General features: G+C 72.3%; 51 protein-coding genes and 1 tRNA gene (2 of these 52 cut by a window edge). 44 read left to right on the top strand and 8 right to left on the bottom strand.

Annotated features, from left to right (window positions below; all coding sequences use genetic code 11):
• Positions 1 to 517, top strand: partial view of an MDR family MFS transporter gene (locus AC07BF_RS07375; RefSeq protein WP_079136254.1) — the 3' end only. 980 nt of this gene lie to the left of the window's left edge; 517 of the gene's 1,497 nt are visible here — the last part of the coding sequence; its start codon lies off the left edge, out of view; it ends in the stop codon at positions 515 to 517.
• 101 nt (positions 518 to 618) lie between these two features.
• Here AC07BF_RS07375 and AC07BF_RS07370 read toward each other — a convergent pair whose 3' ends face one another.
• A complete protein-coding gene (locus AC07BF_RS07370) occupies positions 619 to 867 on the bottom strand; it encodes a hypothetical protein (RefSeq protein ID WP_063347835.1) in 249 nt (82 codons plus the stop codon).
• A gap of 26 nt (positions 868 to 893) precedes the next feature.
• The gene (locus AC07BF_RS07365) at positions 894 to 2,078 is read right to left on the bottom strand and encodes an inorganic phosphate transporter (RefSeq protein WP_363581939.1); all 1,185 of its coding nucleotides are present in this window, start codon (positions 2,076 to 2,078) and stop codon (positions 894 to 896) included.
• A 333-nt stretch (positions 2,079 to 2,411) separates the two neighbouring features.
• Between AC07BF_RS07365 and AC07BF_RS07360 the strand changes: the two genes are divergently transcribed.
• Positions 2,412 to 4,025, top strand: a complete 1,614-nt coding sequence (locus AC07BF_RS07360; protein ID WP_400806393.1) for an NlpC/P60 family protein — start codon at positions 2,412 to 2,414, stop codon at positions 4,023 to 4,025.
• Between the two features lie 53 nt (positions 4,026 to 4,078).
• On the opposite strand, the gene AC07BF_RS07355 is transcribed toward AC07BF_RS07360, so the two are convergent.
• From AC07BF_RS07355 to AC07BF_RS07345, 3 genes are all read right to left on the bottom strand, one after another.
• Positions 4,079 to 6,364, bottom strand: coding sequence for an FdhF/YdeP family oxidoreductase (locus AC07BF_RS07355; RefSeq protein ID WP_363581943.1), 2,286 nt, complete (start codon positions 6,362 to 6,364; stop codon positions 4,079 to 4,081).
• Positions 6,365 to 6,563: 199 nt separating this feature from the next.
• Entirely contained in the window at positions 6,564 to 8,615 is a 2,052-nt protein-coding gene (locus AC07BF_RS07350; RefSeq protein ID WP_400806390.1) for an FAD/NAD(P)-binding protein, read from the bottom strand.
• Positions 8,612 to 9,604, bottom strand: a complete 993-nt coding sequence (locus AC07BF_RS07345; RefSeq protein WP_400806387.1) for an amino acid ABC transporter permease — start codon at positions 9,602 to 9,604, stop codon at positions 8,612 to 8,614. The genes AC07BF_RS07350 and AC07BF_RS07345 overlap by 4 nt, the downstream gene beginning before the upstream one ends.
• Positions 9,605 to 10,264: 660 nt before the next feature.
• Between AC07BF_RS07345 and AC07BF_RS07340 the strand changes: the two genes are divergently transcribed.
• From AC07BF_RS07340 to AC07BF_RS07305, 8 genes are all read left to right on the top strand, one after another.
• Complete coding sequence (locus AC07BF_RS07340) at positions 10,265 to 11,434, top strand: LLM class flavin-dependent oxidoreductase (protein ID WP_400331249.1); 1,170 nt, start codon at positions 10,265 to 10,267, stop codon at positions 11,432 to 11,434.
• A complete protein-coding gene (locus AC07BF_RS07335; RefSeq protein ID WP_363581950.1) occupies positions 11,431 to 11,943 on the top strand; it encodes a GNAT family N-acetyltransferase in 513 nt (170 codons plus the stop codon). The genes AC07BF_RS07340 and AC07BF_RS07335 overlap by 4 nt, the downstream gene beginning before the upstream one ends.
• Before the next feature lie 10 nt (positions 11,944 to 11,953).
• On the top strand, positions 11,954 to 12,904 hold the full coding sequence (locus AC07BF_RS07330; protein WP_363628702.1) for an ABC transporter substrate-binding protein: 951 nt from the start codon (positions 11,954 to 11,956) through the stop codon (positions 12,902 to 12,904).
• A 28-nt stretch (positions 12,905 to 12,932) separates the two neighbouring features.
• Entirely contained in the window at positions 12,933 to 14,030 is a 1,098-nt protein-coding gene (locus AC07BF_RS07325) for an amino acid ABC transporter permease (protein ID WP_400806382.1), read from the top strand.
• Positions 14,027 to 14,818 (top strand): amino acid ABC transporter ATP-binding protein, encoded by a 792-nt coding sequence (locus AC07BF_RS07320; RefSeq protein WP_400806379.1) that lies wholly within the window; start codon positions 14,027 to 14,029, stop codon positions 14,816 to 14,818. Before AC07BF_RS07325 ends, AC07BF_RS07320 begins: the two co-directional genes overlap by 4 nt.
• 92 nt (positions 14,819 to 14,910) lie before the next feature.
• A complete protein-coding gene (locus tag AC07BF_RS07315) occupies positions 14,911 to 15,894 on the top strand; it encodes an ABC transporter substrate-binding protein (RefSeq protein WP_363581958.1) in 984 nt (327 codons plus the stop codon).
• 93 nt (positions 15,895 to 15,987) lie between these two features.
• A complete protein-coding gene (locus AC07BF_RS07310; protein ID WP_363628703.1) occupies positions 15,988 to 17,196 on the top strand; it encodes a serine/threonine-protein kinase in 1,209 nt (402 codons plus the stop codon).
• Between the two features lie 208 nt (positions 17,197 to 17,404).
• The gene (locus AC07BF_RS07305; protein ID WP_363581962.1) at positions 17,405 to 18,256 is read left to right on the top strand and encodes a fumarylacetoacetate hydrolase family protein; all 852 of its coding nucleotides are present in this window, start codon (positions 17,405 to 17,407) and stop codon (positions 18,254 to 18,256) included.
• A gap of 51 nt (positions 18,257 to 18,307) precedes the next feature.
• Here the strand turns inward: AC07BF_RS07305 and AC07BF_RS07300 are convergent, their stop codons facing one another.
• Positions 18,308 to 19,063 (bottom strand): TetR/AcrR family transcriptional regulator, encoded by a 756-nt coding sequence (locus AC07BF_RS07300; RefSeq protein ID WP_363581964.1) that lies wholly within the window; start codon positions 19,061 to 19,063, stop codon positions 18,308 to 18,310.
• 162 nt (positions 19,064 to 19,225) lie between these two features.
• On the opposite strand from AC07BF_RS07300, the gene AC07BF_RS07295 reads away from it, so the two are divergent.
• From AC07BF_RS07295 to AC07BF_RS07280, 4 genes are all read left to right on the top strand, one after another.
• Entirely contained in the window at positions 19,226 to 20,932 is a 1,707-nt protein-coding gene (locus tag AC07BF_RS07295) for a DUF885 domain-containing protein (RefSeq protein WP_363581966.1), read from the top strand.
• 179 nt (positions 20,933 to 21,111) lie between these two features.
• A complete protein-coding gene (locus tag AC07BF_RS07290; RefSeq protein WP_478333056.1) occupies positions 21,112 to 22,632 on the top strand; it encodes an MFS transporter in 1,521 nt (506 codons plus the stop codon).
• Positions 22,633 to 22,713: 81 nt separating this feature from the next.
• Positions 22,714 to 23,631, top strand: coding sequence for a carbohydrate kinase family protein (locus AC07BF_RS07285; protein ID WP_400806372.1), 918 nt, complete (start codon positions 22,714 to 22,716; stop codon positions 23,629 to 23,631).
• 116 nt (positions 23,632 to 23,747) lie between these two features.
• Positions 23,748 to 24,776: a trypsin-like serine peptidase gene (locus tag AC07BF_RS07280; RefSeq protein ID WP_478333055.1), complete on the top strand. Its 1,029-nt coding sequence runs from the start codon at positions 23,748 to 23,750 to the stop codon at positions 24,774 to 24,776.
• 109 nt (positions 24,777 to 24,885) lie between these two features.
• Here the strand turns inward: AC07BF_RS07280 and AC07BF_RS07275 are convergent.
• Positions 24,886 to 24,957 (bottom strand) — tRNA-Arg (locus AC07BF_RS07275).
• Between the two features lie 198 nt (positions 24,958 to 25,155).
• On the opposite strand from AC07BF_RS07275, the gene AC07BF_RS07270 reads away from it, so the two are divergent.
• From AC07BF_RS07270 to AC07BF_RS07145, 26 genes are all read left to right on the top strand, one after another.
• A complete protein-coding gene (locus AC07BF_RS07270; protein WP_363582150.1) occupies positions 25,156 to 25,575 on the top strand; it encodes a response regulator in 420 nt (139 codons plus the stop codon).
• 84 nt (positions 25,576 to 25,659) lie between these two features.
• A complete protein-coding gene (argS, locus tag AC07BF_RS07265; protein WP_363581970.1) occupies positions 25,660 to 27,321 on the top strand; it encodes an arginine--tRNA ligase in 1,662 nt (553 codons plus the stop codon).
• An 85-nt stretch (positions 27,322 to 27,406) separates the two neighbouring features.
• Positions 27,407 to 28,849 (top strand): diaminopimelate decarboxylase, encoded by a 1,443-nt coding sequence (gene lysA, locus AC07BF_RS07260; RefSeq protein ID WP_363581972.1) that lies wholly within the window; start codon positions 27,407 to 27,409, stop codon positions 28,847 to 28,849.
• A 138-nt stretch (positions 28,850 to 28,987) separates the two neighbouring features.
• Positions 28,988 to 30,280, top strand: coding sequence for a homoserine dehydrogenase (locus tag AC07BF_RS07255; RefSeq protein WP_363581974.1), 1,293 nt, complete (start codon positions 28,988 to 28,990; stop codon positions 30,278 to 30,280).
• A 9-nt stretch (positions 30,281 to 30,289) separates the two neighbouring features.
• A complete protein-coding gene (thrC, locus tag AC07BF_RS07250; protein WP_478333054.1) occupies positions 30,290 to 31,387 on the top strand; it encodes a threonine synthase in 1,098 nt (365 codons plus the stop codon).
• A 361-nt stretch (positions 31,388 to 31,748) separates the two neighbouring features.
• A complete protein-coding gene (thrB, locus tag AC07BF_RS07245; RefSeq protein WP_350879612.1) occupies positions 31,749 to 32,687 on the top strand; it encodes a homoserine kinase in 939 nt (312 codons plus the stop codon).
• A 596-nt stretch (positions 32,688 to 33,283) separates the two neighbouring features.
• Positions 33,284 to 35,401, top strand: a complete 2,118-nt coding sequence (gene rho / locus AC07BF_RS07240) for a transcription termination factor Rho (protein ID WP_363581978.1) — start codon at positions 33,284 to 33,286, stop codon at positions 35,399 to 35,401.
• Between the two features lie 138 nt (positions 35,402 to 35,539).
• Positions 35,540 to 36,652 (top strand): LCP family protein, encoded by a 1,113-nt coding sequence (locus tag AC07BF_RS07235; protein ID WP_363581980.1) that lies wholly within the window; start codon positions 35,540 to 35,542, stop codon positions 36,650 to 36,652.
• Positions 36,653 to 36,790: 138 nt separating this feature from the next.
• Positions 36,791 to 37,012, top strand: a complete 222-nt coding sequence (gene rpmE / locus AC07BF_RS07230) for a 50S ribosomal protein L31 (protein ID WP_030057539.1) — start codon at positions 36,791 to 36,793, stop codon at positions 37,010 to 37,012.
• A gap of 156 nt (positions 37,013 to 37,168) precedes the next feature.
• Positions 37,169 to 38,245: a peptide chain release factor 1 gene (prfA, locus tag AC07BF_RS07225; RefSeq protein WP_363581982.1), complete on the top strand. Its 1,077-nt coding sequence runs from the start codon at positions 37,169 to 37,171 to the stop codon at positions 38,243 to 38,245.
• Positions 38,246 to 38,307: 62 nt separating this feature from the next.
• Complete coding sequence (prmC, locus tag AC07BF_RS07220) at positions 38,308 to 39,174, top strand: peptide chain release factor N(5)-glutamine methyltransferase (protein ID WP_063347810.1); 867 nt, start codon at positions 38,308 to 38,310, stop codon at positions 39,172 to 39,174.
• A gap of 178 nt (positions 39,175 to 39,352) precedes the next feature.
• Complete coding sequence (locus tag AC07BF_RS07215; protein ID WP_063347809.1) at positions 39,353 to 40,000, top strand: L-threonylcarbamoyladenylate synthase; 648 nt, start codon at positions 39,353 to 39,355, stop codon at positions 39,998 to 40,000.
• Between the two features lie 32 nt (positions 40,001 to 40,032).
• The gene (locus AC07BF_RS07210) at positions 40,033 to 40,674 is read left to right on the top strand and encodes an arsenate reductase/protein-tyrosine-phosphatase family protein (RefSeq protein ID WP_363372045.1); all 642 of its coding nucleotides are present in this window, start codon (positions 40,033 to 40,035) and stop codon (positions 40,672 to 40,674) included.
• Between the two features lie 180 nt (positions 40,675 to 40,854).
• Positions 40,855 to 42,135: a serine hydroxymethyltransferase gene (locus tag AC07BF_RS07205; RefSeq protein WP_363581984.1), complete on the top strand. Its 1,281-nt coding sequence runs from the start codon at positions 40,855 to 40,857 to the stop codon at positions 42,133 to 42,135.
• Positions 42,136 to 42,310: 175 nt separating this feature from the next.
• Positions 42,311 to 43,588 (top strand): MraY family glycosyltransferase, encoded by a 1,278-nt coding sequence (locus tag AC07BF_RS07200; RefSeq protein WP_363581986.1) that lies wholly within the window; start codon positions 42,311 to 42,313, stop codon positions 43,586 to 43,588.
• A 301-nt stretch (positions 43,589 to 43,889) separates the two neighbouring features.
• Positions 43,890 to 44,333, top strand: coding sequence for a Cg1360 family ATP-synthase-associated protein (locus tag AC07BF_RS07195; protein WP_371517123.1), 444 nt, complete (start codon positions 43,890 to 43,892; stop codon positions 44,331 to 44,333).
• 285 nt (positions 44,334 to 44,618) lie between these two features.
• Positions 44,619 to 45,434: a F0F1 ATP synthase subunit A gene (gene atpB, locus AC07BF_RS07190; RefSeq protein ID WP_350879603.1), complete on the top strand. Its 816-nt coding sequence runs from the start codon at positions 44,619 to 44,621 to the stop codon at positions 45,432 to 45,434.
• Between the two features lie 93 nt (positions 45,435 to 45,527).
• Positions 45,528 to 45,764 (top strand): ATP synthase F0 subunit C, encoded by a 237-nt coding sequence (gene atpE, locus AC07BF_RS07185; protein ID WP_350879602.1) that lies wholly within the window; start codon positions 45,528 to 45,530, stop codon positions 45,762 to 45,764.
• Positions 45,765 to 45,798: 34 nt separating this feature from the next.
• A complete protein-coding gene (locus AC07BF_RS07180; RefSeq protein WP_363581990.1) occupies positions 45,799 to 46,356 on the top strand; it encodes a F0F1 ATP synthase subunit B in 558 nt (185 codons plus the stop codon).
• Entirely contained in the window at positions 46,353 to 47,168 is an 816-nt protein-coding gene (locus tag AC07BF_RS07175; protein WP_363581992.1) for a F0F1 ATP synthase subunit delta, read from the top strand. The genes AC07BF_RS07180 and AC07BF_RS07175 overlap by 4 nt, the downstream gene beginning before the upstream one ends.
• Positions 47,169 to 47,329: 161 nt before the next feature.
• Positions 47,330 to 48,904, top strand: a complete 1,575-nt coding sequence (gene atpA, locus AC07BF_RS07170) for a F0F1 ATP synthase subunit alpha (RefSeq protein ID WP_363581994.1) — start codon at positions 47,330 to 47,332, stop codon at positions 48,902 to 48,904.
• A 32-nt stretch (positions 48,905 to 48,936) separates the two neighbouring features.
• A complete protein-coding gene (locus AC07BF_RS07165) occupies positions 48,937 to 49,851 on the top strand; it encodes a F0F1 ATP synthase subunit gamma (RefSeq protein ID WP_400988544.1) in 915 nt (304 codons plus the stop codon).
• A gap of 2 nt (positions 49,852 to 49,853) precedes the next feature.
• Positions 49,854 to 51,299: a F0F1 ATP synthase subunit beta gene (gene atpD, locus AC07BF_RS07160; protein ID WP_363581998.1), complete on the top strand. Its 1,446-nt coding sequence runs from the start codon at positions 49,854 to 49,856 to the stop codon at positions 51,297 to 51,299.
• A 182-nt stretch (positions 51,300 to 51,481) separates the two neighbouring features.
• Positions 51,482 to 51,865, top strand: coding sequence for a F0F1 ATP synthase subunit epsilon (locus tag AC07BF_RS07155; RefSeq protein WP_363582000.1), 384 nt, complete (start codon positions 51,482 to 51,484; stop codon positions 51,863 to 51,865).
• Positions 51,866 to 52,014: 149 nt separating this feature from the next.
• Entirely contained in the window at positions 52,015 to 52,515 is a 501-nt protein-coding gene (locus tag AC07BF_RS07150) for a DUF2550 domain-containing protein (protein ID WP_063347798.1), read from the top strand.
• A gap of 148 nt (positions 52,516 to 52,663) precedes the next feature.
• A complete protein-coding gene (locus tag AC07BF_RS07145; protein ID WP_363582002.1) occupies positions 52,664 to 53,236 on the top strand; it encodes a cob(I)yrinic acid a,c-diamide adenosyltransferase in 573 nt (190 codons plus the stop codon).
• Positions 53,237 to 53,264: 28 nt separating this feature from the next.
• Here AC07BF_RS07145 and AC07BF_RS07140 read toward each other — a convergent pair whose 3' ends face one another.
• Positions 53,265 to 53,867, bottom strand: coding sequence for a hypothetical protein (locus AC07BF_RS07140; protein ID WP_363582004.1), 603 nt, complete (start codon positions 53,865 to 53,867; stop codon positions 53,265 to 53,267).
• Between the two features lie 156 nt (positions 53,868 to 54,023).
• On the opposite strand from AC07BF_RS07140, the gene AC07BF_RS07135 reads away from it, so the two are divergent.
• The 4 genes from AC07BF_RS07135 to AC07BF_RS07120 all read left to right on the top strand — a co-directional run.
• Positions 54,024 to 55,226 carry a sensor histidine kinase gene (locus AC07BF_RS07135; protein WP_400988541.1) on the top strand — a complete coding sequence of 401 codons (1,203 nt, stop codon included), beginning with the start codon at positions 54,024 to 54,026 and terminating at the stop codon, positions 55,224 to 55,226.
• Positions 55,223 to 55,873 (top strand): response regulator transcription factor, encoded by a 651-nt coding sequence (locus AC07BF_RS07130; RefSeq protein ID WP_350879592.1) that lies wholly within the window; start codon positions 55,223 to 55,225, stop codon positions 55,871 to 55,873. The genes AC07BF_RS07135 and AC07BF_RS07130 overlap by 4 nt, the downstream gene beginning before the upstream one ends.
• A gap of 245 nt (positions 55,874 to 56,118) precedes the next feature.
• Entirely contained in the window at positions 56,119 to 56,988 is an 870-nt protein-coding gene (locus AC07BF_RS07125; protein WP_400988539.1) for a 3-hydroxyacyl-CoA dehydrogenase family protein, read from the top strand.
• A gap of 388 nt (positions 56,989 to 57,376) precedes the next feature.
• Positions 57,377 to 57,391, top strand: the 5' portion of a protein-coding gene (locus AC07BF_RS07120; protein ID WP_363582008.1) for an STAS domain-containing protein. Its footprint extends 306 nt past the window's final position; 15 of the gene's 321 nt are visible here — the first part of the coding sequence; its start codon is at positions 57,377 to 57,379; its stop codon lies off the right edge, out of view.

Genomic DNA, 57,391 nt, shown 5'->3' with positions numbered 1-57,391 from the left:
CAAGTGGAAGGCCTACCTGGTCGCCGGCACGGCGCTGCTCGCGATCGGTTTCGGCCTGCTCGCCACCGCCCGCGCCGACACCGACTACAAGCTGCTCTGCGTCTACATGGCGATCACCGGCATCGGCCTCGGCCTGACCAGCCAGAACCTGGTGCTCGCGGTGCAGAACACGGTGCCGCGCCACGAGCTCGGCGCGGCCAGCTCCGTGGTGACCTTCTTCCGCACCATGGGCGGCGCGATGGGCGTCTCCGCGCTCGGCGCGCTGATGAACAGCAAGGTGACCCACTACCTCGCGGAGAACCTGGCCGCCGCGCACATCCCGGCCGCGAGCGCGGCCGGCGGCGGGGGCATCCCGGACCTGCACAAGCTGCCCGCCCCGATCGTCCCGCTGGTGACGGACGCGTTCGGGCACGGCGTCGGCACCGTCTTCCTGTGGGCCGCGCCGTTCGCGGCGCTGGCCTTCGTCACGGTGCTGTTCATCCGGGAGACCGCGCTGAAGACCAGCCAGCAGGGCTGACTCCGGGCGGGGACGCGCGAACGGGCCGGGGAGTGTGGATCACACTCCCCGGCCCGTTCGGTTCGTCCCGCGCGCGGACGGCGGGAACCGTCGGACCGCGCCTACGGCGCGGCGATCAGGACCAGGCCGTAGACGACGGCCGCGGCGCAGAGGCCGAAGCAGGCGTAGGCGCCGGCCAGGGCCAGCCGGCCGCCGCCCGGCTCCTGGGCGGCCTCGCCCTCGCGGGCGCTCAGCGCGGCCTCGCGGCGGGACAGGGCCAGGATGCCGAGCGCGAAGACGGAGACCACGGCGACGGTGATGCCGAAGCTGGCACCGGCGGTCTGGGCCAGGGCGTTCCACTTGATGTGCATGGCGGGTGCTCCTCAGCCTGCGGCGCTCAGGCCGCGACCGTGGTCGAGGCGGGGGTGGGGGTGTTCGCGGGGGCGGCGGTGGCGGGGATCTCCACCGGGGTGACGTCGTTGACGTCGTTGACGTTGTCCGCGCTGATCGGCTGGCGGCGGGAGATCAGCCACATCGCGCCGGAGCCGGCCACCAGCACGGCGCCCACCAGGACGATGCCCCAGGTGCCCTGGCGGACCAGCAGCGCGGCACCGCCCGAGACCAGCGCGGCGGCCGGCAGGGTCAGCGCCCAGGTGTAGACCATGCGGCGCACCAGGCTCCAGCGCAGCTCGGCCTTCGGGCCGCCGAGGCCGGCGCCCATGATGCCGCCGGAGCAGACCTGGGTGGTGGAGAGGCCGAAGCCCATGTGCGAGGAGGTCAGGATGACGGTCGCGGCGGCCGACTCGGAGGCGAAGCCCTGCGGCGCCTTGATGTCGGCGAGACCCTTGCCCATCGAGCGGATGATCCGCCAGCCGCCCATGTAGGTGCCGAGCGCGATCGCGGCGCCCGCGGAGATGATCACCCAGGTGGGCGGCAGCGCGCCGTGCGGCAGGGCGCCGACCGACACCAGGGTCAGGGTGATGATGCCCATCGTCTTCTGGGCGTCGTTGGTGCCGTGCGCGAGCGAGATCAGCGAGGACGAGAAGATCTGGCCGGTCTTGAAGCCCTTGGTGGCGGTGGCCTCGTTGCCCTTGCGGGTGATCGCGTAGGCCAGCTTGGTGGCGCCCCAGGAGGCCAGGCCGGCGACCAGCGGGGAGGCGATCGCCGGGATCAGGATCTTGGAGAGGACGGTGTCGAAGTTGACGCCGTTCATGCCGACGCCGACCACGGTGGCGCCGATCAGGCCGCCGTACAGCGCGTGCGAGGAACTGGACGGCAGGCCGCGCAGCCAGGTCAGCAGGTTCCAGAGGATCGCGCCCGCCAGTGCGGCGAAGATGATCTCGGGGTGGATGCCGCTCTTCTCGTTGACGATGCCGCCGGAGATGGTGGTGGCGACCTTCACGGACAGGAACGCGCCCGCGAAGTTGAGGACGGCCGCGATGGTGACCGCGACCTTCGGCCTGAGGGCTCCCGTCGCGATGGAGGTGGCCATCGCGTTGGCGGTGTCGTGGAACCCGTTGGTGAAGTCGAAGGCGAGCGCCGTGATGATCACAACGGCTACCAGGAACGAGATGTGTTCCATACCCAAACAATCGTCGTAGTTGTCGCACGGACGTTGGTGTCGTCGCGACCGTAGGTCTGCTTGGTAAACGGAAGGTGAACTGAGCCGGGAATCGTGGTTCCGCTGGTGTCCCAGTGGTGTCCGGAAGCTTTCGGAGGGGTGTCGGCGGTCGCGCTGAGCTGGACATTAGCGAAGTTCGCCCCGGTTCGCTCCGGTTTGCTGAGAGCTGTCTCACAGATCAACCGAGAATTAACCTCCCAGTCCGGATGCGCCCTGTTTCCGGTGAGTAACCCGTGGGAGGATCTGCGGGATCCGGGGACGCCGGTGACAGGCTGGGGCGGGGAGGACCAACCCATGGGCGGGGCTGCACAGCGCACTGAATCGGCAGTCGTACGGCCCTGGCTGCGGGCGGCACTGCGTTGCGGAGCCGCCCTCGCGGCCGCCGCGCTCGCCCTCCCGCTCGCCGCGCAGGCCGCGTACGCCGCCCCCGATCCGGGCGCCTCGATCACCGCGGCCAGCCCGGGCGACGACCCGCTCGCCGCCGCCAAGGCCACCCTCGGCCCGCTGCTCGACCAGCTGCACACGCTCTACCAGAGCGCCGAGACCGCCACCGAGCAGTACAACGGCGCCGTCGCCAAGGTCGCCGAGCAGCAGGCCGCGCTCACCGACCTCCAGGGCCGGCTGGACCGCCAGCAGAAGCAGGTCGACGCCGGCACCGACATCGCCTCCCAGCTCGCCGCCGCCCAGTACCGCAACGGCGCCGCCTCCGCCTACGCCGAACTGCTGCTCTCCAAGGACCCGTACGAGGCCGTCACCATCGCGGAACTGCTCACCGCCGCCAGCCGCTCGCAGTCCGAGTTCCTGGACCGGCTGAAGACCGACCGCGAGGCCCTCGCCGGCCTGACGAAGCAGACCGAGGACGCGCTCAGGACCTCCCAGACGCTGGTCACCCAGCAGGACGCCGCCAAGGCCAAGGTCGCCACCGACCTCGCCTCCGTCGAGCAGCTGGTCTCCTCGCTCACCGGCGCCCAGCGCACCGAACTGGAGAAGCTGGAGAAGGCCAAGGCCGACGAGGCCCAGCTCGCCTTCCTCGCCTCCGGCGCCCTCGGCAAGGGCGAGCGCACCCCGTCGGCGGCCGGCCGCACCGCCGTCGCCTTCGCGCTCGCCCAGCTCAACAAGCCGTACCTGTGGGGCGGCGCGGGGCCGGACTCCTACGACTGCTCGGGCCTCACCTCGCAGGCCTGGCTGCACGCCGGGCTGCCGATCCCGCGCACCAGCCAGGAGCAGTGGGCCCAGCTCCCGCACATCGCGCTGAACCAGCTCCGCCCCGGCGACCTGGTCATCTACTTCGAGGGCGCCACGCACGTCGCGATGTACATCGGCGGCGGGCTGGTCGTCCAGGCACCTCGGCCGGGCGCCGTCATCAAGGTGTCGCCGATCGGCTCGATGCCGATCCTCGGGGCGGTGCGGCCCGACCCGTCCGGCGCGGCGGACGAGGCCGGCGGCAGCTGGAAGGTGCCCGACCTGCCCGCCGGCTGGGACACCGTCACCCCGATCGCGCCCAGCCCGGCCAACCAGGTCCCGACCGCCCCGGCCCCCGGCACGCCCGCCGACCCGCCGGCCACCCCGGGCACGCCGTCCACCACCCCGGGCACGCCCGCGGACACCGGCACCGGCACGCCGTCCGGCACCGGAACGCCCACCGACCCGGGGACGCCGTCCGGCACCGGCACCACCGCCCCCGGCACGCCCACCCCGACGCCGACCGGGACCGGCACCGGGACCGGCACGCCCGCCCCGACCGGGACGGGCACCCCGGCGCCGACCGGCACGGGCCCGGCGACGCCCATCCCGACCGGCGCCGGCACCCCGGGTTCCACCGGCACCGCCGCCTCCACCACCACCGGCTCGGCGAGCGCCGGGGCCCCGGGCAGCGCCACCGCGACACTGCCGCTCGGCACCAACTGAGTCATGAGGAAGGCCGCCCGGCGTCCGCGGACGCCGGGCGGCCTTCGCGTGCGTCACGCCGGGGCGCCGGTGTCCGGCTCGAAGCGGACGACCACGGCCTTGGAGGTCGGCGTGTTGCTGATGTCGGCGGTGGAGTCCAGCGGGACGAGCACGTTGGTCTCCGGGTAGTAGGCCGCCGCGCCGCCGCGGGCCACCGGGTAGTGGACCACCCGGAAGTGCGGGGCGCGCCGCTCGACGCCGTCCCGCCACTCGCTCACCAGGTCGACGAAGTCGCCCTCGGCCAGGCCGAGTTCGGCGGCGTCGGCCGGGTTGACCAGGACCACCCGGCGGCCGCCCTTGATGCCCCGGTAGCGGTCGTCCAGGCCGTAGACGGTGGTGTTGTACTGGTCGTGCGAGCGCAGCGTCTGCAACAGCAGGCGGCCCGGCGGGACCTCGGGGGCGGTGAGCGGGTTGACGGTGAAGTTGGCCTTCCCGGTCGCGGTGGGGAAGGTCCGGGAGTCGCGCGGGCCGTGCGGCAGGGTGAAGCCGCCGGGGCGGCGGACCTTCTCGTTGTAGTCCTCGAAGCCGGGGACGACCCGGGCGATCCGGTCCCGCAGGGTGTCGTAGTCGGTGGCGAAGTCCTCCCACGGCACGGTGTCCCCGGGGCCGAGGACGGCGCGGGCCAGCCGGCAGACGATCGCGGTCTCGGAGAGCAGGCCGGGGGCGGGCGGGCGCAGGCCGCCGCGCGAGGAGTGCACCTGGCCCATCGAGTCCTCGACGCTGACGAACTGGGCGCCGGCGCCGGTGACGTCCCGGTCGGTGCGGCCCAGGGTGGGCAGGATCAGTGCGCGGGCGCCGGTGACCACGTGCGAGCGGTTGAGCTTGGTGGAGACGTGCACGGTCAGCCGGCAGCGGCGCATCGCCGCCTCGGTGACGTCGGTGTCCGGGGTGGCCGCGACGAAGTTGCCGCCCATCGCGAAGAACACCCCGACCCGGCCGTCGCGCATCGCCCGGATGGTGTCCACCGAGTCGAGGCCGTGCGCGCGCGGCGGCTCGAAGCCGAACTCCTCGCCGAGCGCGTCCAGGAAGGCCGTCGAGGGCCGCTCGAAGATGCCCATCGTCCGGTCGCCCTGGACGTTGCTGTGCCCGCGCACCGGGCAGACCCCGGCGCCCGGGCGGCCGACGTTGCCGCGCAGCAGCAGGAAGTTGACCACCTCGCGGATGGTCGGGACGGCGTGCTTGTGCTGGGTGAGGCCCATCGCCCAGCAGACGATGATCTTCCGGGAGCCCAGCACCAGCCGGCCGAGCTCCTCGATCTGCTCCCACGGCAGGCCGGTCGCGGCGAGCACCTCGGCGCGGTCGGTCGTTTCCGCCTGCGCCTCGAACTCCTCGAAGCCGTGGCAGTGTTCGGTGACGAAGGCGCGGTCGACGCCGTCCTGCTCCAGGATCATCCGGTTGAGCGCGCGGAACAGCGCCAGGTCCCCGCCGAGGCGGATCTGTAGGAACAGGTCGGTCAGCTTGGTGCCGTGGCCGACCAGGCCGCGCGCGTGCTGCGGGTTCTTGAAGCGCTCCAGGCCGGCCTCCGGCAGCGGGTTCACGCTCACGATGGTGGCGCCGGCCCGCTTGGCGCGCTCCAGCGCGGAGAGCATCCGGGGGTGGTTGGTGCCCGGGTTCTGGCCGGCCACGATGATCAGGTCGGCCTGGTAGAGGTCCTTGAGGCTGACGCTGCCCTTGCCGACGCCGAGCGTCTCGGTGAGCGCCGAACCGGACGACTCGTGGCACATGTTGGAGCAGTCCGGCAGGTTGTTGGTGCCCAGCCGGCGGGCGAACAGCTGGTACGCGAAGGCGGCCTCGTTGCTGGTCCGCCCGGAGGTGTAGAAGGCGGCGCCGTCCGGGGTGTCCAGGGCGCGCAGTTCCTCGGCGATCAGCGCGAAGGCGTCGTCCCAGGAGACCGGCGTGTAATGGGTGGCGCCCTCGTCGAGCAGCATCGGCTGGGTGAGGCGGCCCTGCTGGCCCAGCCAGTAGCCGGAGCGCCCGGCCAGCTCGGCGACCGGGTGGGCGGCGAAGAACTCGGCGCGGATCCGGCGCTCGGTGGCCTCCTCGGCGACGGCCTTGGCGCCGTTCTCGCAGAACTCCGCCGTGTGCGTCTTCCCCGGCTCCGGCCAGGCGCAGCCGGGGCAGTCGAAGCCGTCCGGCTGGTTGACCTTGCGCAGCGTGGCGAGGGTGCGGAGGGGGCCCATCTGCTCGGCGGCCATCCGCAGGCTGTGGCCGACCGCGGGCAGCCCGGCCGCCGCGTGCTGGGGCGCGGACACCTCGGGGGCGTCCTGCGCCGGGTCGCTCTGCGGGGCCTGCTTGGCCATGACCGCTTCTCCTCGGCTCTGCTCGTCCGGCGGCCGCGACACCGGGGCCGTCGGGCCCGCCGCTTCGTCGCGGGGGCTCAGGGCCCATCCTTCCATCCGGGTGAAGGCGGGGGGAGGGGGGCCGAACGGGCGTCGGTGGAGTCGGAGAGGCCGGGGTGGGCCCTGGAACCCGCTGCCGGGCCCACCCCGGGGCCCGCCCTCAGGCCCCCCTCGTCCGGCCGGAGGGCGGGCGCGGCGGTGGCGGGGTGCGCTGACCGCACGGCGGAGCAGGGGCGGCGACCGCCGACAGCGCGGCGAGGCGGGTGCCCTGGCGGCGGCGGGCGGGCGGGGGATCGTCGACGGGCCCCGGGGCGGCGGCCGGGAGCGCGGCCAGCGCCCGCAGCAGCGCGCGGGCGGCGGCGTCGTTCTGCCGGAATCCCGGGGAGTTGGTGCGGGGCCGGGCGAAGGCGGCGGCGGCGCGCAGGCTGGTGTGCGGGCCGAGTGCGGTGCGCCGGGGGTGCGGGGCGCCGCCCAGGGCCGGGTCGAGCAGCCGGCTGTCGCCGGGGGCGATGGTGACCAGGCCGGAGCGGTGGGTGTAGTCCTCGTCGGCGACCACCTCCTCCACGAGTCGCCCGGCGCGGTGCAGTTCGCGTAGCACCGGGTCGAGGGTGCGGGTCAGCTGGTGCTTGGGCAGGTACGCCTCGACCAGGGCGGTGGCGGCGACGGTGTGGCCCGGCACGGTGTCGCCGCCGGCCCGCCAGGTGCCGGTGGCCTCGTCCCGTTCGACCCGGACGCCCGCGCCCAGGAAGCGCACGATCCCGGCCTCGGAGAGGGCGAGCAGCTGGCGCAGCCGGAAGCCGGGCGGGCCGGAGGCGAGGTAGCTGAAGTAGCCGAAGAACCACCCGTCCACCTCCTCGGCGACCGAGCGGGCGGTGAGCCGGCCGGTCGCGAGGATGCGCGGGAGCTGGCCGAACAGCGAGAGCAGGGCGAGGAAGGCACCGAGGTCGGCGCTGTGCGCGGGGTCGGCGCGGCGGTCGGCGTCGGCGGTGACGTAGGCGCGCAGGTGCTGCTGGAGCTCCTCGGCGGAGCCGAGTTCGAGGCCGGCCAGCGGGTGGTCGAGCCGTTCGAAGTCGATCCGGTCGGCCGGGTCGGGTACGGCCTCGGCGACCAGGGCGGCCAGGGCGGGGGAGTACCAGTCGTGCCGGTCGAACCGGGCCAGGAACTCCGGCCAGGGCAGCGCGGTGCGCTCGGGGTGGGCGTGGAACAGCTCGTGGTAGTGCCCGAAGGCGGTCTCCTTGGCCATCAACGGCCAGAAGTCGCGCCGGAGTTCGAGCGAACCGCCGGTGGCGAGGACGGTGTCCACGGCGGTCGCGTCGAAGTACCGGGGGAGCGGGGCGGGCGGCCCCTGGAGGCGGTAGCCGGTCTTGGAGTGGTACGGGACTCCGCGCCGGGAGCCGAGGTGCAGCACCGGTTCGCGGCCGGACGGGCGGTAGCGCAGCCCGTCCCCGGTGGGCTCGAAGCGGCCGCCGCGCCCTTCGGTGAGCAGGGCGACCAGGTCGACGGAGGCCAGGCCGAGGCCGCGCAGCACGACGTGCTCGCCGGGGACGATGCCGTCCAGGTCGGCGTCGGCGGAGTAGGCGGGCGGGAGGTGGAAGCGGCCGTGCCGGGCGGCGAAGTCGGCGTCGGCGGCGTACCGGGGGTGCGGGGTGGAGTCGAGGTGGCCGAGGGTGAGGGCGACGTGGTCGGCGGTGAGCGTGCGGCCGGTGAGGTGGACGGTCTGCGGGCCGTCGGGCGGGCCGTCGATCCGCCGGACGGTGTCCCGGTGCACGGTGACCGTGACGTGCGGGGGCAGGTCGGCGACGGCGCGGCGGAACGCCCAGTCCAGGTAGGCGCTCTGGGCCCGGCGGGTGGGGAAGTCGGTGGGCGCGAGGGCGTCCAGTTCGGCCCGGACGGCCGGGTCGGCGACCTCCCGGTAGGGCGCGAACTCCCGCCGCCGGAGCGCCCATTCGGCCAGCGAGGGGCCCGGGCGGACCGGCCCGTCGATGGTCGAGCGCTCGTCGGTGAACATGGTGACGTCCTCGGCCATCGAGTTCATCCGCAGCAGCGGGGACTGTTCGTGGCGCCAGATCCGGCCCGCGCCGGGCGGGTGCGGGTCGACCAGGTGGACGTGCAACGGCCTTTCGGCGGGCAGGAGTTCGGCCGCGTTGGCGGCGATCCGCTCCAGCAGCCCGGTGCCCCGCGGGCCCGCGCCGACGATCACCAGAAGACTCATGCCGCCACCTCCCGCAGCCGCCGTAGGGCGGCCCGGGCCCGCTGGAGCGGGGTGGGCGGCAGGCCGTCCCGGGTGGCGCCCTTGGCGTAGTGGCGCTCGACGTAGTACTGGCCGACGGACAGCAGGGTGGTGACCACCAGGTACCAGATGGTGGCGACCACCAGCATCGGGATGACCCGGTACGACTGCAGGTAGACCAGCTGCACCGAGTAGAGCAGGTCGGAGACGGCCAGCACGCTGACGATGCTGGTGCCCTTGAGCGCGCTGATCAGCATGTTCCCGGCGGTCGGCACGATCGAGCGCATCGCCTGGGGGACGACGATCCGGCGCAGCACCCGCCACCGGCCGAGGCCGAGCGCCGAGGCGGCCTCCAGCTGGCCGCGGTCGACGGACAGGATGCCGCCGCGGATCACCTCGGCGGCGTACGCGGTCTCCAGCAGGGTGAGGCCGATGACGGCGGTGAGGGTGGGGCCGATCAGGTTGACGGTCTTGACGGTGACGAACTCGGGGCCGAACGGGATGCCCAGGCCGAGGGTCGGGTAGAGCGCGCCGATGTTGAAGAAGAACAGCAGCTGCACCAGCGGCGGGGTGGAGCGGAAGATCCAGATGTAGCCCCAACCCAGGGTGCGCAGCACCGGGTTGCCGGACATCCGCATGACGGCGAGGCCGGTGCCGAGGACGAAGCCGAGGGCGAGGGTGACGGCGGTGAGCCAGAGGGTCAGGGTGAGGCCGTTGAGCACCGACCCGGCGGTGAACCAGTCGGCGACCACGTCCCACTGGAAGGCCTTGTTGCGCACCACGGAGTTGACGGCCATCGCGGCCAGCAGCAGCGCGATCCCGGCGCAGACCCACTGCCCGGGCCGGCGGCGGGCGACGATCCGGGCGGCGGGGTCGGGCGGCGGGCCGGGGCGGTCGGGGCGGTCGGGGGCGGTGGCGCCCGCGGGGGCGGGGGTGGAGCGGGCGGGGAGGAGGTCCTGCGGGGTGGCCATGGCGGCGGCTCCTGGCGGAGGTGCGGGCGGGCGGGAGGTACGGGTGTGGTCACGTACGGCCGTCGCACCGGCCCGCGTCCCTCAACACGGCCGGCGCTGTGCACTGCACTCCGCCGTGATCGTACGCATGCGCGATCGACGGCTGTCAAGGGTGGTCCGGGCCCCGACCGGGGCCCGGCGCGGACCGGTCGCAGGGCGACAGGAGATCGCAACAGAGCGGCAATGATGGGTGGTTGACGGACCACTTGGCGGGCTGTTCAACTTGAGGCCATGTACGCCGAGCAGCCCCTGGTCACCCGCGACCACATCGACTTCGGTCGGGTGTGGTCCGCGGCGTGTCGCGGCTGACCCGGCAGCGGGCCGCCCGTCCGGCCCTGATCTCCCGCGGGGAGCCCTCCCTCGGTCTGCCCCGCCGCGGGCCGGGACCAGCCGTCCGCAGCTGACGGCGTCCCAGGCGCACGCTGCCGTCCGACGACCTCGCACTGAACTCCGGCAGTACTCCCTCGTCCACGCCTGCCTCCCACCTCCTCCCGCCGCGCGCGCCGACCCCACCGTCGGCGCGGCCGCCGCGCACCCGTGTCCACGGCCGCCCCGCCCCGGCCGGCTCCGGCCTGCCCACCCGCAGTCCACCGGACTCCGCTCACCCCGAAAGGTTCCGCCATGCCCGTCGAATTCCTCGGTATCGCCGCCACCGGCGACGGCTCGGAGACCACCCCCCGCTCCACCGCGGCCTTCGACCGCGACTACACCCTGCGGCTGGCCCGGGCCCACGAGGACCACGGCTGGGACCGGGTGCTCTTCGCGTACGGCGCCGGCTCCCCGGAACCCGCAGCCGCGGCGGCCTTCCTCGCCTCGCACCTGGACCGGCTGCAGATCCTGCTGGCGCACCGGCCGAACGTCTCCTACCCGACCTTCGCCGCCAAGACCTTCGCGACCCTGGACCAGATCAGCGACGGGCGGCTGACCGTCCACTTCATCACCGGCGGCAGCGACCACGAGCAGCAGCGCGAGGGCGACTTCCTGTCCAAGGACGAGCGCTACGAGCGCACCCGCGAGTACATCGGCATCGTCAAGAAGGCGTGGACCAGCCGGGAGCCCTTCGACCACGAGGGCGCCCACTACCGCTTCAACGACTTCGTCTCCGACGTCTTCCCCGTCCAGCAGCCGCGCCCCGGGGTCTCCTTCGGCGGCTCCTCGGACGCCGCCTACGCGGCCGGCGGCGCCGAGGCGGACGTCTACTGCCTGTGGGGCGAGCCGCTGGCCCGCACCGCCGAGCAGATCGAGCGGGTGAAGGAGGCGGCCCGGGCCGCCGGGCGCACCGACGTGCCGCGGATCCAGGTGGCGTTCCGGCCGATCATCGCGCCGACCGAGGAACTGGCCTGGGAGAAGGCGCACCGGACGGTGGCCGCGATCAAGGCCCGCCGGGAGTCCGGGGAACTCGTCCGCCGGGGCCGCCCGCTCGGCGCCGCAGCGCCCGAGAACACCGGCTCCCAGCGGCTGATCGAGATCGCCGAGGCCGGCGAGCGCTACGACCGCGCGCTGTGGACCCCGACCGCCGCGGCCACCGGCGGGGCCGGCAACTCCAACGCCTTGGTCGGCACCCCGGAGACGGTCGCGGAGGCGCTGCTCGACTACTACGACCTCGGAGTGGACATCCTCTCCGCCCGCGGCTACCACCTGCTCGACGACGCGATCGACTTCGGCCGCCACGTCATCCCGATCGTCCGCGAGGAGGTCGCCAAGCGGGACGCCGCCAAGGCCGCGGCGGCGGCCGAGCGCGCCGAGCGGACCGAGCGGGACCGGCACCAGCTGATCGCGGTGCAGGCGTGAGCGCTCCGGACCGGTGGGCCGGCCCGGCGGCCGGGTTCCGCCGGGTCACCATCGACGACCCGCTGGTCGAACCGCTGCTGCGCGAGCTCACCCACGAGTACGTCAGCCGCTACGGCCCCGAGGCGCACCAGGAGATGACCCGCTACCCCCGGGACGCCTTCGCCGAGCCGCACGGCGTCCTGCTGCTCCTGCTGGAGGACGGCGAGCCGGTCGCCGGCGGCGCGTACAAGCGGTACGACGAGCGCACCGCCGAGCTGAAGCGGATGTGGACGCACTCCGCGCACCGCCGCCGCGGCCTGGCCCGTCGGGTGCTGGCCGAGCTGGAGCGGACGGCGGCCGCCGCCGGCTACGCCCGGATCTACCTCACCACCGGTCCGCGCCAGCCCGAGGCCAGGGGCCTCTACCTGGCGTCCGGCTACACCCCGCTGTTCGACGTCGCCGCCGATCCCCTGACGATCGGCCCGCTTCCCTTCGAGAAGCACCTGCCGGTGCTGGCTCCGACCCCCTGAAAGGCCCCCCGTGAGAAGCACCACCGTCCGCCGCCGCCTGCTCGCGGCCACCGCCCTGCTGCCGGTGCTGGCGCTGGCCGCGTGCGGCTCGGACCCGAAGATCGCGGGCCCGGCGGGGGCGAGCGGGCCCGCCGCCACCGCCGTCTCCCAGGACGTCGTCTCCGGCCTCGCGAAGTCGGACGCCGCCGCCGCGCTGCTGCCCGAGGAGGTCCGCAAGGCCGGCACGCTGACCTTCGGCGCGTCCTTCGGCTCGCCGCCCACCGCCTTCTACGCCGACCAGGCCACCAAGAAGCCGGCCGGGATCGACGTGGACTTCACCGATGCGGTGGCCAGGCTGCTCGGGCTGACCGTGCAGCGCCAGGAGGCCGCCTTCGAGACCATCCTGCCCGCCCTGGACAGCGGCAAGTTCGACGTCGGCACCGGCAACTTCGGGGTCACCACGGCCCGGTTGAAGACCATCGACTTCGTCACCTACATCGACGACGGCCAGGGCTTCGCCGTCCGCAAGGACAACCAGGCCGTCCAGCCGGTCACCGACCTGCTCCAGCTCTGCGGGCTGACCATCGGCACCGGCGCCGGCACCACCTTCGAGACCACGCTGAACGCGAAGCGCAACGCCTGCACCGACGCCGGGAAGAAGCCGTACGAGGTCAGGGCGTTCAGCGACCCCGGGGCCGTGCTCACCGGCCTCCAGCAGGGCCGGGTCGACGTCCTGATGTCCACCATCAACGGCCTGCGCTACCAGGCCGCGCAGGAGGTCTCCGGGACGCGCTTCCTCGGCGAGTTCCACCGGCTGGACGTCGGCTTCGCGTTCAAGAAGGGCTCGAAGCTCACCCCGGCCTTCCAGGCGGCGGTCAACCAGCTGATCAAGGACGGGACGTACGAGCGGATCCTCAAGAAGTGGGGGGTCGCCGAATCGGCGATCAAGGAGTCCCTGATCAGCCCGCCCGAACACCAGTGATCCCCGGGTCTGCCGAAGGAGCCCCCCGATGACCGCCAGCACCACCGCGACGTCCCAGGCCCAAGCCGAGGCTCAAGCCGAGGCCCAGGCCCAGGCCCAGGCCCGGGTCGAGCGGGCACCGGCGTCCGGACCCGATCCCGGTCCGGGCACCGGCGCCCGTCTGGACCTCGACGAACTGGCCGCTCTGCGGGCCGTCCCCGCCCGGCACCCCTGGCGCTGGGGGATCGGGGTCGCCGCCCTCGTCGTGCTCGCCCAGTTCGCCCACGGCCTGGCCACCAATCCCGGCTGGGACTGGGCCACCTTCCGGGTCTACTTCACCGCCGACACGATCGTCCAGGCGGTCGGCCGCACCCTCGAACTCACCGTCTACGGCACCGGGCTGGGCTTCCTGCTGGGCGCCGTGGTGGCCGCGATGCGGCTGTCCCGCAGCGCGATCCTCCAGTCCATCGCCTGGGCGTACGTGTGGGTGTTCCGCTCGATCCCGCTGATCGTCCAGCTGGTGTTCTGGTTCAACCTGTCGTACCTCTACAAGCGGTTCGGGATCGGCATCCCGTTCGGCCCGACCTTCGGGGACTTCGAGACGGTCGGCGTGCTGAGCGCGCTCGGCGCCGCCGTGCTCGGCCTCGGGCTGCACCAGGCCGCGTTCGCCGCCGAGATCATCCGCGGCGGCGTCATCGCGGTGGACGCCGGCCAACGGGAGGCCGCCACCGCGCTCGGCATCCCGCGCTGGCGCCAGGGCTGGCGGATCGTGCTGCCGCAGGCGATGCGCGGCATCCTGCCGGCCGCCGCCAACGAGGTGATCTCACTGCTCAAGGGCACCTCGGTGGTCTACGTGATGGCCATCGGCGAGCTCTTCTACCAGGCCCAGGTGGTCTACGGCCGGACCGGCCGGGTGGTGCCGCTGCTGATGGTCGCCACCGTCTGGTACGTGCTGCTGACCACGGTGCTGTCCATCGGCCAGTACTACGTCGAGCGCTACTTCGCCCGCGGCGCGCAGCGCACCCCGCCGCCCACCCCGCTCCAGCGCGCCCGGGCCTTCGTCCGGAGCCTGCCCGCCCGCACGCCGACCGCCCGCACGCCGACCACTCGCGCAGCGACCGCGCGCACCACCGGAGGACGTCGATGACCACGCTCACCAGGACCGAACCGGCGGCCGCACCGATGGTGCAGGTCCGCGGCCTGCACAAGAGCTTCGGGCCACTGGAGGTGCTGCGCGGCGTCGACCTGGACGTCCCGGTCGGCTCGGTCACCGTGGTGCTCGGCCCGTCCGGCTCCGGCAAGTCCACGCTGCTGCGCGCGATCAACCACCTGGAGAAGCTCGACGGCGGCTACGTCGCCATCGACGGCGAGCTGATCGGCTACCGGCGCTCCGGCGACCGGCTGTACGAGCTCAAGGAGCGCGAGGTGCTGCGCCAGCGCACCCACATCGGCTTCGTGTTCCAGAACTTCAACCTGTTCCCGCACCTCACCGTGCTGGAGAACCTGGTCGAGGCGCCGATCGCCGCGCTGCGCCGCCCCAGGGCCGAGGCCAGGGCGACGGCGCTGGCGTTGCTGGAGCGGGTCGGGCTGGCCGACAAGGCCGCCGCGTACCCCCGGCAGCTCTCCGGCGGCCAGCAGCAGCGGGTGGCGATCGCCCGGGCGCTGGCCCTGGAGCCGAAGGTGCTGCTGTTCGACGAGCCCACCTCGGCGCTCGACCCGGAGCTGGTCGGCGAGGTGCTGGACGTCATCAAGGACCTCGCCCGGACCGGCACCACCATGATCGTGGTCACCCACGAGATCGGCTTCGCCCGCGAGGTCGCCGACACCGTCGTCTTCATGGACGGCGGCGTGGTGGTCGAGCAGGGCCCGCCGGCCGAAGTCCTGGACCGCCCCCGGCACGAACGCACCCGGGCCTTCCTCGCCAAGGTGCTCTGAGCCGAGGTGCTCTGAACCGAGGTGCCCTGAGCCGAGGTGCTCCAGCCCTCCCCACTGCACCGAAACCCCCTTCACCGAGCAGGAGTTCCGCCATGCCCCTACCCCGTCGCGCCCTGGTGACCGCCGCCGCCGCCCTCGCCGCCGCCCTCGCCCTGACCGCCTGCGGCGGCGCGTCCTCGGGAGCCACGGCGGAACTCGCCCCGGCCAAGGGCAGCACCGCGCCGAACGGCGCCGTGGTGAACCTGACGGCCGAGCAGAACCGGGTGACCACGGCCAAGGTCGACGCGATCGCGGCGCTCGTCCCGGAGGAGATCAGGCGGAGGGGGACGCTGGCCGTCGTCGACTCCCTCGGCACCACCCCGCCGCTGGACTTCTACGCCAACGACGACAGGACCATCATCGGCGTCGAGCCGGACATCGCCGCCCTGGTCGGCAACGTGCTCGGCCTCAAGGTCGAGTTCAACCCGGTCTCCTGGGAGAACATCTTCGTCGGCCTGGACAGCGGCAAGTACGACGTCGGCCTCTCCAACATCACCGTCACCGAGGCGCGCAAGGAGAAGTACGACTTCGCCACCTACCGGCTGGACGTCCTCGGCTTCGAGGCCAGGAAGGGCAGCGGCCTCAAGGTCGCCGGTGCCAAGGACCTGGCGGGCAGGTCGGTCGGCGTCTCCTCCGGCACCAACCAGGAGAAGCTGCTGATCTCCTGGAGCGAGGAGAACACCAGGAACGGCCTCAAGCCGATCGACATCAAGTACTTCCAGGGCACCGAGTTCTACCTGGCGCTCTCCTCCGGCCGGATCGACGCCTACGTCGGCCCCAATCCCAGCCTGGCCTTCCACGTCGCGCAGACCGGCGAGACCGAGATCGTCGGCACCTACTCGGGCGGCGGCGCGGACGTCCTCGGCAAGATCGCCGCGACCACCCGCAAGGGCAACGGGCTGGTCCGGGCGCTCAACGAGGCGCTGAACGAGGTGATCAGGAACGGCAGCTACGGCCAGGTGCTCAAGCGCTGGGGCCTGGACAACGAGGCCGTGCCGACCTCCGAGGTCAACCCGCCCGGGTTGCCCAAGCAGTAGGGCCCGTCCGTTCACCCGTTCGCCGCCCCCCGCCGCTATGGTGACCCCTCCGGCGGCGAACACCGCCCGGACACGGCGGACTTGGGGGAGGACATGCAGCAGGGGGAGGTGCTCGACGGCCGGTACCGGCTGGACGAGTGGCTGGGCAGGGGCGGCTTCGGTGTGGTCTGGAAGGCGACCGACCGGCGGCTCGACCGCGAGGTCGCGGTCAAGCTGCTGCTGGCGGAGCACGCCGCCGACCGGGAGGCCGTCGGGCGGTTCGTCCGCGAGGCCCGCACGGCCGGCGGTCTCTCCAATCCGCACATCGTGACCGTGTACGACTACGGCCTGGTCGCGACCGCCGCCGGGGGGACCCACTACCTGGTGCTGGAACTCGTCCGCGGCCGGGCCCTGTCCGACATCCTCAAGGACGGCGCCCCGGACCAGGAGGCCGCGCTGAAGTGGATGCGCCAGGTCTGCAAGGCACTGGACGCCGCGCACCGCTCGGGCGTCGTCCACCGCGACATCAAGCCCGAGAACGTGATGGTCGACGCGGGCGGCAAGGCCAAGGTGCTGGACTTCGGCATCGCCCGGCTGCTCACCCAGTCCGCGGTGCTCACCTCCACCGGCAGCGTGGTCGGCACCGTCCCGTACCTGGCGCCCGAGTGCTGGTCCGGCGCCGCCGTGGACGGCCGGGCCGACCTCTACGCGCTCGGCGTCATGCTGTACGAACTCTGCACCGGGCGGCGCCCGTTCCGCGCCTCCTCGGCCGCCGAGTACATGTACAAGCACCTGGAGGAGACCCCGCCCCGGGTGCGCAGCACCGATCCGGCGCTGGCCGACCTGGTCGCCGGGCTGCTCGCCAAACGGCCCGCGGACCGGCCGGCCACCGCCGCCGAGGTGCTGGAACGGCTGCGCCGGATCCGGCCGGGGGTGCTCCGCCCGGACGACCCCAGCCCGGAGCAGCTGCGCCGCCGGGCCGACCAGGCCTGGCGGCGCGGCGCGCAGGGCGCCCCCGGGGAGGCCGTCGAGATGCTCACCGCGCTCATCCCCGACCTCGCCCGGATCTGCGGCCCGGCCGACCCGCGCACCCTGCGCACCTGCCACGACCTGGCCCTCTGGCTGGCCCAGGACGGCAGCCCGGGCGCCGCCGTCGCGCTGCTGCGCGAGCTGGCCGCGGAGCCGGCCGCCGAACCGGACGTCCGGGCCGACGCGCTGCGCGACCTGGACCGCTGGCACCGGGAGGCCGCCCGGAGCGGGCCGGGCCGGCCGCGGGCGCTGAGCCTGGCCGGCCTGCTCGGCGGCGGCCCGCAGGGCGGCTGAGGGCCCTCGGCGCCGTACGGACGGGAGGCTGTCAACCGTGCGGGCCGCTGATTCGGCGCCTGCGGCGACTGTGGGAATTGATAGGAATCCGCCCATCGGGACTGTCTGGTTCACCGACCGGTGGCGTTGATATACCTCGTTGCCGGAGTCGGGCGCGGTGTCTTCGGCCGCCCCGGCGAGCTACGACGAAAAGGCTGGTGACGGATCGATGAAGCTCCTCCGCGTCGGACCCCCGGGCGCCGAGCGCCCGGTCGTGCTGGGCCAGGACGGCATCGGGTACGACCTCTCCGGGCGTGCCCGGGACATCGACGGGGCCTTCCTGGCCGGGCTGGACGCCGCCGCCCTGGCGCGGGACGTGGCCGCCGGGGCGCTGCCCCGGGTGGACCTCGCCGGGCAGCGGGTGGGCGCGCCGGTCGCCCGTCCGGGCAAGGTGGTCGGCATCGGGCTCAACTACCGCGACCACGCCGCCGAGGCCGGGGTCGCGGCCCCGGACGAGCCGGTGATCTTCCTCAAGCCGAGCTGTACCGTGGTCGGCCCGTACGACGAGGTGCTGGTGCCGCGCGGCGGCGAGAAGACCGACTACGAGGCCGAGCTGGCCCTCGTGATCGGCCGCACCGCCCGCTACCTGGCCGGGCACGAGGAGGCCGCGGCGGTGATCGCCGGCTACACGATCGCCAACGACGTCACCGAACGGGCCTTCCAGTTCGAGCGCGGCGGCCAGTGGGACAAGGGCAAGTCGGCGGAGACCTTCACCCCGCTGGGGCCCTGGCTGGTCACCGCGGACGAGGTGACCGACCCGCAGCAGCTGCCGCTGCGGCTGTGGGTCAACGGCGAGCTGCGGCAGGACGGCAACACCGGCGAGATGATCTTTCCGGTTCTCGAACTGGTCCGCTACGTCAGCCAGTTCATGGTCCTGGAGCCGGGCGACGTGATCGTCACCGGCACCCCGGCCGGCGTCACCCTGGGCCACCCCGGTACGCCGTTCCTGGCCCCGGGCGACATCGTCGAGATCGAGATCGAGGGCCTCGGCCGCCAGCGGCAGGTGCTCGGCACGGCGTAACGCCCCGCCGGCGCGGCACCGGCCGCCCCGACCCCGGGCACGGGGGTCGGGTCACCGGGCCGCCAGCACCTCGCGCAGCCGCTCGGCCCGCGACGCCTGCGGCCCCTCCAGCGCGAGCAGCAGGGCCAGCACCTGCGCGGTCTGCGGGTCGTGCAGCGCGGTCGCCGCCGCCATCGCCGTGAACTGGTCCACCAGCCAGTCGCGCAGCTCGCCCACCGGCAGCGTGCGCCCCTCGTCCAGCCAGGTCAGCGACGCGCCCTCGACCACCGCGATCCACGAGCGCACCAGCAGCGTCAGCCGGGGCCCGGCCTCCCGCACGCCGAGGTGCCGCAGGGTCCGCTTGAGCGCCGCCCGCCGGACGTCGTCGACGATCGCCGAGGTGCGGGCCGTCTCCACCACCGAACCGCCGCGCAGCAGCGCCGAGTAGCCGGCGTCGTGCTCGGCCACGAAGGCGAAGTAGCCGTCCAGGACGGCCGCCAGCTGCTCGGACGGGGTCCCGGCCAGCGGGACGGCGAAGCGGCTGGTCAGCTCGTCGGCCGCGCTGCGCAGCGCGGCCTCGTACAACTGCTGCTTGCCGCCCGCGAAGTAGCGGTAGACCAGCGGGCGGGAGGCTCCGGCGGCCTCGGCGACGTCGTCCAGGCCCACCTCCTCGGGCGGCCGGGCGGCGAACAGTTCCAGGGCGACCGCGATCAGCTGTTCACGACGCTGCTGCACCGGCAGTCGCCGGTAGCCGGTGCGGCGCGGGCGGGGGCCGGGTGCGGCCGGGGCGGGCACCTGGTCGGTTGCCGTGGTGGGGCGGGCTTCCATGGCGGTCAGCGTAATGGGCGTGGGCCCGATCGGATCCTGTCGCGCGCGGCGGTTTCCCGAACGTGTGTTTGTCCGGGCCCGCCCGGCGGCGGTCGGCCGGTGCATGTCACCGATCGCCCGGTAAAGGCTTGCAATCGGCCCTCGCCACGCCATGATGTCCGAATGGTTGAAGAACTGATCACCTCCGACGCCACCACCCCGCGTCGCATCGCCGACGGTTACGTCCGGGCCCTGGCCGAACTCGACCCGCTGACCGCGGTCTACCTGGGGTTCAGCCCCGAGGACGACCGGCTGCCCGACCTCTCGCCGGCCGGTGCCGAGGCGATCGCCGACCTCGGCCGCCGCACCCTGGCGGCCCTTGCCGAGGCCGAACGCTCCGACGCCGCGCAGGACGAGGCGGAGCGCCGCTGCGCCCGGCTGCTGCGCGAGCGGCTGACCGCCTCCCTCGCCGTCCACGAGGCCGGGGAGAACTTCCGCGCGGTGCGCAACCTGGGCTCCCCGGTGCACGAGGTCCGGGACGTCTTCACCCTGATGGGGACCGACACCGAGGCCGAGTGGCAGGTGGTCGGCCGCCGGCTGGCCCGCGTCCCGCTCGCGCTGGCGCAGTACCGGGAGACGCTGGCCGCCGGCATCGAGCGCGGCCTGCTGTCCGGCCCGCGCCAGGTGGCCACCGTGGTCGGGCAGCTCGGCGAGTGGCTGGAGGGGGACGTACCCGGCGGCTGGTTCGGCGAGTTCGTCCAGGGCGCGCCGGAGGGCCTGCGCGCCGAGCTGTCCGGGCCCGCGCTGGCCGCCGGGGAGGCGCTGGCCGCCCTGCGCGACTGGCTGCGCGACGTCTACGGCCCGGCCGCCGCGGACACCCCCGACACCACCGGCCGCGAGCGCTACCGCCGCTTCGTCCGCTTCTGGACCGGCTCCGACCTGGACCTGGACGAGGCCTACACGTGGGCCTGGGGCGAGTTCCACGACCTGCTCGCGCAGATGGAGGCCGAGGCCGAGAAGGTACGTCCGGGCGCCGGCCCGATGGCGGCGATGAAGTGGCTGGAGGCGGACGGCCCGGCCGTGGAGGGCGCCGAGGCCACCCGCGTGTACCTCCAGGAGCTGATGGACCAGGCGGTCCGGGACCTCCAGGGCACCCACTTCGACCTGGCCGAGCCGATCACCCGGGTCGAGTCGAGGATCGCCCCGCCCGGCAGCGCGGCCGCGCCGTACTACAGCGCGCCCTCGCTGGACTTCAGCCGCCCCGGGCGGACCTGGCTGCCGGCGCTCGGCCGGGAGCGCTTCCCGGTCTGGGACCTGGTCTCCACCTGGTACCACGAGGGCGTCCCGGGCCACCACCTGCAGCTCGCGCAGTGGAACTACGTCGCGGACCGGCTCTCCACCTACCAGGTCAGCCTGGGTGGGGTGAGCGCCAACCTGGAGGGCTGGGCGCTGTACGCCGAGCGCCTGATGGACGAGCTCGGCTACCTCACCGACCCGGGACACCGCCTCGGCTACCTCAACGCGCAGATGATGCGCGCGCTGCGGGTGATCGTCGACATCGGCATGCACGCGGGCCTGGACTTCCCGGCCGACTCCCCGTACCTGCCGGGCGAGCCGGTCAGCCCGGAGGCGGCCCGGGAGTTCTTCGGCCGGTACTGCGGCCTGACCCCCGACTACCTGGACAGCGAACTGGTCCGCTACCTGGGCATGCCCGGCCAGGCGATCGGCTACAAGCTGGGCGAGCGCGCCTGGCTGCGCGGCCGGGCGGCGGCGCGGGCGGCGCACGAGGCGCGCGGCGAGGAGTTCGACCTCAAGGCCTGGCACATGGCGGCGCTCTCGCAGGGCTCGCTGGGGCTGGACGACCTGGTCGAGGAGCTGTCCGCGCTGTAGGGCGGCCGCCGGCCCCGGGCCTCGTCCGCGAGCCCCGGGGCCGCTGGTCCTTTGGCCCGAAAAGGTCGATTTGGCGAGGTTTTTCCTTGCCATCCGCCCGTGCGGGAGCTTCGCTTGAAGGCGACTGCGTGACATCCCCGACTGCGTGACCCCTCCGTACCCCTCCGGAAGGCTGACCAGTGTCTGCGCAAACCGCCACCGGTCATGAGAACGCGGACAGCCGCCGCTGGTGGGTGCTGGTGGTCATCGCCATCGCCCAGCTCATGATCGTCCTCGACGTCACCATCGTGAACATCGCGCTGCCGTCGGCGCAGCGGGACCTGGGCATCTCCGACGCCGACCGGCAGTGGGTGATCACCGCCTACACGCTCGCCTTCGGCGGCCTGCTGCTGCTCGGCGGACGGCTGGGCGACCTCTTCGGCCGCAAACGCGTCTTCACCGTCGGCCTGCTGGGCTTCGCCGCCGCCTCCGCCCTCGGCGGCTCGGCGGACGGCTCCGCCATGCTCTTCGGCGCCCGCGCCCTCCAGGGCGGGTTCAGCGCCCTGCTCGCCCCCTCGGCCCTGGGGCTGCTCTCCACCACCTTCACGGACCCCAGGGAGCGCAGTACGGCCTTCGGCGTCTTCGGCGCGATCGCCGCCGGCGGCTCCGCACTCGGCCTGATCCTGGGCGGGCTGCTGACCGAGTACCTGGACTGGCGCTGGTGCCTGTTCGTCAACGTCCCGATCGCCGCCGCCGCGGCCCTCGCGGCCACCGGCCTCCTGGAGCGCGACAACGCCGCCGGGGGGCGCCGGGTCCGGCTCGACCTGCCCGGCGCGCTGCTCGGCTGCGGCGGCCTGCTGGCGATCGTCTTCGGCACGTCCGAGGCCGTCACCCGGACCTGGGGCGACGGGCTGGTGCTCGGTTCGCTGGCCGTCGGTCTGGCGCTGCTCGCGGTGTTCGTCCTGGTCGAGAGGCGCACCGCGCACCCGCTGCTGCCGCTGCACATCGTCGCCGACCGCAACCGCGGCGGCGCCGCCCTCTCGGTCGGCCTGGCCATGATCGGCATGTTCGGCCTGTTCCTCTTCCTCACCTACTACCTCCAGGTCATCAAGCACTTCTCGCCGGTGCTGTCGGGCGTCTCCTTCCTGCCCATGACGGCCGCCATCGTGCTCAGTTCGACCGGCTTCGCGGCCCGGCTGATGACCAGGGTGCCGACCCGGAACCTGGTCTGCCCCGGGCTGCTGCTCGCCGCGGCCGGCATGGCCTGGCTGACCCGGATGACGGTCGACAGCCCGTGGGTCGGCACGGTGCTGCCCGCCGAGCTGCTGCTCGGCTCCGGCATGGGCCTGGTCTTCATGCCGTCGATGAACCTGGCCACCCTCGGGGTCTCGCCGCGCGAGGCGGGCGCGGCTTCGGCCACCATCAACTCGGCCCAGCAGGTGGGCGGTTCGTTCGGCACGGCGCTGCTGAACACGGTCGCGGCCAGTGCCACCGCGTCGTTCCTGGCCACCCGGATCGCCTCGTCGCCGGCGGTACGGGCCCAGGGCACGGTGCACGGCTACGTGGTCGCCACCTGGGTGTCGACTGGCGTCCTGCTGCTGGCCGCGCTGATCGCCTTCCGGGTGATCGACCACCGGCCGGCGCCCGCTGTGACGACCGTCGTCCCGGGCGGGGCGCAGGCCCACACGGCCGTCCCGGCGGAGCCCCGACGAGAACCCTGAAATTTTCAGCAAGACCTTGCAGTCAACCTCCGGCGCCTGCTTGACTCCTGGCCACCGTCCAGGAACCGAGGAGGCGCCGTCGTGCTGCCCGAGTTCGACCTGCTCGTCGTCGGCGGCTCCGGCGTCGACACCATCGTCCGGGTGGACCGGCTGGAGGTCCCGCCCGGCGACTCGCTGTTCGTCGGACCCGTCCGCGACTACGTCGGCCACACCGGCAACGGCGTCGCCCTCGGCGCCCACCACCTCGGCCTGCGCACCGCCTTCCTCGACTTCCTCGGCGACGACCCGCAGGGCGCCCTGGTCCGCGCCTCCTACGAGCGCCACGGCCTGCACTTCGCGCACCTGGTGAGCCCGCACGGCACCCCGCGCGGGGTCAACCTGGTGGACGCCGCCGGGCGCCGGTTCTCCTTCTTCGACGGCCGCCACCCCGCCGACCTGCGGCTGCCGCCCGAGTTCTACCTGCCGTACGCGCGGCGCAGCCGGCACGTCCACCTCTCCATCACCGGCGTCAACCGGGACATGTACGCCGACCTCCACCGGCTCGGCCGCACCACCTCCACCGACCTGCACGACTGGGACGGCACCAACCCGCACCACCGCGACTACGCGCTCGGCTCGGACCTGGTGTTCCTCTCGGTGGCCGGCTGCCGCGGCCGGCACGAGCAGGTGATGCGCGCGATCCTCGCCGAGGGCCGCGCCGGTGTCGTCACCGCCACCGCGGGCGCCGACGGCTGCTACCTGCTCACCCGGGACGACGACGAGGTGCACCACCTCCCGGCCGTCGACCCGGGCCGCCCGGTGGTGGACACCAACGGCGCCGGGGACGCCTTCGTCGCGGGCTTCCTCGCCGCCTGGTTCCGGGGCCGCCCGCCGCTGGAGTGCGCCCGGGCCGGCTCGGTCGCGGGTGCCTTCACCTGCACCGTCGCCGGGACGCACACCGCCTTCGTCGGGGCCGAGGAGCTGGGGAGCGCGCTGGACCGCTTACTCGCCGACGGGTGAGGTTTTTCTCATGGATATCCCAGCCACCGGTAACGACCTTTCCAGGCTGAAACGGCATAGTCGTTGATCGCACGCAGCCCCCGGGAAACCGTCGATCACTGGCAGGAGAGACAGACATGGGTCAGCACCGCCGCCCGACGTCGCGCCGCCGCCGCAGCCTTCTGGGGCCGACCCTGTTCACCGCGCTCTCGGCGGTGGTGGTGGCCGCCGTGGTCACCGGTACGCACGGGCTGAGCCTGTCCGACGCGACGGCCGCCGGGAAGGCGGCCCGCAGCTCCCGGGCCGCCGTCGCGCCGGCGGCGACCGGGCCCGCGTCCGAGGCGCCCGCCGCACCCGCACCGGTCGACGCCCCCGCTCCGACCGACAGCCCCTCCGCCGCCCCGGCCGACAGCCCGACCGACAGCCCGACCGACAGTGCGAGCGCCGACCCCGGCAGCGCCCCGGCGGCCACCCCGACGCCCTCCGCGCCGGCCACCCCCGACACCCGCGGCGCCGTCCTCGGCACCACCGCCACCGCCGCCGCCACCCCCGAAGCGGCCACCGTGGGCGCGCTGTTCAGCGGCACCGTGGCGGCCGGAAACCACTTCTGCACCGCCAGCGTGCTGCACAGCCCCGGCGGCAACCTGCTGCTGACCGCCGCGCACTGCCTCAGCAGCGCCGGCGGCGTCACCTTCGTCCCCGGCTACCGCGACGGCTCCGCCCCGTACGGCAGCTGGCAGGTCACCGCGGTCCACACCACCACCGGCTGGTCCCAGAAGGGCGACCAGGACGAGGACTTCGCCGTCCTGGAGACGGCCCCGAGCAACGGCCGCAACGTCGAGGACGTGGTCGGCGGCAACCGGCTCGGCGCCGACGAGCCCTTCGGCGCGACCGTCCGCCTCTACGGCTACCCCGGCGACGCCGAGGAGCCCATCCTGTGCACCAACACCACCGGCCGGCAGAGCACCTACCAGCGCGTCATCGACTGCCCCGCCTACCCGTCCGGCACCAGCGGCGGCCCCTGGATCAACGTCGCCACCGGCGACGTGGTCGGCGCCATCGGCGGCTACCAGCAGGGCGGCGACACCGACGACGTGTCCTACAGCGCCTACTTCGACCACACCATCGCCGGGCTGGTCTCCCAGGTCGAGGGCACCTCGTCCTGAGCCCGGCCGGGCCGGCACCGCGCGCCGCCAACCGGGCCCGGACATGACGAAGGCCCAGATCTGTGGATCAACTCCACTGATCTGGGCCTCAGTTGCACTCCTTGCGAAGTGCCCCCGGTAGGATTCGAACCTACGCACCCGCCTCCGGAGGGCGGTGCTCTATCCCCTGAGCTACGGGGGCCTGCTCGGTGTCGTCGGCGTTTCGGCCTCCGACGTGAAGAACACTACCAGGCTCCGGGCGTGGTCCGTGCACGGGTTTCCGGCGGGGGCGGCCGAGCAGCTGTGGGGTGCGCCGGCGGCGGGCGGCGGGGGTCGGCGGAAGTGCCCAAAGGCCGGACGGGGCGGCGGGGGCGCCGATACCCTCGGTGAGGTGTCGGGAGTGTCCGGGCGGGTCCTCGTGGTGGACGACAGCGAGGTGATCCGCCAGCTGATCAGGGTCAACCTGGAGCTCGAGGGCTTCGAGGTGGTGACCGCCGCCGACGGCGCCGAGTGCCTGGAGGTGGTCCGCCGGGTGAAGCCGGACGTGGTGACGCTGGACGTGATGATGCCGCGCCTGGACGGCCTGCGGACGGCGGCCCGGCTGCGCGCGACCCCGGGGACCAGCCGGCTGCCGATCGCGATCGTGAGTGCCTGCACCCCGGCCGATCTGGACCTGGGGGAGGCCGTCGGGGTGGACGGCTACCTCGGCAAGCCCTTCGACCCGGCCGATCTGGTGGCGCTGGTGCGGCGGCTGATGGCTCTGGGGGGACAGCCGGGCGGGTTTCGCCCTGAGCGAACAGAGCGGACCGATCGAGGCTGACACCGCTGACGGGAGGGCTCGCGGGCGTCCCGACCGGCAAACCGGGTGGCGGGCGGGCACCCCGTCTCGCCTACGCTTGGCGTCGTGACACCCGCAGAGCTTTCCCAGGCAGTCCAGGCCGCAGTGAGCGCCGCCGTCGAGGCGGGCGAGCTGACCGTCGCCGTGCCCGAGCACGTGACGGTCGAGCGACCCAAGAACAGGGACCACGGCGACTACGCGATCAACGTGGCCCTCCAGCTCGCCAAGGCGGCCGGCCGCCCGCCGCGAGCCGTGGCGGAACTGCTGGCCGACCGCCTGCGAGGGATCACCGGCGTCGCCAAGGTCGACATCGCCGGGCCGGGCTTCCTGAACATCACCATGGACGCCGCGACCCAGGGCGCGCTGGCGCGCACCATCGTCGAGACGGGCGAGGCCTACGGGCGCAACGAGGCGCTCAAGGGCCTGAAGATCAACCTGGAGTTCGTCTCCGCCAACCCGACCGGCCCGATCCACATCGGCGGCGTCCGCTGGGCCGCCGTCGGCGACTCGCTGGCGCGCGTGCTGCGGGCCAGCGGCGCCGACGTCACCACCGAGTACTACCTGAACGACGCCGGCGTGCAGATCTCCAAGTTCGCCGGCTCGCTGAAGGCCGCCGCGAACGGTCAGCCCGTCCCCGCCGACGGCTACGTGGGCGAGTACATCGGCGACATCGCCAAGGCGATCACCGACGGCGTCCCGGGCGTGCTCGACCTGCCCGACGCCGAGCAGCTGGAGGCCTTCCGCACCGAGGGCCTCAAGCTCATGGTGGCCGAGATCCAGCGCTCGATGCAGGAGTTCGGCACCCACTTCGACGTCTGGTTCTCCGAGAAGACGCTGCACGAATCCGGCGCGGTCGAGAAGGCCATGGACCGGCTGCGCGAGCAGGGCCACGTCTTCGAGCAGGACGGCGCGGTCTTCCTGCGCACCACCGACTTCGGCGACGACAAGGACCGCGTCCTGGTCAAGGCCGACGGCGAGACCACCTACTTCGCCGCCGACGCCGCGTACTACCTGTCGAAGCGGGACCGCGGTGCCGAGGTCTCCGTCTACATGCTGGGCGCCGACCACCACGGCTACGTCAACCGGCTGAAGGCCATCGTGGCCTGCGCGGGCGACGACATGAACCGCAACATCGAGGTCAAGATCGGCCAGTTCGTGAAGATGCTTCGCGACGGCGAAGAGGTCCGCATGTCCAAGCGGGCCGGCAACATCATCACGATCGACGACGTGATCGAGTGGATCGGCGTGGACGCCGCCCGCTACACCCTGACGCGGTCCCCCACGGACTCCACCATCACGCTCGACATCAACGTGCTGACCAGCCAGTCCAACGAGAACCCGGTCTACTACGTCCAGTACGCGCACACCCGGATGTGCGGCGTGGCCCGCAAGGCCGCGCAGCTCGGCGTCGACAAGGGCGCGGCGGAGGACTTCAAGCCCGAGCTGCTCGCCACCGTGTGGGAGAACGACATCCTCGGTGCCCTCGGCGAGTTCCCGCGGATCCTGGCCACGGCCGGCGAGCTGCGCGAGCCGCACCGGGTCGCCCGCTACCTGGAGGACCTGGCGGGCAAGTACCACCGCCTGTACGAGAACTGCATGTTCCTGCCCAAGGGCGACGAGGAGCTCACGGACACGCACCGCGCCCGGCTCTGGCTGGTCGAGGCCACGCGAACGGTGATGGCCAACGGCCTGACGCTCCTGGGCGTCACGGCGCCCGAGCGGATGTAGGCACCACCCCCAAGTGCGCAGCGGGGGCGGCTGACGGTCAACGGAGACCGTCGCCGCCCCTCGCCATAGGTCAAGGAAGCAGGACATGTCTCGCTCCGCACACCCCGCAGGCCCCCGTCACGGTGACGTGCTGCCCGAGGGCCACTACGCCGCCCCGCCGGCCGACCTGAACGCGCTCGACCCCAAGGTCTGGTCGCGCACCGTCGCCCGCGACGCCGAGGGCGTGGCCACCGTCGGCGGGATCGACGTCAAGTCCCTGGCGGCCGAGTTCGGCACGCCGGCCTACGTGCTCGACGAGGACGACTTCCGGGCCCGGGCGCGGGCCTGGCGCGACGCCTTCGGCACCGAGGCGGACGTCTTCTACGCCGGCAAGGCGTTCCTCTCCAAGGCGATCGTGCGCTGGCTGCACGAGGAGGGCCTGAACCTCGACGTGTGCAGCTCCGGCGAGCTGACGGTGGCGCTGGCCGCCGGGATGCCGCCGCAGCGGATCGCGCTGCACGGCAACAACAAGACGGCGGACGAGCTCGAACACGCGGTGAAGACCGGCGTCGGGCGCATCGTGGTCGACTCCTACGAGGAGATCGAGCGGCTGGCCGCGATCACGGCCCGCCAGGGCGTCCGCCAGCAGGTGCTGATCCGGATCACCGTCGGCGTCGAGGCGCACACCCACGAGTTCATCGCCACGGCGCACGAGGACCAGAAGTTCGGGCTGTCCCTGAGTCTGGCTGCGCCGCGAAGCGGCTCGGTCGAGGGTGGTGGTGGGCGACGGGAGGGCGGCTCGGCCGCCGAGGCGGTGCGCCGGGTGCTCGGGCACGAGGGCCTGGAGCTGCGCGGCATCCACTCGCACATCGGCTCGCAGATCTTCGACACCGCCGGTTTCGAGGTGGCCGCCCGCCGGGTGGTCGGCCTGCTGGCCGAGATCCGCGACGAGCACGGCGTCGAGCTGCCCGAGATCGACCTGGGCGGCGGCCTGGGCATCGCGTACACCAGCGAGGACGACCCGCGCGAGCCGGCCGAGATCGCGGCCGCGCTGGCCGACATCGTGCGCCGCGAGTGCGCCGCCGCGAACCTGAATACCCCCCGGCTGAGCGTGGAGCCGGGCCGGGCGATCGTCGGCCCGACGGCGTTCACGCTGTACGAGGTCGGCACCGTCAAGCCGCTGGAGGGCCTGCGCACCTACGTCAGCGTGGACGGCGGGATGTCCGACAACATCCGGACCGCGCTGTACGACGCCGAGTACTCGGTGGCCCTGGTGTCGCGCCGCAGCGACGCCGAGCCGATGCTGGTGCGGGTGGTCGGCAAGCACTGCGAGTCAGGCGACATCGTGGTCCGGGACGCCTTCCTGCCGGCCGACCTGGCCCCGGGCGACCTGATCGCGGTGCCCGCAACCGGCGCGTACTGCCGCTCGATGGCGAGCAATTACAACCACGCCCTGAAGCCTCCCGTGCTGGCCGTCAAGGACGGCGCCGCGCGGGTGATCGTCCGGCGCGAGACGGAGGAGGATCTCCTGCGTCTCGATATCGGATGACGAAATCCTTGTCTCAGATCATGGAACGACCGTAGATCCGTGCGGGAAGTCCCCGAGACTGGTACGGACCGAAGTTCCCGGCGGCCCCCAGAATCCCGCCGGAATTACCGAAGCACGAAGAATGCAGAGCGGAGTCGGATGATGCGTACGCGCCCGCTGAAGGTGGCGTTGCTGGGTTGTGGTGTGGTGGGCTCCGAGGTGGCGCGCATCATGACGACGACGGCCGACGACCTCGCCGCGCGCATCGGTGCCCCGGTCGAGCTCGCGGGGATCGCGGTCCGCCGGGCCGGCCGGGTGCGCCCGGGCGTGCCCGAGCACCTGATCACCACCGACGCCGAGGCCCTGGTCAACCGGGGCGACATCGACGTGGTGGTCGAGGTCGTGGGCGGCATCGAGCCGTCCAAACACCTCATCCTGTCGGCGTTCCAGCGGGGCGCCTCGGTGGTCAGCGCCAACAAGGCGCTGCTCGCCAAGGACGGCACCGAACTGCACGCCGCGGCCGCCGCGGCCGGGGTGGACCTGTACTACGAGGCCGCGGTGGCGGGCGCGATCCCGCTGCTGCGCCCGCTGCGCGAGTCCCTCGCGGGGGACAAGGTCAACCGGGTGCTGGGCATCGTCAACGGCACCACCAACTTCATCCTCGACAAGATGGACACCACCGGCGCCGGCTACTCGGAGGCGCTGGAGGAGGCCACCGCGCTGGGCTACGCCGAGGCCGACCCGACGGCCGACGTCGAGGGCTTCGACGCCGCCGCCAAGGCCGCGATCCTGGCCGGCATCGCCTTCCACACCAAGGTCACCGCGGCGGACGTCTACCGCGAGGGCATCACCGAGGTGACGGCCGCCGACATCGCCTCCGCCAAGGAGATGGGCTGCGTGGTCAAGCTGCTCGCGATCTGCGAGCGGGCGGCGGACGGCGAGTCCGTCACCGCGCGGGTCCACCCGGCGATGATCCCGCTGTCGCACCCGCTGGCCTCCGTCCGCGAGGCGTACAACGCGGTGTTCGTCGAGGCCGAGGCGGCCGGCCGGCTGATGTTCTACGGCCCGGGCGCGGGCGGCTCGCCGACCGCCTCCGCGGTGCTCGGCGACCTGGTCGCGGTCTGTCGCAACAAGCTGGCCGGTGCCACCGGTCCCGGTGACTCGGTGTACACGCAGCTGCCCGCCAAGCCGATGGACGAAGTGGTCACCCGCTACCACGTCAGCCTGGACGTGGACGACCGTGCGGGTGTCCTCGCCCAGGTCGCGTCCGTCTTCGCGGAGCACGGCGTCTCCATCGACACCGTGCGCCAGCAGGGCCGCGACGGCGACGCCTCGCTCGTCGTGGTCACTCACCGTGCCACCGACGCCGCGCTGTCGGCGACGGTCGACAAGCTCCGCGCGCTGGACAGCGTGCGGGACGTGGCCAGCATCATGCGGGTCGAAGGGGAGTAAGGAACAGCCATGAACGCCGTTGCCGAGAACGTCGTCCGAGGCGCGCACACCCACCAGTGGCGCGGCCTGATCGAGGAGTACCGGGACCGCCTGCCGGTCACCGCGACCACCCCGGTGGTCACCCTGCTGGAGGGCGGCACGCCGCTGGTCCCCGCCCAGGTGCTGTCCGAGCGCACCGGCTGCGAGGTCTACCTCAAGGTCGAGGGTGCCAACCCGACCGGCTCCTTCAAGGACCGCGGGATGACGATGGCCATCTCCAAGGCCAAGGAGGAGGGGGCGCAGGCCGTCATCTGCGCCTCCACCGGCAACACCTCGGCCTCCGCCGCCGCGTACGCGGTGCGGGCCGGGATGGTCTGCGCGGTGCTCGTCCCGCAGGGCAAGATCGCCCTCGGCAAGATGGGCCAGGCGCTGGTGCACGGCGCCAAGATCCTCCAGGTGGACGGGAACTTCGACGACTGCCTCACCCTCGCGCGTGAGCTGTCCGAGAAGTACCCGGTGGCGCTGGTCAACTCGGTGAACCCGGTGCGGATCGAGGGCCAGAAGACCGCGGCCTTCGAGATCGTCGACATGCTCGGCGACGCCCCGGACATCCACGTCCTGCCGGTCGGCAACGCGGGCAACATCACCGCGTACTGGAAGGGCTACCGCGAGTACTCCGCCGACGGCCTGGCCACGCGCACCCCGCGGATGTGGGGCTTCCAGGCCTCCGGCTCGGCCCCGATCGTGGACGGCGCGCCGGTGCTCAAGCCGCAGACCATCGCCACCGCGATCCGGATCGGCAACCCGGCCTCCTGGGACTTCGCGCTCGCCGCGCGGGACGAGTCGGGCGGCCTCATCGACAAGGTGACGGACCGTCAGATCCTTTCCGCCTACCGGCTGTTGGCCGCGCAGGAGGGCGTCTTCGTGGAGCCCGCCTCGGCCGCCTCGGTGGCCGGCCTGCTGGCCAAGGCGGAGGCCGGCCTGGTCGACCCGGGCCAGCGCATCGTCTGCACCGTGACCGGCAACGGCCTCAAGGACCCGGACTGGGCGGTGGCCGGCGCGCCGCAGCCGCAGATCGTCCCGATCGACCCGGAGGCGGCGGCGCAGCGCCTGGGCCTGCTCGACTGACCTGCCGTCGGGCTCCACGGGCGCCCGACGCCTCGACGGGCCGACCCTTTCGGGGGGCGGCCCGTCGATGTTCTCCGGTGACACTTTTGTGTCAATTACGCCGCGCATTCCGATCCGATTCCGGTACGCATTCCGGCCAGAAGCGGCAACACACCAGATCGGAGGACCACGGGGTGTACCACTGGGGAACCTCTCTTCGATACTCTGGGTTCGGCCGTGTGGCACATGCCCCGGGTCCGGCCTTCTCCAGGCCGCGCCAACGACCGTGACCGCCCGCCCCGCCGGGGCCTGTGGTCCATTCCCCGCCTTCGCACCGACGACGCGATCCGCGCCGCCCGATTTCCCCAGGAGAGTCCACCGCATGGCCGGTCCCGCGTTCCGTGCCGCCGCCGTCCGGGTCCGGGTTCCCGCGACCAGTGCCAACCTCGGCCCGGGCTTCGACGCCTTCGGCCTCGCGCTGGGCCTGTACGACGACGTGGTCGTCCGGGTCGCCGACTCCGGGCTCTCCATCGACATCGCCGGCGAGGGTGCCGACACGCTGCCCCGCGACGAGCGCCACCTGCTGGTCCGCTCGATGCGCGCCGCCTTCGACCGCCTCGGCGGCCAGCCGCGCGGCCTCGAAGTGGTCTGTGCCAACCGGATACCGCACGGCCGCGGCCTCGGCTCCTCCTCGGCCGCGATCTGCGCCGGCATCGTGGCCGCCCGCGCGGTCACCATCGGCGGCCCGTCCGCGCTGGACGACGACGCGCTGCTGGCCCTCGCCTCCGAGCTGGAGGGCCACCCCGACAACGTCGCGGCCTGCCTGCGCGGCAACTTCACCATCGCCTGGACGGACGAGGAGTCGGCCAAGGCGGTCAGCCTGGAGCCCTCCGACCAGGTCGTCCCGGTGGTGTTCGTCCCCGCTGACGAGGTGCTCACCGAGACCGCCCGCGGCCTGCTGCCGAAGACCGTGCCGCTGACCGACGCCGCCGTCAACGCCGGCCGCGCCGCGCTGCTGGTCGAGGCGCTGACCAGGCGGCCCGAGCTGCTGCTCGCCGCCACCGAGGACCGCCTGCACCAGGACTACCGCTCCTCCGCCATGCCCGACAGCGCCGCCCTGGTGGGCGCGCTGCGCGCGGAGGGCGTCCCCGCGGTGATCTCCGGGGCCGGCCCGACCGTCCTCGCGCTCACCGACGAGGCGGGCGCCGACAAGGTGCTCTCCTTCGCCGGGCACCACGGCCACGGCGGCGACCCGGCGTTCGCCGCGCACCGCCTGGAGCTCGACCGGATCGGGGCCACCGTGCTCCCGCTGGACGGCTGAACGGCCCGTCCGGGCTGCTCGTCCGGCCCGGCCCGGCCACCTGAGAGCCGGGCCGTCCGGACACGATTGGCAAGCGCAAGGCTGGGGAATGTCTGAGGGGGTCGGTAGTGTTAACCTCATTGCTGCACCAGGTGCCCTCCGGGGCTCGGTGCGCCGCGTCCCGATCCCAGCACTCCACTGCCGTGGAGTCGCGGCGATGCACGGGGCGACGATTCTCCGGGAGCCCACCGCAGCGCGTACGCAGCCTGCCTGCGCGACACGCGGCCGCATCCCGAAGCCGTGACGGCACCTGACTCCCACCCGCGGCCTCCCACCTTGAGGCCAGGACGGGCGGAGCGCGGTCCACCGTCACGCGACGGGGGCCCGGGATTCGCAGGCAAGCGTGGGGGTACGCCCGGTCGGCACACGACCGACCGGCCCGCCGCGCCACTCAGCACCACCGTGCTTCACGCACCGCACCTCGCAGCTCTCCCTCGACCGGCTTCCGCCTTTCGGGGGATCACCGCCTCGGACCGACGCAGTCGAGCGTCGGTCAGGACAGCACAACCGGTCGCCGAGCCAGACAGGCCGACGTCCGCTCCAGGGAAGGACCCTTAGTGAGCGACTCCACCGATCTGATGGGCGCGCGCCCGGACGCCGAGGCGTCGGACGCAGCCGCCGCCCCCGCGGCCCCGGCGCGGCGCCGCCGTACCGCCGCCGCCGGCCTGGACGGCATGGTCCTGGCCGAGCTGCAGAAGCTCGCCGGGGACCTGGGCATCACCGGTACCGGACGCATGCGCAAGAGCCAGCTGATCGAGACCATCAAGGAGAAGAGCGGCGGAGACCCGCTGCTCGCCGCCGGTGGTGCTCCGGCCGCCGCCAAGCGCACCGCCGCCAAGGCGGACGCCGCCGAGGCGCCGGCCGAGAAGCCGGCCCGCCGCACCAAGGCCGCCGCCGCTGCCGCTACCGCCGCCGCGGCCCCGGCCGCCGCCGAGTCGCAGGCCCAGATCGAGATCCCGGTCCAGGCCGCCGCCGAGACCGCCGCGCCTGCCCGTGCCGAGCGCACCCGCCGCCGCGCCACCTCGGCCGCCGGTGCCCCGACCGCCGACGCCACGGCCGACGCCGCCGTTGCGGTGGCCGAGCCCAAGCAGGCCGAGACCCGCCAGGCCGAGACCCGCGCCTTCGAGGGCCGCGAGGAGGGCCGCACCGAGACCCGTCGCGACCGCCGGGACCGCCGGGACCGCGGCGACCGCCCGGAGCGGGCCGACCGCCCCGAGCGCGCCGAGCGCCAGGACGGCGGCGAGGCCCAGGACGGCGACTCCCGCGAGTCGCGCCGCGACCGCCGCAACCGCCGCGAGCGCACCGACCGCCAGCCCCAGCAGGGCGGCGGCCAGCAGCAGGCCGGTCAGGGCGACGGCCAGCAGGCCCGCCAGGGCGGCCAGCAGACCCAGCAGCCGCAGGTCCAGCAGGGCGGCTACGACGACGACGAGTTCGGTGACGGCCGCCGTGGCCGCCGTGGCCGCTACCGCGACCGCCGGGGCCGTGGCGCCCGCCGCGAGGGCTTCGAGGCCGGCCCCGCCGAGCCGCAGGTCGGCGAGGACGACGTCCTGATCCCGGTCGCGGGCATCCTCGACATCCTCGACAACTACGCGTTCGTGCGCACCTCCGGCTACCTGCCGGGCCAGAACGACGTCTACGTCTCGCTCGCCCAGGTCCGCAAGAACGGCCTGCGCAAGGGCGACGCCATCACCGGCGCGGTGCGCCAGCCCAAGGACGGCGAGCGCCGCGAGAAGTTCAACGCCATGGTGCGGCTGGACTCCGTCAACGGCATGGACCCGGAGAGCGGCCGCGGCCGCCCCGAGTTCAACAAGCTCACCCCGCTCTACCCGCAGGACCGGCTGCGTCTGGAGACCGACGCGGGCATCCTGACCACCCGGATCATCGACCTGGTGTCGCCGATCGGCAAGGGCCAGCGCGGTCTGATCGTCGCGCCGCCGAAGACCGGCAAGACGATGGTGCTGCAGGCGGTCGCCAACGCGATCACCCACAACAACCCCGAGTGCCACCTGATGGTCGTCCTGGTCGACGAGCGTCCGGAAGAGGTCACCGACATGCAGCGGTCGGTGAAGGGCGAGGTCATCTCCTCGACCTTCGACCGCCCGGCCGAGGACCACACCACCGTCGCCGAGCTGGCCATCGAGCGCGCCAAGCGCCTGGTGGAGCTGGGCCACGACGTGGTCATCCTGCTGGACTCGATCACCCGCCTCGGCCGCGCCTACAACCTGGCGGCGCCGGCCTCCGGCCGCATCCTGTCCGGTGGTGTCGACTCGACCGCGCTGTACCCGCCGAAGAAGTTCTTCGGCGCCGCGCGCAACATCGAGAACGGCGGCTCGCTGACCATCCTGGCCACCGCGCTGGTCGAGACCGGCTCGCGCATGGACGAGGTGATCTTCGAGGAGTTCAAGGGCACCGGCAACATGGAGCTCAAGCTCGACCGGAAGCTCTCGGACAAGCGCATCTTCCCGGCCGTCGACGTGGACGCCTCCAGCACCCGCAAGGAGGAGATCCTGCTCGGCAGCGAGGAGTTGGCCATCGTCTGGAAGCTGCGCCGGGTGCTGCACGCGCTCGACTCGCAGCAGGCGATCGAGCTGCTCCTGGACAAGATGAAGCAGACCAAGAGCAACGCCGAGTTCCTGATGCAGATCGCCAAGACCACCCCCGGCTCCAACGACTGACCGTAGCCGGACGGTTGTCGCCCACCGAACCCCGGACCGCGCGAGCGGTCCGGGGTTCGGTGCGTCCACTCGGCTTTGTTCCAGAGTTGGGACATCATGAGGCTTTTTGATCATCTTGTCCGTTTTACTCTGGACCGTATGGCCGAGCACAAGAGGGTCCTGACCCGCCGCCGCAAGATCCTGCGGGCGGCCGCCTGCACGTTCGCCGCGCTCGTCGTCCTCGGCGCCGGAGCGGCCGGGTACGCGTACGTCGAACTCAACGGCAACATCAAGAGCGTCGACATCAACGCCCGCCTCGGCGACGCCCGCCCGCCGGCCGCCACCGACGGCTCGTTCAACGTCCTGGTGCTGGGCTCCGACTCGCGCAACGGCGAGAACGGCGACCTGGCCGGCGGCGACACCGGCGACACCGCCCGCTCGGACACCGCGATGGTGCTGCACGTCAACCAGGACCACTCGCACGCCGAGGTCGTCTCGATCCCGCGCGACACCCTGGTCACCCGGCCCGACTGCACCGACGCCGCCGGCAAGGCGGTGGCCGGCGCCAAGCGCGCGATGTACAACAGCGCCTTCGAGGCCGGCGGCGCGGCCTGCGCGGTCAAGACCACCGAGCAGCTCACCGGGCTGCGGATGGACCACTACGTGCAGATCGACTTCGCCGGCTTCGCCCGCGTCGTGGACGCGATAGGCGGGGCCACCGTGAGCACCGCGGTGGCCATCCACGACAAGGACAGCGGGCTCGACCTGCCGCCGGGCGAGCACCACCTCGACGGGCAGCAGTCGCTGGCCTTCGTCCGCACCCGGCACGGCGTCGGCGACGGCAGCGACCTCGGCCGGATCGAACTCCAGAAGCAGATGGTGAAGTCGCTGCTCCAGCAGGCCGGCGGGATCGGGCTGTTCTCCAACCCGGTCAAGCTCTGGTCGATCGGCGACACCATGACCCGCAGCATCACCACCGACTCCGCGCTGGGTTCGGTGAACGCCCTGGTGGGGCTCGTCCAGGAGCTCAAGGGGATCGGGCCGGACCAGCTCGGCATGGTGACCCTGCCGGTGATGACCGCCCCCGGTGACCCCAACCGGGTGGTCGAGCAGCAGCCGCAGGCGGACCAGCTCTGGGCGGCCCTCAAGGCCGACCAGCCGGTCCCGCAGGCGATCGTCTCGGCGCAGCCCGAGAACCCCGCCCAGGCCGCCCCCACGGCCGCCCCCACGGCCGCCCCCACGGCCCCGGCGAAGGCTCCCGCCAGGCGCTGAGCGGTGCCCGGAATATCCCGGAACACGACCCGGTTTGGGAAGATGCGGCCGGTCCTGGCAGACTGGTCCGTCGGTCCCGGTTCACGTGCGGCGCTCCAGCCGCCGACCCGGTGCCCTCCCGAAACCTAGGAGAACCCCTTGAAGCCCAACGTTCACCCCGAGTACGTGGTCACCCGTGTGACCTGCACCTGCGGCGCCGAGTTCACGACCCGCTCGACCGAGACCAGTGGCGAGATCCGCGCCGAGGTCTGCTCGCAGTGCCACCCGTTCTACACCGGCAAGCAGAAGATCCTCGACACCGGTGGCCGCGTGGCCCGCTTCGAGGCCCGCTTCGGCAAGCAGCACAGCGCGAAGGCCTAGCGCTCCCACGGCGCCGGTTCCCGGTGCCCCCGTACTCGTTCCGGGGGCGCTGGGGGCCGGCGCCGTTCGCATCCCCCAGCACCCCCTCCAGCGGTTCGCACGACCGGCCGGTCCTCACCGGCTTCCAACGGTTCTCACGGGAAGAAGGCCCACTCCATGTTCGAGGCAGTCGAAGAGCTCCTCGTCGAGCACGCCGACCTCGAGAAGAGGCTGGCCGACCCGTCCGTCCACGCCGACCAGGCCAACGCTCGCAAGCTGGCCAAGCGGTACGCCGAGCTGACCCCGATCACCCGGGTCTACCGGCAGTGGCGACAGGCCGGCGAGGACATCGAGGCCGCGCGCGAACTCGCCGCCGAGGAACCGGAGTTCCTCGCCGAGGTGAAGGAGGGCGAGCAGCGCCGCGAGGGGCTGACCGAGGAGCTGCGGCTGCTGCTCGTGCCGCGCGACCCGAGCGACGACAAGGACGTCATCCTGGAGATCAAGGCGGGTGAGGGCGGCGAGGAGTCCGCGCTGTTCGCCGGCGACCTGCTCCGGATGTACCTGCGCTTCGCCGAGCGGATCGGCTGGAAGACCGAGATCATCGACGCCAACGAGTCCGACCTCGGCGGCTACAAGGACGTCTCGGTGGCCGTGAAGACCAAGGGCAACGCCGAGCCCGGGCAGGGCGTCTGGGCCCGGCTGAAGTACGAGGGCGGCGTGCACCGCGTGCAGCGCGTCCCCGCCACCGAGTCCCAGGGCCGCATCCACACCTCCGCGGCGGGCGTGCTGGTCACCCCCGAGGCGGAGGAGGTCGAGGTCGAGATCGTCGCCAACGACCTGCGGATCGACGTCTACCGCTCGTCCGGCCCCGGCGGCCAGTCGGTCAACACCACCGACTCCGCGGTCCGGATCACCCACCTGCCGACCGGTATCGTGGCGTCCTGCCAGAACGAGAAGAGCCAGCTGCAGAACAAGGAGCAGGCGATGCGCATCCTGCGGTCGCGCCTGTTGGCCGCCGCGCAGGAGGAGGCCGAGCGCGAGGCCTCGGACGCGCGTCGCAGCCAGGTCCGTACGGTGGACCGCTCCGAGCGGATCCGGACGTACAACTACCCGGAGAACCGCATCTCGGACCACCGCACGGGGTTCAAGTCGTACAACCTGGACCAGGTCCTGGACGGCGAACTGAACGCGGTGATCCAGTCCTGCGTCGACGCGGACGCGGCGGCCAAGCTCGCCTCGGCCCAACAGAACTGAGACCGGCGCGCCCAGCCCGAGCGACGGCGCGAGCCGGAGCGCAGAAACAAGAGGTCGTACGGATGAACCTGCTGCTCGCCGAGGTGGCCCAGGCCACCCAGCGGTTGGCCGCGGCCGGCGTGCCGTCGCCGCGCTTCGACGCGGAGGAACTCGCCGCCTACGTCCACAACGTCAAGCGCAGCCAGCTGCACTCGGTGAAGGACGCCGACTTCGACGCCCGCTACTGGGAGGCCGTCTCCCGCCGCGAGGCGCGCGAACCGCTCCAGCACATCACCGGGCGGGCGTTCTTCCGCTACCTCGAACTGGAGGTCGGCCCCGGGGTGTTCGTACCCCGGCCGGAGACCGAGACGGTCGTCGAGTGGGCCATAGACGCCGTCCGCGACATGGACGTGGCCGAGCCGCTGGTCGTCGACCTGTGCTCCGGCTCCGGCGCCATCGCGCTCGCCCTGGCCCAGGAGCTGCCGCGCTCGACCGTGCACGCCTTCGAACTCGACGAGGGCGCGCTGCAGTACACCCGGCGCAACATCGAGGCCAGCCCCGACCGCGCCCGGGTCACCCTGCACGCCGGTGACGCCACCCGGGCCTTCGCCGACGACCGCTCCTGGGACGGCCGCTTCGACCTGGTGATCTCCAACCCGCCGTACATCCCGCTCACCGAGTGGGAGTACGTCGCCCCGGAGGCCCGCGACCACGACCCGCAGATGTCGTTGTTCTCCGGCGAGGACGGCCTGGACACCATCCGCGGCATCGAGCGGGTGGCCGCCCGGCTGCTGCGCCCCGGCGGCGCGGTGGTGATCGAGCACGCCGACCAGCAGGGCGGGCAGGTCCCGTGGATCTTCAACGAGGAACGCGGCTGGACGGACACCGCCGACCACCGCGACCTGAACAACCGACCGCGCTTCACAACAGCCCGCAGGGCGTCGTTGTGAACGATCGAGCACAGTACGACAGCCCGCAGGGCGTCGTTGTGAGCGGTCGAGTGCCGTACGCCCACCCGAGGGGCGTCGTCGTGACCGGCCGGGCCGCGGTACCGCCGCTCGCCCGGCCGCGCCGTGAAGACCGTGCTGTGAACGCTGTGATGAGCCATTCCGGAAGGGGACCGCACCGATGAGCCGCCGTTACGACTGTGCCGACGCCGGGGACCGCGCCACCGGCCTGCGCGAGGCCGCCTCGGCCATTCGCCGGGGCGAACTCGTCGTGCTGCCCACCGACACCCTGTACGGGGTCGGAGCGGACGCCTTCTCGCCGGAGGCCGTCGGCGACCTGCTGGCCGCCAAGGGCCGCGGCCGCAACATGCCCTCGCCCGTGCTGGTCGGCTCGCCGACCACCCTGCACGGCCTGGTCACCGACTTCTCCGAGCAGGCCTGGGAGCTGGTCGACGCGTTCTGGCCGGGCGGGCTCACCCTGGTCGCCAAGCACCAGCCCTCGCTGCGCTGGGACCTCGGCGAGACCCGCGGCACCGTCGCCGTCCGGATGCCGCTGCACCCGGTCGCCATCGAGCTGCTGAACGCCACCGGCCCGCTCGCCGTCTCCAGCGCCAACAAGACCGGCGGCCCGTCCCCGGCCACCTGCGACGAGGCGCAGGCGCAGCTCGGCGACGCCATCTCGGTCTACCTGGACGGCGGACAGGCGGACCACGCGACCGCCTCGTCCATCGTCGACGTCACGGGCAAGGTCCCGGTCCTGCTGCGGGCGGGCGCGATCAGCGTCGAGCAGCTGAGGGAGGTCGTCCCCGACCTGGAGGCCGGCAGTTGACGCCCATCGCCTCGCTCCATGCCGGGCCCGGCATAGCGCCGTACCTGAGCGTGGGTCCCAGGCCGCTGGACCACTTCCGGATCCTGTTCGTCTGCACCGGCAACATCTGCCGCTCGCCGATCGCCGAGCGGCTCACCCGGCGTGAGCTGGACACCCGGCTCAGCCCCCGGGTGGCCGGCCGGATCCTGGTGGAGAGCGCCGGCACCTGGGGCCACGTGGGCGCGCCGATGGAGGACCACGCCGCGACCGTCCTGGACGAGTACGGCGCCGACAGCGGCGGCTTCACCGGCCGCGAGCTGCTGGACGAGCACGTGGTCGAGGCCGACCTGGTGCTCACCGCGACCCTGGACCACCGCGCCCAGGTCATCTCGATGGGCCACGAGGCGGGACTGCGCACCTTCACCCTGAAGGAGTTCACCCGCCTGGTGCGGACGATAGACCCGGGCACCCTGCCCGACCCGCGCCGCGGCGCCGACGTCACCGAGCGCGCCCGCGCCCTGGTCCGGGCGGCCGCCGCGCTGCGCGGCTGGCTGCTCGCCGCCACCCCGGAGTCCGACGAACTGGACGACCCGTACGGGGCCCCGATCGGCATGTTCCGCAACTGCGGCGAGGAGATATTCCACGCGGTCGACCCGGTGGTCACCGCGCTCACCGGCGTGCCCGCGCTGCGCTGACCGCCCGCGCCGCGAGCGGCCCGAAGGCCCCCCGGCGGCCCGGGGACGGCCCGCGGCGGCCGAGCGCCGAATGGCCCCGCGCCGACGAGCCGCCCGGCCCGGCCGGTCCTACGCTGGAGGAACCCACCCTTCCCGGCCCCCATGCCGGGAGGCGCCCCCACGCCGCCCCGGAGCCCCGCCATGACCGTCACCGACGCCCCGACCGGCCCGACCGCGACCAGAGGGCGCCCGTGGGCCTCCGAGGCACTGCACCGGGCCGATCCGCAGGTGGCCGACCTGCTGGCGGCCGAGGCCGAGCGGCGGGCCGAGACGGTCCAGCTGCTGGCGGGGGAGAACCTGACCTCCCCGGCCGTCCTGGCGGCGCTGACCGGGCCGCTGATCGACAAGTACGCCGAGGGCTACCCGGGCCGCCGGCACCACACCGGCTGCGCCCTCGCGGACGCCGCCGAGCTGCTGGCGATCGACCGGGCCCGTGAGCTGTTCGCCGCCCCGCACGCCAACGTCCAGCCCCGGTCGGCGACTTCGGCGATGCTGGCGGCGTACGCGGCGCTGCTGCGGCCCGGCGACGGGGTGCTGGCGATGTCGCTGGAGCACGGCGGCCACCTCAGCTGCGGCTCGCGGGCGAACTTCTCCGGCCGCTGGTTCGCCTTCACGGGGTACGGGGTGCGCGAGGCCGACGGCCTGATCGACCTCGACCAGGTGCGCGACCTGGCCCGCGAGCACCGCCCGAAGGCGATCGTGGCGGGCTCGATCTCGCACCCCCGGCACCCGGACTGGGCCGCCTTCCGGGAGATCGCCGACGAGGTGGACGCCTACCTGATCGCCTCGGTCGCCCAGACCGCCGGCCTGGTCGCCGCCGGGGTGGCGCCCTCCCCGGTGCCGTACGCGGACGTCACCGTGGCGGCCACCCACAAGCTGCTGCGCGGCCCGCGCGGGGGCCTGCTGCTGTCCACCGCGGAGCTGGCCGAGCGGATCGACCGGGCGGTGTTCCCGTTCAGCCAGGGCGGGGCGGCGATGAACGAGGTGGCCGGCAAGGCGGTGGCGCTGGCCGAGGCGGCGACGCCCGGCTACCGGGCGTACGCGCAGCGGACGGTGGACGGGGCGCGGGTGCTGGCGACAGGGCTCGCGGCGGCCGGGATGCGCCCGCTGACCGGCGGCACCGACACCCACCTGGTGACGGCGGACGTGAGCCCGCTGGGCGTCACCGGCGCGGAGGCCGAGCGGCGCTGCGCCGTGGCCGGACTGCTGCTCGGCAAGTGCGCGCTGCCCTACGACCCGGCGCCGGCGGCCGAGGCCTCCGGGATCAGGCTGGGCACCGGCACGGTGACCAGCCAGGGGATGGGCGAGGCGGAACTCGCTGAGCTCGCCGGGCTGATCGCCCAGGTGCTCGCCGGGGGCACGGGCGCGCGGGTGGCGAACCGGGTCCGGGAGCTGGCCCTGTCCTTCGCCGACCGGCGGTGAACAAGAGCGTCGTCGACGGATATTCGGATCTCCTACCCGGGAGAGCGAACCGCGATGCGTGCCTTGAGCGTCCGACTCAATAAGGTGTGGGGCGTGGCGACGCACCTCGAACCCCGGGAACGCAGGGGAGTACCTTCGGTACCTCCCCGTTGGACAGTGACGCAGGAGGCCGGTGGTGCGTGAGTATCTGCTGGTGCTGTTCTGCACCGCCGCCGTCACCTACCTGTTGACCGGCCCGGTCCGGAAGTTCGCCATCGCGGCGGGCGCCATGCCGCCGGTCCGCGCCCGGGACGTGCACCGCGAGCCGACACCGCGGCTCGGCGGGATCGCCATGTTCGGCGGGCTGTGCGCGGGCATCCTGGTCGCCTCCCAGCTGGACAACCTGAGCAAGGTGTTCTCCCAGGGCACCGACATCCGCGCGCTGCTGTCCGGCGCCGGGATCATGTGGCTGCTCGGGGTGCTCGACGACAAGTGGGGCGTGGACGCGCTGGTGAAGCTCGGCGGCCAGATGATCGCCGCCGGTGTGATGGTCTGGCAGGGCGTCACGGTGATCACCCTCCCGGTGCCCGGTGTCGGCGCGGTCGCGGTGAGCCCCACCCAGGGCATGGTCATCTCGGTCACCCTGGTCGTCGTCATGGTCAACGCGGTGAACTTCATCGACGGCCTGGACGGCCTGGCGGGCGGCATGGTCTGCATCGCCGCGATGGCGTTCTTCCTGTACAGCTACCGGCTCTGGTACGGCTACACGATCACCGACGCGGCGCCTGCGGTGCTGTTCAGCGTGCTGCTGATCGGCATGTGCCTGGGCTTCCTGGCGCACAACATGCACCCCGCGCGGATCTTCATGGGCGACTCCGGCTCGATGATGCTGGGCCTGATGCTGGCCGTGGCCGCGATCTCCATCACCGGCCGCGTCGACCCGGACCTGATCAGCAGCGAGACCGGTTCGCAGACCGCGACCGTGCACGCCCTGGTGCCGATCTACATCCCGCTGCTGCTGCCGCTGACGGTCATCGCGCTGCCGCTGGCGGACCTGCTGCTCGCGGTGGTGCGCCGCACCTGGGCCGGCCAGTCGCCGTTCGCCGCGGACAAGCGCCACCTGCACCACCGGCTGCTCCAGGTCGGGCACTCGCACAGCCGCGCGGTGCTGATCATGTACTTCTGGGCCGCGCTGATCGCCTTCGGCACGGTGGCCTTCTCGGTCACCAACACCGGCCGCACGGTGGTGCTGACGCTCGCCGGGCTCTGCCTGGTCGGCCTGGTGGTGCTGCTGACGCCGCAGTTCCGGCCGCGCGCGCCGAAGGCGGTGCAGGCCTTCGTCCCGCCGCGCTACCGGCGCCGTCCGTCCGCCCCCATGGCTGAACTGTCGGCAAAGGACAAGCAACTTCTTGGTGAAGCCGACCGGGGAGCCTCCGCGCTCGACGACCACGGCCGGGCCACCGGCCGCCGCTAGCAAGGCAGTTGATGTTCCGTCAAATGGCCTCACCCGTTCGGATGCACCGTTGCGCCGTCGGTGTGACAGGTGCCACACATTCATGGTAAAGCTCTCATCAAATAGTTTGTGATACCGTTCACGAGTACCGAGAACACGCCGAAAGACCTGACAGGTGGAGGACTTCCGTCCCTGGTCGGTCTCCCTCGACGGGCCCGCCGCTCCAGCGGGCGGCCCGGGCGGCGGCCTCTCGGTCCGGTGTCACCCACCACCTTCTGTGCCCCGTCCCCCGTCACATCGACATGCCGCCGGAGCTGCCGACATGCCGTCCACCGACGCCCGGATCCTCCGAGGCGCCGCGATTCCCACTGCGGCCGCCGGGATCATCGCCATGGCGATCTCGTTCGCCGTCGCCGGTGGGAAGGGGCTGCTCGGCGCCCTCTTCGGCGCACTCCTGGTGATGGCCTTCTTCAGCTTCGGCCAGGTCGCGCTCGACCGGCTGACCAGGTCGAACCCGCACATCATGATGGCCGCGGCGCTGCTCGTGTACACCACGCAGATCCTGCTGGTCGGCATCGTGTTGGCGGTCTTCAAGAACACCGAGCTCTTCAACCGGCAGGCCTTCGCCTTCACCCTGCTCGGTTGCGCGCTGATCTGGACGGGGTTCCAGGTGCGCGGTGCGCTGAAGGCCAAGACCTTCTACGTCGACCCCGACGCCTCCGAAAACAAGGGCGACAAGCCCTCCGACTCGGGGCGTCAACAGTGACGAGCCCTGGCTGTCCCCCCAACGAGGGGGGCGGTGTTTATGCCGCACTGACGGACTGCTATCGTCCGTCGCAACAACGGAGTACGGGAAGCGGCCAGGTCTGTCCGAACAGCGGACGGATCGCCCCCCGGATCCGCGCAGTCTTCGATGATCCCGCTGTGGTGCGGCGCACCGGCGCGCGGGATCCGCGAGAAACCCATCAAGTTCCAGTGCCGCTCCGTGGCCGCAGGCCACGCCGACACACCGAGGTTGCCGTAACCATGCGTCACGACGAAGGAGTCCGTGGTGAGTGCTGATCAGCTCACGTTCCTCGCCTCAGGCAGTTGCCACTTCGGGGACGCTGGCTGCGGCTTCCCGGCCCCGGGTCTGAACGAGTTCCAGTTCAAGCCGATCTTCTCGATCGGCAGTATCGAGTTCAACAAGCCGATGCTGCTGTCGGTCATCGTTGCGCTGCTGGTCGTCGTCTTCTTCTGGGCCGCCTTCGCCAAGCCGCGCCTGGTCCCCGGCAAGCTGCAGCTCGTCGGCGAGATCGGCTACGACTTCGTCAAGCGCTCCATCGTGCTGGAGACGATCGGCAAGAAGGGCGAGAAGTACGTCCCGATGCTCGTCTCGATGTTCTTCTTCATCTGGCTGATGAACATCATGTCGATCATCCCCTTCGCGCAGTTCCCCGTCTCGGCGGCGATCGCGTTCCCGGCCGGCCTCGCTGCGGTCGTGTGGATCACCTACATGACGCTGACCTTCAAGAAGCACGGCTTCGTCGGCGGTCTGAAGAACCTCTGCTGGCCCTCGGGCATCCCCGGCTGGGTCATGTTCATCCTGGTGCCGATCGAGTTCTTCTCGAACATCTTCGTGCGCCCCTTCACGCTCGCGGTCCGAGCCTTCGCGAACATGTTCGCCGGCCACCTGCTGATCGTGATGTTCTCCATCGCCTCCTGGTACCTGCTCAGCCCGACCCTGGGTGCGCTCTACGGCTCGGCCTCGTTCATCGTCGCCGTCGCGCTGACCGCCTTCGAGCTGCTGGTCCAGTTCCTGCAGGCCTACATCTTCGTGATGCTGGCCAGCAGCTACATCGCCGGTGCCCTCGAAGAGGCGCACTGAGCCAGGGGGCTTCGGCCCTCCCTGAACCAACCTCTCCGGATTGCCCGGTGGCCAATCACCACCGGTTCACCACCCCTGCAAAGGACAACGTCAATGAGCATCCTCGCTGAGGGCAACGTCTACGGTTCCGTCGCCTCCATCGGCTACGGCCTCGCCGCGATCGGCCCCGGCATCGGCGTCGGTCTGATCTTCGGCAACGGTGTCCAGGCCATGGCCCGTCAGCCCGAGGCTGCCGGCCTGATCCGCTCCAACATGTTCATCGGCTTCGCGCTGACCGAGGCGCTCGCCCTCATCGGCATCGTCATGCCGTTCGTCTTCGGCAACAAGTAATCCTGCCGCAGACCCATTCGAGGAAGGTCCAGATATGAGCATCGCGGTTACGCTCGCGGCCGAGGAGAAGATGAACCCTCTCCTCCCCGCGTGGCCCGAGATCATCATCGGCCTGCTCTGCTTCTTCATCGTCTTCGGTCTCCTCGGCAAGAAGCTCCTCCCCAGCATCGAGAAGGTGCTGTCGGAGCGTCGGGACGCCATCGAGGGCGGCATGGAGCGCGCCGAGGCCGCTCAGGCGGAGGCCCAGGCCCTGCTTGAGCAGTACCGCGCCGAGCTCGCCGAGGCGCGTCACGAGGCTGCCCGCATCGTCGAGCAGGCTCGCGAGCAGGGCGCTGCCCAGCTCACCGAGATGCGCGAGGAGGGCCAGCGTCAGCGCGAGGCCATCGTCGCCGCCGGCCACGCGCAGATCGAGGCCGACAAGAAGCAGGCGACTGCCGTCCTGCGCCAGGACGTGGGTTCGCTGGCCTCCCAGCTGGCTTCCCGCATCGTGGGCGAGTCCCTCGAGGACAGCGCTCGGCAGAGCGGCGTGATCGACCGTTTCCTGGACGAGCTGGAGGCCAAGGCCGCCGTTGCTCAGGGTGCGGCCAAGTGATCGGCGCCAGCCGCGAGGCCCTCGCCGCCGGCCGGCAGAACCTGGAGAGCCTGACCGACTCCACCTCGGTGGACGCGGCCAAGCTCGCCGAGGAGCTCACCGCCGTCACGGCCGTGCTGGACCGTGAGGTGTCGCTGCGCCGTGTCCTGACCGACCCGTCCCGGTCGGGTCAGGACAAGGCCCAGCTGGTCTCCTCGCTGCTGACCGGTCAGGTCTCCGGCGAGACCGTCGACCTCGTCTCCGGTCTGGTCCGCTCCCGCTGGTCGGGCTCGCGCGACCTGGTGGACGGGACCGAGGAGCTGGCCGCGTACGCCGAGGTCATCGCGGCGGACAGGGCAGGCGCCCTGGACGACGTTGAGGACGAGCTGTTCCGGTTCAGCCGGGTGGTGGGCGGCTCGCACGAGCTGCGCGCCGCGCTGACCGAGCCGAAGGCTGGCACCGCCGCGAAGGCCGCGCTGATCAAGAAGCTGCTCGGTGGCCGCGCCCACGCGGGCACCGTCCGGCTGGTCACGGCCATCGTCAACGCGCCGCGTGGCCGTAGCCTGGAGCAGGGCCTGGAGTCCTACTCGAAGCTCGCCGCCGCACGCCGCGGCCGCGTGGTGGCCCTGGTCACCACCGCGGTGCCGCTGTCGGACACCCAGAAGGAGCGCCTGTCCGGTGCTCTGGGCCGGATGTACGGCCGCCAGGTCCACCTGAACATCGACGTCGACCCCGAGGTCGTCGGCGGTGTCCGGGTGCAGGTCGGCGACGAGATCATCGACGGCACCGTGTCGAGCCGCCTCGAAGGCGCTCGCCAGTCGCTCGAAGGCTGAGCACACCGAAGCAGCAGCACATCCGACCCTCGGTCGGGAAACCGGCTCCCCAAGGAGCCGGCACATCGGACGGCCGGTTCGGCAGACCCGGCCGAGAGTCGAATACTTGCGGCCCTCAATGGCGGGCCGAGGATCGCAAACTAGGAGAGCAGGGAAGCCTGATGGCGGAGCTTACGATCCGTCCGGAGGAGATCCGGGACGCGCTGGCCGACTTTGTCCAGTCGTACCAGCCGGACGCCGCTTCTGTGGAAGAGGTCGGCACGGTCACTGACGCGGCGGACGGCATCGCGCATGTCGAGGGCCTGCCCTCGGTCATGGCGAACGAGCTGCTGAGGTTCGAGGACGGCACGCTCGGCCTCGCGCTGAACCTCGACACCCGCGAGATCGGTGTCGTCATCCTCGGTGAGTTCGGTGGCATCGAAGAGGGCCAGACCGTGCGCCGCACCGGCGAGGTCCTCTCGGTTCCGGTCGGCGACGGCTACCTCGGCCGCGTCGTGGACCCGCTGGGCAACCCGATCGACGGTCTGGGCGACATCGCCTCCAGCGGTCGCCGCGCCCTGGAGCTGCAGGCCCCCGGCGTCATGGCCCGCAAGTCGGTCAAGCAGCCGCTGCAGACCGGCATCAAGGCCATCGACTCGATGACCCCGATCGGCCGTGGCCAGCGTCAGCTGATCATCGGTGACCGCCAGACCGGCAAGACCGCGGTGGCCGTCGACACGATCATCAACCAGCGCGACAACTGGCGCTCGGGCGACCCGGAGAAGCAGGTCCGCTGCATCTACGTCGCCGTGGGCCAGAAGGGCTCCACCATCGCGTCCGTCCGCGGCGCCCTGGAGGAGGCCGGCGCGCTGGAGTACACCACCATCGTGGCTGCTCCCGCCTCCGACCCGGCCGGCTTCAAGTACCTCGCCCCGTACACCGGTTCGGCCATCGGCCAGGAGTGGATGTACGACGGCAAGCACGTCCTGATCATCTTCGACGACCTGTCGAAGCAGGCCGAGGCCTACCGCTCCGTGTCGCTGCTGCTGCGCCGTCCGCCGGGCCGCGAGGCCTACCCGGGCGACGTCTTCTACCTGCACTCCCGCCTGCTGGAGCGTTGCGCCAAGCTGAACGACGCCCTGGGCGGCGGCTCGATGACCGGTCTGCCGATCATCGAGACCAAGGCCAACGACGTCTCGGCGTACATCCCGACCAACGTCATCTCCATCACCGACGGCCAGTGCTTCCTGGAGTCCGACCTGTTCAACGCCGGCATCCGCCCGGCCGTGAACGTCGGTATCTCGGTCTCCCGCGTCGGTGGCTCCGCCCAGATCAAGGCCATGCGTTCGGTCGCCGGCCGTCTGCGTCTGGACCTCGCCCAGTACCGCGAGCTGGAGGCCTTCGCCGCCTTCGGTTCCGACCTGGACGCGGCCTCCAAGGCCCAGCTGGAGCGCGGTGCGCGCATGGTCGAGCTGCTGAAGCAGGGTCAGTACCAGCCGTTCCCGGTCGAGGAGCAGGTCGTCTCCATCTGGGCCGGCACCACCGGCAAGCTGGACGACGTCCCGGTCGCCGAGATCCGCCGCTTCGAGCGCGAGTTCCTGGACCACGTGCGCCTCCAGCACAAGGACCTGCTCGCGGGCATCGTCGAGACCGGTCTGCTCGCCGAGGGCACCGTCGACGCGCTGACCAGCGCCATCGACGCGTTCAAGCAGGGCTACCAGACCGCTGACGGCAAGCTGCTCTCCGAGCAGGCCTGAGTCCGGTAGCGAGGGAAAGGACGTAACGACCCATGGGAGCACAGCTTCGGGTCTACAAGCGCCGGATCCGCTCTGTCACCGCGACGAAGAAGATCACCAAGGCGATGGAGATGATCTCCGCGTCGCGCATCGTCAAGGCGCAGCGCGCGGTGGCCGCCTCCACTCCGTACGCCGATGAGCTCACCCGTGCGGTGACGGCGGTGGCCACCCGGTCCAACGCCAAGCACCCGCTCACCACCGAGAACCCGAGCGCCTCGCGCGCCGCCGTCCTGCTGATCACGGCGGACCGCGGCCTGGCGGGCGGTTACTCGACCAACGCCATCAAGGCCGCGCAGTCGCTCAGCGAGCGTCTGCGGGCCGAGGGCAAGGACGTGGTGACGTACATCGTCGGTCGCAAGGGCGTCTCGTACTACACGTTCCGCGGCTTCGACATCGCGGAGTCGTGGACGGGCTTCTCGGACAAGCCGACCTACGGGGACGCGAAGACCGTGGCGGCCGACCTGATCGAGGCCTTCACGGCCGAGACGGGCGGCGTGGACGAACTCCACCTGATCTCGACCAAGTTCGTGTCGATGCTGACGCAGAACGCGGTCGGGGCCCGGCTGCTGCCGCTGAAGCTGGACGAGGTCCAGCTCAGCGACGACCAGCCGGCCAAGGCGGAGATCTTCCCGCTGTACGACTTCGAGCCGTCGGCGGAGGGCGTGCTGGACGCGCTGCTGCCGCGGTACGTCGAGAGCCGGATCTACAACGCGCTGCTGCAGTCGGCCGCCTCCGAGCACGCCGCCCGCCGACGCGCGATGAAGAGCGCGACGGACAACGCCGGCGAGCTCATCAAGTCGCTCACGCGGCTTGCCAACTCGGCCCGTCAGGCCGAGATCACCCAGGAAATCAGCGAGATCGTCGGCGGTGCCAACGCCCTCGCCGACGCTAGCCGCGGGAGCGAATGAGAATGACCACCACTGTTGAGCCGACCACGGCGACGGGCCGCGTCGCGCGGGTCATCGGCCCGGTCGTCGACGTGGAGTTCCCCGTCGACGCTATTCCGAACATGTTCAACGCCCTGCACGTCGAGGCGGAGAACCCCGACGGCTCGGGCAAGAAGACCCTGACCCTCGAGGTCGCCCAGCACCTGGGCGACGGCATGGTCCGCGGCATCTCGATGCAGCCGACCGACGGTCTGGTCCGTGGCACCCAGGTCACCGACACCGGTGCCGCCATCTCGGTGCCCGTCGGCCAGATCACCAAGGGCAAGGTCTTCAACGCCCTCGGCGACGTGCTGAACGTGGACCAGAAGGAGTTCGACCAGCAGGTCGAGGTCCGCTGGCCGATCCACCGCAAGGCGCCGGAGTTCAAGGACCTCGAGTCCAAGACCGAGATGTTCGAGACCGGCATCAAGGTCATCGACCTCCTCACCCCGTACGTCCAGGGTGGCAAGATCGGTCTGTTCGGTGGTGCCGGTGTCGGCAAGACCGTTCTGATCCAGGAGATGATCTACCGCGTCGCCGAGAACTTCGGTGGTGTGTCGGTGTTCGCCGGCGTCGGCGAGCGCACCCGTGAGGGCAACGACCTCATCGACGAGATGGTCGACTCGGGCGTTCTGGACAAGACCGCGCTGGTCTTCGGCCAGATGGACGAGCCGCCGGGCACCCGTCTGCGCGTCGCGCTCTCCGCGCTGACCATGGCGGAGTACTTCCGTGACGTCGAGAAGCAGGACGTGCTCCTCTTCATCGACAACATCTTCCGGTTCACCCAGGCCGGTTCCGAGGTGTCGACCCTGCTCGGCCGCATGCCCTCCGCGGTGGGCTACCAGCCGAACCTGGCCGACGAGATGGGCCTCCTCCAGGAGCGCATCACCTCGACCCGCGGTCACTCGATCACCTCGATGCAGGCGATCTACGTCCCCGCGGACGACCTGACCGACCCGGCCCCGGCCACCACCTTCGCCCACCTGGACGCGACGACCGTTCTGTCGCGCCCGATCTCGGAGAAGGGCATCTACCCGGCCGTCGACCCGCTGGACTCCACGTCCCGCATCCTCGACCCGCGGTACATCGCGCAGACCCACTACGACACGGCCCTCCGTATCAAGGGGATCCTGCAGAAGTACAAGGACCTCCAGGACATCATCGCGATCCTCGGTATCGACGAGCTGTCCGAGGAGGACAAGGTCACGGTCCACCGTGCCCGTCGCATCGAGCGCTTCCTCTCGCAGAACACCTACGTGGCGAAGCAGTTCACCGGTGTCGAGGGTTCGACCGTGCCGCTGTCGGAGACCATCGAGGCCTTCAACGCGATCGCGGACGGCAAGTACGACTCCATCCCGGAGCAGGCCTTCTTCATGTGCGGTGGCATCGAGGACCTCGAGAAGAACGCCGCCGAGCTGGCGAAGAAGTAGTCGCGGCCGGTAGCAGCTGAGTGACCGTGAGGGGTGGCCCCGAGCCCGGGACCACCCCTCGCGTCGCATCGGCTGTGATTCCGGTCAAATCCGTGCCGCCGGTTTCATGCCGGAGGCGCGCGGCCGTTATTCTTACCGAAACTCCCGAGTAATCGGGGGTTGCATGAGCCTAGGAGCCCACGTTGGCTGAGCTGCACGTCGAGCTGGTCGCAGCCGACCGCAAGGTGTGGTCCGGTGCGGCCACCATCGTCGTCGCCCGTACGGCCTCCGGCGACACCGGCATCATGCCGGGTCACACCCCGGTGCTGAGCGTGCTGGAGACCGGTCCGGTCACCATTCGCACGGCGGACGGCGGCACCGTGATCGCCGCGGTGCACGGCGGCTTCATCTCCTTCGCCGACAACAAGCTGTCTCTGCTCGCGGAGATCGCCGAGCTGGCGGACGAGATCGACGTCGCCCGTGCCGAGCGCGCGCTGGAGAAGGCCAAGTCGGGCCTGGACGAGCACGCCGAGCGGCGCGCCGAGGTCCGCCTGTTCGCGGCGCGCGGCCTCAAGGCCCACGTCTGAGTGCGCCAAGACCCTGGTTCAGCGGGGTCGACCGACGGTCCCGGGGACGCGTGAGCGTGACCCCGGGACTGTCGTCGTAGTTGGTAGGTCAACGCGGTCGCTTGATACGACCGATACGGGGAACGCGGGTAGCGAGGAGGTAGGTGAGCATGGTCCTCGCGCTTGTGGTGTGTGCGGCGGTCGTGGCGCTGGGTGTGATCGGCCTGGTGGCGTTCGCGGTACGACGCCGCCTGATCCAGCGGGTCGGCGGCACGTTCGACTGCAGTTACCGACTCAAAATGCCCGCCGACGCCTCGACGCAGCCCGACCTCGACGAGAACGGCAAACCCACCTCGGCCCCGGTCCCCCAGACCGACGGCAAGGGGTGGGTTTTTGGTATCGGCCGCTACAGCGGTGACTCGATCGAGTGGTTCCGGGTCTTCTCGTACGCCCCGCGCCCGCGCAGGGTGCTGCCGCGCCGGGAGATCGAGGTGCTCGGCCGGCGCTACCCGGAGGGCCAGGAGGAGCTCGCCCTGCTCTCCGGCTCGGTGGTGCTGCGCTGCCTGCACAACGGGGAGCCGCTGGAGCTGGCGATGAGCGAGGACGCGCTCACCGGCTTCCTCGCCTGGCTGGAGGCCGCCCCGCCCGGGCAGAGGGTCAACGTCGCGTAGCGGCGGGACCCTCGGGGTGGGGGTACCCCCGGCCGGAGGCTGGGGGAGGTCAACGTCGCGTAGCGGCGAGACCCTCGGGGACAACGCCGGGTAGGGCTGGTCCCGCTCGGGGTTAACGCCGCCTAACCCGTCCGGCTACGCTGGCCGCATGGTGAATCTGACGCGCATCTACACCCGCACCGGCGACGACGGCACCACCGCGCTAGGTGACATGAGCCGGACCACCAAGACCGATCCCCGCCTGGTCGCGTACGCCGACACCAACGAGGCGAACGCGGCGATCGGCGTGGCCGTCGCCGCCGGATCGCTGCCCGAGGACATCGTCACGGTGCTCGTCCGGATCCAGAACGACCTGTTCGACGTCGGCGCGGACCTGTCCACGCCGGTGGTCGAGGACCCGAAGTACCCGCCGCTGCGGGTGCTGCCGTCGTACGTCGACCGGCTGGAGGGGGACTGCGACCACTACCTGGAGCAGTTGGAGAAGCTGCGCAGCTTCATCCTGCCCGGCGGTACGCCCGGCGCGGCCTACCTGCACCTGGCCTGCACGGTGGTGCGGCGGGCCGAGCGGGCCACCTGGGCGGCGATCGCGGAGTACGGGGACAGCGTCAACCCGCTGACCGCGAAGTACCTCAACCGGCTCTCCGACCTGCTGTTCATCCTGGCCCGGGCGGCCAACAAGGAGCGCGGCGACGTGCTCTGGGTGCCGGGCGAGAACCGCTAGCGGTCCCTCAGAACCGCCGGCAAGCCCCTCAGAGCCGCTTCTCCGGGACGCCGGCGACGGGCTGCTCGGCGATCGGGTCGTCCGCGTCCTGCTCGCCGGCCGGCGGCTGCTTCGGCCAGAGCGTGTAGCTGACGGCGATGACCACGTTGACCACGGCGGCGATGCCCAGCTTGAGGTACCACTGGAGGAAGGTGCCGAAGTGTGCGGAGCCTCCCGACAGCGGCACCAGCAGGGTGATCAGGCTCAGTGTGATCGCGGCCGAGACCACCGTGCGGCGGCAGATCTGCCACTCGTACCGGGACCGCGCCAGGCCGTACTTCGGTGAGCGCGGCGGCTTGGGGCCGCCGGCGAAGCGGTACATGAAGTGCCGGTCGGCCCAGCGGACCAGGGAGGGCCCGTACCCGATCGAGAAGCCCGCGTAGCTCGCCGCGAGGGCGTGCGTCCAGCTCGCGGCGGCGCCGCCGCGCAGGTCGAGCACGGTGAGCACGTACAGGGTGAGGTCCACCGCCGGCAGGCCGACCAGCAGGGCGGTGCTGGTGCGGCGCCACCGCAGCAGGTAGCGGGCGGTGAGACCGAGGCCGAGCAGGATCCAGAAGGAGATCTCGGCCGCGACGATGAGGGTGACGATCACGTTGTGCTCCCGGGCGGTCGGCGGTGCCTCCAGCCTGGCGCGCGGGCGTGGCCGCGTCGTCGTCGCCGGGTGCCGTCCCGGCCTGCACCTTTCGATGTACGGCGGCTCCTCCGGGGACCGGAGCCGGGCGGCGCCCGGGGATGGTGAGATGGAGGTGTGCTGAGACCGACCCTCACCCCGCGCCAGGAGGACCGGGGGATCGCCCTGCTCGGTCTGCTCGGCGGAGCGCTGCTGATCGCGCTCCAGGTCTACGACAACTCCTCGCGGATCCCGCGCGGGGCGGTGGTGCCGGCGCTGCTGGTCATGGCGGTGCTGGAGCTGTTCCGCCGGACCAGGCCGGTGCTCACCACGACGCTGGGCGGGCTCGCCTTCGGGTACAGCATCTTCACCGGCGCCCTGCTGGCGACCAGCCTGATGTACACCGACCTGCTCTACGCGGCGGTGCTCTACGGGACCCCGAGGATGTCCCGGATCCTGCACCTGACCGGCACGGGTTCGGTGCTGGTGCTGTCCACCCTGGTGCTGATCTACAGCGACGCCTCGAACGCGGTGGCGGTGGTGGTGCTCACCGTCCTGATCTACCTGGCGCCGGTCTGGACCGGGGACGTGGTCCGCAAGCACCGCGACCGGGCGGTGAGCGAGCGGCTGCGGGCCGAACAGACCGCGCTGCTCTCGGAGATGGACCGGCGTGAGGCCGTCGTCGCCGAACGCGCGAGGATGGCACGGGAGTTGCACGACGTGGTGGCCAACCACCTGTCGGCGATCGCGATCCACGCGACCGGCGCGCAGTCCGTCGCCCGGCGCCGTCGGCTGGCCGGGGACGACCCGCTGGTGGAGGTGCTGGCGGTGATCCGGGAGAGCAGCGTCCAGGGTTTGGCCGAAATGCGCCGCATGATCGGACTGCTGCGCGACAGCGGCGGGGGAGAGGCGGACGAGTCGTACGCGGCGCCCGACCTGGCCGCCGTGGACGCCCTGCTGGCCAAGGCCCGGGCGGCCGGCCAGGACGTCGGGCTGGACTTCGAACTCGCCGAGCGGGGCGAGCGCGGGGAGGTCCCGGTGCCGGTCCGGCTGGCCGCGTACCGGATCGTCCAGGAGTCGCTGACCAACGCGCTCAAGCACGCCGGGCCCGGACTGGTCAGCGTGCGGATGGAGTTCGGCCCCGAGGAACTGCGGATCGCCGTCGACAGCCCGTACCGGCACGGACCGGGCCGCGAACTGCCCGGCGCCCGGGCCGGGCTGGTCGGCATGGCGGAGCGGGCCGGGCTGCTCGGCGGCAGCTTCGAGGCGGGGCCGCGGAACGACTACTGGAGCGTGCGCGCGGTACTGCCGCGCGGGCGGGAGAGCGGGGCAGGGGCATGACGATCCGGGTGCTGGTGGCCGAGGACCAGGCGGCGGTACGGGCGGCGCTGGTGATGATCCTGCGGGCCGAGCCGGACATCGAGGTGGTCGGGCAGGCCGCCGACGGCGAGGAGGCCGTCCGGCTGGCGCTGGAGCTGCGGCCCGACGTGGTGCTGATGGACGTGCAGATGCCCCGGCTGGACGGCGTCTCGGCGACCCGGCAGGTGGTCGCCGCCGGGGCCGGCCAGGTGCTGGTGCTGACCACCTTCGACCTGGACGAGTACGTCTACGGCGCGCTGCGGGCCGGCGCGGCCGGGTTCCTGCTCAAGGACCTGGAGGCGGACACCCTGGTCGAGGGCGTCCGGACGGTGGCGCGCGGGGACGGCATGCTGGCGCCCTCGGTGACCAGGCGGCTGATCGGCGCCTTCGCCCGGCCGGACCGGGCGGTCGGGCCGGAAGCCAGGGAGGCGGTGGCCGGACTGACCCCGCGTGAGCGGGAGGTGCTGGCCTGCATCGGGGCCGGGCTGTCCAACGGGGAGATCGCGGCCCGGCTGGAGATGGCGGAGGCGACCACCAAGACGCACGTCAGCCGGATCCTGGCGAAGCTGCGGCTGCGCAACCGGGTGCAGGCGGCGATCCTGGCGCAGGACCTCGGGCTGACCGTCTGAGCGTCTGACGGTCCGGTCGGCCGGTCCGGTCAGATGGTCCGATCGGCCGGTCTGATCGGCTGGTCACGGCGGGTCTGGGTCGCCCGACCAGGTCGGGCGCAGATCACACTCCCGATTGACACCACGGGGCCGGATTGGGCATTAGAGTCCCGGCAACGAGCGACGCGGCTCTCCGGCGGTGACCCCTGCCCTGAGCCGCCTTCAGGGCCCGCCCCAGGGCGGCGACGGCATCGGGAGACCCAGCCATGAGCAATGCGTCCAGCAAGCAGATCGCCGTGATCGGTGCCGGCCTGATGGGCGCCGGCATCGCCCAGGTGTCCGCGCAGGCCGGCCACCCGGTGGTGCTGCGGGACGTCACGGAGGAGGCCCTGCAGCGCGGTCTCGCGGGCATCCGCGCCTCCTACGCGAAGTTCGTCGCCAAGGGCCGGCTGAGCGCCGAGGACGCCGAGGCCGCGCTGGGCCGGATCACCACCACCACCGACCTGGGCGCCGTCGCCGAGGCCGACATCGTGGTCGAGGCCGTGTTCGAGCAGTTCGAGGTCAAGGAGGGCGTCTTCCGGGAGCTCGACAAGCTCGCCAAGGACGGCGCGGTGCTGGCCTCCAACACCTCCGCCATCCCGATCACCCGGATCGCCGCCGCCACCCGGCGCCCCGAGTCGGTCGTCGGCGTGCACTTCTTCTCGCCGGTGCCGCTGATGCAGCTCGTCGAGCTGGTCCGCGGCTACAAGACCAGCGACGAGACCCTGGCCGCCGCCCGCGCCTTCGCCGAGGGCGTCGGCAAGGACGTCGTGGTGGTCAACCGGGACGTGGCCGGCTTCGTCACCACCCGCCTGATCACCGCGCTGGTCGTCGAGGCCGCCAAGCTGTACGAGTCGGGCGTCGCCACCGCCGAGGACATCGACACCGCCTGCCGCCTCGGCTTCGGCCACCCGATGGGCCCGCTGGAGACCGCCGACCTGACCGGCGTGGACATCCTGCTGCACGCCGCCCGCAACATCTACGACGAGACCCAGGACGAGAAGTTCGCCGCCCCGGAGATCATGGCGCGCATGGTCACCGCCGGCGACCTCGGCCGCAAGAGCGGCCGCGGCTTCTACCCGTACGAGGGCAAGTGAGCCCCCGCCGGAACGGGTGAACGACGACGCCCGGCGACCGGGCGGGCCGTGCGGCGGAACACCGTACGGCCCGCCCGCTCGGGGGCGGGTGAGTTTCCTCACGCCAGGTGCCGCAGACGGGTGATTTGGGCGGTAATCGAGCGTAGGTGTGGAGACTGACTGCGTATATTCCCTCGGACGAGTGAAGTTGCTTCAGATCTGGCCGGAACCAGCAACCTGCGCTGCTGGTTCGCCGTCAGAAGAGGGAGACCCGGCCCAGCACGACGAGGCTGCGACCGGACCCGGGCGAGGGGCCACGGCCCGCCCGGATGGACACCCCCACCCCCCGCCCCGGCACGGCCGGGTCGGACCACCCCCGTACCGGACCGGTCAGGCGAAGGAGGAGAGCATGCGCATCACCGGC

It is taken from the genome of Kitasatospora sp. NPDC043950, from assembly GCF_056435345.1.
The sequence above is the reverse complement of the archived record's forward strand: the minus strand, read 5'-3'. Positions and strand labels throughout refer to the sequence as shown.

Bases quoted from the DNA above. Each gene is read 5' to 3' on its own strand.
- AC07BF_RS07370 (WP_063347835.1), bottom strand. From the start codon at position 867: ATGCACATCAAGTGGAACGCCCTGGCCCAGACCGCCGGTGCCAGCTTC.
- AC07BF_RS07365 (WP_363581939.1), bottom strand. From the start codon at position 2,078: ATGGAACACATCTCGTTCCTGGTAGCCGTTGTGATCATCACGGCGCTC.
- AC07BF_RS07360 (WP_400806393.1), top strand. From the start codon at position 2,412: ATGGGCGGGGCTGCACAGCGCACTGAATCGGCAGTCGTACGGCCCTGG.
- AC07BF_RS07355 (WP_363581943.1), bottom strand. From the start codon at position 6,364: ATGGCCAAGCAGGCCCCGCAGAGCGACCCGGCGCAGGACGCCCCCGAG.
- AC07BF_RS07350 (WP_400806390.1), bottom strand. From the start codon at position 8,615: ATGAGTCTTCTGGTGATCGTCGGCGCGGGCCCGCGGGGCACCGGGCTG.
- AC07BF_RS07345 (WP_400806387.1), bottom strand. From the start codon at position 9,604: ATGGCCACCCCGCAGGACCTCCTCCCCGCCCGCTCCACCCCCGCCCCC.
- AC07BF_RS07340 (WP_400331249.1), top strand. From the start codon at position 10,265: ATGCCCGTCGAATTCCTCGGTATCGCCGCCACCGGCGACGGCTCGGAG.
- AC07BF_RS07325 (WP_400806382.1), top strand. From the start codon at position 12,933: ATGACCGCCAGCACCACCGCGACGTCCCAGGCCCAAGCCGAGGCTCAA.
- AC07BF_RS07320 (WP_400806379.1), top strand. From the start codon at position 14,027: ATGACCACGCTCACCAGGACCGAACCGGCGGCCGCACCGATGGTGCAG.
- AC07BF_RS07315 (WP_363581958.1), top strand. From the start codon at position 14,911: ATGCCCCTACCCCGTCGCGCCCTGGTGACCGCCGCCGCCGCCCTCGCC.
- AC07BF_RS07310 (WP_363628703.1), top strand. From the start codon at position 15,988: ATGCAGCAGGGGGAGGTGCTCGACGGCCGGTACCGGCTGGACGAGTGG.
- AC07BF_RS07305 (WP_363581962.1), top strand. From the start codon at position 17,405: ATGAAGCTCCTCCGCGTCGGACCCCCGGGCGCCGAGCGCCCGGTCGTG.
- AC07BF_RS07300 (WP_363581964.1), bottom strand. From the start codon at position 19,063: ATGGAAGCCCGCCCCACCACGGCAACCGACCAGGTGCCCGCCCCGGCC.
- AC07BF_RS07295 (WP_363581966.1), top strand. From the start codon at position 19,226: ATGGTTGAAGAACTGATCACCTCCGACGCCACCACCCCGCGTCGCATC.
- AC07BF_RS07280 (WP_478333055.1), top strand. From the start codon at position 23,748: ATGGGTCAGCACCGCCGCCCGACGTCGCGCCGCCGCCGCAGCCTTCTG.
- lysA (WP_363581972.1), top strand. From the start codon at position 27,407: ATGTCTCGCTCCGCACACCCCGCAGGCCCCCGTCACGGTGACGTGCTG.
- AC07BF_RS07255 (WP_363581974.1), top strand. From the start codon at position 28,988: ATGATGCGTACGCGCCCGCTGAAGGTGGCGTTGCTGGGTTGTGGTGTG.
- thrC (WP_478333054.1), top strand. From the start codon at position 30,290: ATGAACGCCGTTGCCGAGAACGTCGTCCGAGGCGCGCACACCCACCAG.
- thrB (WP_350879612.1), top strand. From the start codon at position 31,749: ATGGCCGGTCCCGCGTTCCGTGCCGCCGCCGTCCGGGTCCGGGTTCCC.
- AC07BF_RS07235 (WP_363581980.1), top strand. From the start codon at position 35,540: ATGGCCGAGCACAAGAGGGTCCTGACCCGCCGCCGCAAGATCCTGCGG.
- prfA (WP_363581982.1), top strand. From the start codon at position 37,169: ATGTTCGAGGCAGTCGAAGAGCTCCTCGTCGAGCACGCCGACCTCGAG.
- prmC (WP_063347810.1), top strand. From the start codon at position 38,308: ATGAACCTGCTGCTCGCCGAGGTGGCCCAGGCCACCCAGCGGTTGGCC.
- AC07BF_RS07215 (WP_063347809.1), top strand. From the start codon at position 39,353: ATGAGCCGCCGTTACGACTGTGCCGACGCCGGGGACCGCGCCACCGGC.
- AC07BF_RS07205 (WP_363581984.1), top strand. From the start codon at position 40,855: ATGACCGTCACCGACGCCCCGACCGGCCCGACCGCGACCAGAGGGCGC.
- AC07BF_RS07195 (WP_371517123.1), top strand. From the start codon at position 43,890: ATGCCGTCCACCGACGCCCGGATCCTCCGAGGCGCCGCGATTCCCACT.
- atpE (WP_350879602.1), top strand. From the start codon at position 45,528: ATGAGCATCCTCGCTGAGGGCAACGTCTACGGTTCCGTCGCCTCCATC.
- AC07BF_RS07180 (WP_363581990.1), top strand. From the start codon at position 45,799: ATGAGCATCGCGGTTACGCTCGCGGCCGAGGAGAAGATGAACCCTCTC.
- atpA (WP_363581994.1), top strand. From the start codon at position 47,330: ATGGCGGAGCTTACGATCCGTCCGGAGGAGATCCGGGACGCGCTGGCC.
- AC07BF_RS07165 (WP_400988544.1), top strand. From the start codon at position 48,937: ATGGGAGCACAGCTTCGGGTCTACAAGCGCCGGATCCGCTCTGTCACC.
- atpD (WP_363581998.1), top strand. From the start codon at position 49,854: ATGACCACCACTGTTGAGCCGACCACGGCGACGGGCCGCGTCGCGCGG.
- AC07BF_RS07150 (WP_063347798.1), top strand. From the start codon at position 52,015: ATGGTCCTCGCGCTTGTGGTGTGTGCGGCGGTCGTGGCGCTGGGTGTG.
- AC07BF_RS07145 (WP_363582002.1), top strand. From the start codon at position 52,664: ATGGTGAATCTGACGCGCATCTACACCCGCACCGGCGACGACGGCACC.
- AC07BF_RS07130 (WP_350879592.1), top strand. From the start codon at position 55,223: ATGACGATCCGGGTGCTGGTGGCCGAGGACCAGGCGGCGGTACGGGCG.
- AC07BF_RS07125 (WP_400988539.1), top strand. From the start codon at position 56,119: ATGAGCAATGCGTCCAGCAAGCAGATCGCCGTGATCGGTGCCGGCCTG.